At 73.5% G+C, this 56859-nt stretch carries 47 protein-coding genes (2 of these 47 running past the window's edge); 29 read left to right on the top strand and 18 right to left on the bottom strand.

Annotation, left to right across the window (positions count from 1 at the left end):
* From C892_RS0119325 to C892_RS0119350, 6 genes are all read left to right on the top strand, one after another.
* On the top strand, nt 1–542 hold the 3' end of the coding sequence (locus C892_RS0119325) for a cytochrome P450 (protein WP_017558516.1). It extends 715 nt beyond the left edge of the window; only the last 542 of its 1257 coding nucleotides appear in the window; its start codon lies beyond the left edge, outside the window; it ends in the stop codon at nt 540–542.
* A 157-nt stretch (nt 543–699) separates the two neighbouring features.
* Entirely contained in the window at nt 700–1962 is a 1263-nt protein-coding gene (locus C892_RS0119330; protein WP_017558517.1) for a sugar ABC transporter substrate-binding protein, read from the top strand.
* A 1-nt stretch (nt 1963) separates the two neighbouring features.
* Nucleotides 1964–2929, top strand: coding sequence for a carbohydrate ABC transporter permease (locus C892_RS0119335; protein ID WP_017539284.1), 966 nt, complete (start codon nt 1964–1966; stop codon nt 2927–2929).
* On the top strand, nt 2926–3753 hold the full coding sequence (locus C892_RS0119340) for a carbohydrate ABC transporter permease (protein WP_017539285.1): 828 nt from the start codon (nt 2926–2928) through the stop codon (nt 3751–3753). The genes C892_RS0119335 and C892_RS0119340 overlap by 4 nt, the downstream gene beginning before the upstream one ends.
* A complete protein-coding gene (locus tag C892_RS0119345; RefSeq protein ID WP_017558518.1) occupies nt 3750–4778 on the top strand; it encodes a glycoside hydrolase family 3 N-terminal domain-containing protein in 1029 nt (342 codons plus the stop codon). Before C892_RS0119340 ends, C892_RS0119345 begins: the two co-directional genes overlap by 4 nt.
* Before the next feature lie 32 nt (nt 4779–4810).
* Nucleotides 4811–5104 carry a hypothetical protein gene (locus tag C892_RS0119350; RefSeq protein ID WP_017558519.1) on the top strand — a complete coding sequence of 98 codons (294 nt, stop codon included), beginning with the start codon at nt 4811–4813 and terminating at the stop codon, nt 5102–5104.
* A gap of 29 nt (nt 5105–5133) precedes the next feature.
* Here C892_RS0119350 and C892_RS0119355 read toward each other — a convergent pair whose 3' ends face one another.
* The gene (locus C892_RS0119355) at nt 5134–6675 is read right to left on the bottom strand and encodes a long-chain-fatty-acid--CoA ligase (protein WP_017558520.1); all 1542 of its coding nucleotides are present in this window, start codon (nt 6673–6675) and stop codon (nt 5134–5136) included.
* 92 nt (nt 6676–6767) lie between these two features.
* On the bottom strand, nt 6768–7199 hold the full coding sequence (locus C892_RS0119360; RefSeq protein ID WP_017539289.1) for a DUF6406 domain-containing protein: 432 nt from the start codon (nt 7197–7199) through the stop codon (nt 6768–6770).
* Nucleotides 7200–7710: 511 nt separating this feature from the next.
* On the opposite strand from C892_RS0119360, the gene leuS reads away from it, so the two are divergent.
* The 3 genes from leuS to C892_RS0119375 all read left to right on the top strand — a co-directional run bounded on the left by leuS (nt 7711) and on the right by C892_RS0119375 (nt 12222).
* Nucleotides 7711–10206, top strand: coding sequence for a leucine--tRNA ligase (gene leuS / locus C892_RS0119365; RefSeq protein WP_026124491.1), 2496 nt, complete (start codon nt 7711–7713; stop codon nt 10204–10206).
* A gap of 3 nt (nt 10207–10209) precedes the next feature.
* On the top strand, nt 10210–10842 hold the full coding sequence (locus tag C892_RS0119370; protein ID WP_017558522.1) for a hypothetical protein: 633 nt from the start codon (nt 10210–10212) through the stop codon (nt 10840–10842).
* Between the two features lie 795 nt (nt 10843–11637).
* Nucleotides 11638–12222 carry a hypothetical protein gene (locus C892_RS0119375; RefSeq protein WP_239647448.1) on the top strand — a complete coding sequence of 195 codons (585 nt, stop codon included), beginning with the start codon at nt 11638–11640 and terminating at the stop codon, nt 12220–12222.
* Between the two features lie 200 nt (nt 12223–12422).
* Here C892_RS0119375 and C892_RS0119380 read toward each other — a convergent pair whose 3' ends face one another.
* Both C892_RS0119380 and lexA read right to left on the bottom strand, forming a co-directional pair.
* Nucleotides 12423–13520 (bottom strand): alpha/beta hydrolase family protein, encoded by a 1098-nt coding sequence (locus tag C892_RS0119380; RefSeq protein ID WP_017558524.1) that lies wholly within the window; start codon nt 13518–13520, stop codon nt 12423–12425.
* A 348-nt stretch (nt 13521–13868) separates the two neighbouring features.
* Nucleotides 13869–14555 carry a transcriptional repressor LexA gene (gene lexA / locus C892_RS0119385; protein WP_239647452.1) on the bottom strand — a complete coding sequence of 229 codons (687 nt, stop codon included), beginning with the start codon at nt 14553–14555 and terminating at the stop codon, nt 13869–13871.
* Between the two features lie 323 nt (nt 14556–14878).
* On the opposite strand from lexA, the gene C892_RS0119390 reads away from it, so the two are divergent.
* The 4 genes from C892_RS0119390 to C892_RS0119405 all read left to right on the top strand — a co-directional run bounded on the left by C892_RS0119390 (nt 14879) and on the right by C892_RS0119405 (nt 20145).
* The gene (locus tag C892_RS0119390) at nt 14879–15460 is read left to right on the top strand and encodes a LysM peptidoglycan-binding domain-containing protein (RefSeq protein ID WP_239647449.1); all 582 of its coding nucleotides are present in this window, start codon (nt 14879–14881) and stop codon (nt 15458–15460) included.
* Between the two features lie 410 nt (nt 15461–15870).
* Nucleotides 15871–16437: a transcriptional regulator NrdR gene (nrdR, locus tag C892_RS29235; RefSeq protein WP_083934419.1), complete on the top strand. Its 567-nt coding sequence runs from the start codon at nt 15871–15873 to the stop codon at nt 16435–16437.
* A 119-nt stretch (nt 16438–16556) separates the two neighbouring features.
* Nucleotides 16557–19370, top strand: coding sequence for a vitamin B12-dependent ribonucleotide reductase (locus tag C892_RS0119400; protein WP_017558526.1), 2814 nt, complete (start codon nt 16557–16559; stop codon nt 19368–19370).
* Nucleotides 19371–19716: 346 nt separating this feature from the next.
* Entirely contained in the window at nt 19717–20145 is a 429-nt protein-coding gene (locus tag C892_RS0119405) for a CBS domain-containing protein (RefSeq protein ID WP_017558527.1), read from the top strand.
* Here the strand turns inward: C892_RS0119405 and C892_RS0119410 are convergent.
* The gene (locus C892_RS0119410; RefSeq protein WP_017558528.1) at nt 20132–20470 is read right to left on the bottom strand and encodes a hypothetical protein; all 339 of its coding nucleotides are present in this window, start codon (nt 20468–20470) and stop codon (nt 20132–20134) included. The two genes, C892_RS0119405 and C892_RS0119410, sit on opposite strands and share 14 nt — an antisense overlap.
* Nucleotides 20471–20646: 176 nt before the next feature.
* Between C892_RS0119410 and C892_RS0119415 the strand changes: the two genes are divergently transcribed.
* The 3 genes from C892_RS0119415 (at nt 20647) to C892_RS0119425 (ending at nt 25247) form a co-directional block, all read left to right on the top strand.
* Nucleotides 20647–21600, top strand: a complete 954-nt coding sequence (locus C892_RS0119415) for an ornithine cyclodeaminase family protein (protein ID WP_017558529.1) — start codon at nt 20647–20649, stop codon at nt 21598–21600.
* Nucleotides 21601–22016: 416 nt separating this feature from the next.
* Complete coding sequence (locus C892_RS0119420; protein ID WP_017558530.1) at nt 22017–23801, top strand: SPFH domain-containing protein; 1785 nt, start codon at nt 22017–22019, stop codon at nt 23799–23801.
* On the top strand, nt 23802–25247 hold the full coding sequence (locus tag C892_RS0119425; protein ID WP_017539304.1) for an SPFH domain-containing protein: 1446 nt from the start codon (nt 23802–23804) through the stop codon (nt 25245–25247).
* Between the two features lie 240 nt (nt 25248–25487).
* Here the strand turns inward: C892_RS0119425 and C892_RS0119430 are convergent, their stop codons facing one another.
* The 3 genes from C892_RS0119430 to C892_RS0119440 form a co-directional block, all read right to left on the bottom strand.
* Entirely contained in the window at nt 25488–25679 is a 192-nt protein-coding gene (locus C892_RS0119430) for a hypothetical protein (protein WP_017539305.1), read from the bottom strand.
* A gap of 148 nt (nt 25680–25827) precedes the next feature.
* The gene (locus C892_RS0119435) at nt 25828–26520 is read right to left on the bottom strand and encodes a hypothetical protein (protein WP_017539306.1); all 693 of its coding nucleotides are present in this window, start codon (nt 26518–26520) and stop codon (nt 25828–25830) included.
* 68 nt (nt 26521–26588) lie between these two features.
* On the bottom strand, nt 26589–27128 hold the full coding sequence (locus C892_RS0119440; RefSeq protein WP_017558531.1) for a hypothetical protein: 540 nt from the start codon (nt 27126–27128) through the stop codon (nt 26589–26591).
* A gap of 126 nt (nt 27129–27254) precedes the next feature.
* Between C892_RS0119440 and C892_RS0119445 the strand changes: the two genes are divergently transcribed.
* The 4 genes from C892_RS0119445 (at nt 27255) to C892_RS0119460 (ending at nt 32229) form a co-directional block, all read left to right on the top strand.
* A complete protein-coding gene (locus C892_RS0119445; RefSeq protein WP_017558532.1) occupies nt 27255–27968 on the top strand; it encodes a ribonuclease HII in 714 nt (237 codons plus the stop codon).
* A gap of 133 nt (nt 27969–28101) precedes the next feature.
* Nucleotides 28102–30534, top strand: coding sequence for an AAA family ATPase (locus C892_RS0119450; protein WP_026124492.1), 2433 nt, complete (start codon nt 28102–28104; stop codon nt 30532–30534).
* A gap of 45 nt (nt 30535–30579) precedes the next feature.
* Complete coding sequence (locus tag C892_RS0119455) at nt 30580–31302, top strand: nucleotidyltransferase family protein (RefSeq protein WP_017558533.1); 723 nt, start codon at nt 30580–30582, stop codon at nt 31300–31302.
* Nucleotides 31303–31449: 147 nt separating this feature from the next.
* Nucleotides 31450–32229 (top strand): tyrosine-protein phosphatase, encoded by a 780-nt coding sequence (locus C892_RS0119460; RefSeq protein WP_017539311.1) that lies wholly within the window; start codon nt 31450–31452, stop codon nt 32227–32229.
* Nucleotides 32230–32835: 606 nt separating this feature from the next.
* Here the strand turns inward: C892_RS0119460 and C892_RS0119465 are convergent.
* Both C892_RS0119465 and C892_RS0119470 read right to left on the bottom strand, forming a co-directional pair.
* Entirely contained in the window at nt 32836–34575 is a 1740-nt protein-coding gene (locus C892_RS0119465; RefSeq protein ID WP_017558534.1) for a hypothetical protein, read from the bottom strand.
* A 226-nt stretch (nt 34576–34801) separates the two neighbouring features.
* Entirely contained in the window at nt 34802–35059 is a 258-nt protein-coding gene (locus C892_RS0119470; RefSeq protein ID WP_017539313.1) for a hypothetical protein, read from the bottom strand.
* A gap of 555 nt (nt 35060–35614) precedes the next feature.
* On the opposite strand from C892_RS0119470, the gene C892_RS0119475 reads away from it, so the two are divergent.
* Together C892_RS0119475 and C892_RS0119480 are read left to right on the top strand one after the other, a co-directional pair.
* Nucleotides 35615–37642, top strand: a complete 2028-nt coding sequence (locus C892_RS0119475; RefSeq protein ID WP_193374793.1) for a SpoIIE family protein phosphatase — start codon at nt 35615–35617, stop codon at nt 37640–37642.
* 351 nt (nt 37643–37993) lie between these two features.
* Nucleotides 37994–39751, top strand: coding sequence for an RNA polymerase sigma factor (locus C892_RS0119480; protein WP_239647453.1), 1758 nt, complete (start codon nt 37994–37996; stop codon nt 39749–39751).
* A gap of 421 nt (nt 39752–40172) precedes the next feature.
* Here the strand turns inward: C892_RS0119480 and yaaA are convergent, their stop codons facing one another.
* The 3 genes from yaaA to C892_RS0119495 are packed head-to-tail and all read right to left on the bottom strand — an operon-like array spanning nt 40173 to nt 41621.
* Nucleotides 40173–40970: a peroxide stress protein YaaA gene (gene yaaA, locus C892_RS0119485; protein WP_017558537.1), complete on the bottom strand. Its 798-nt coding sequence runs from the start codon at nt 40968–40970 to the stop codon at nt 40173–40175.
* Nucleotides 40971–40980: 10 nt separating this feature from the next.
* Entirely contained in the window at nt 40981–41409 is a 429-nt protein-coding gene (locus C892_RS0119490; RefSeq protein WP_017539317.1) for a PIN domain nuclease, read from the bottom strand.
* Nucleotides 41406–41621 (bottom strand): type II toxin-antitoxin system VapB family antitoxin, encoded by a 216-nt coding sequence (locus C892_RS0119495; RefSeq protein WP_017539318.1) that lies wholly within the window; start codon nt 41619–41621, stop codon nt 41406–41408. The genes C892_RS0119490 and C892_RS0119495 overlap by 4 nt, the downstream gene beginning before the upstream one ends.
* Before the next feature lie 106 nt (nt 41622–41727).
* Here C892_RS0119495 and C892_RS0119500 point away from each other — a divergent pair, with 106 nt between their 5' ends.
* Nucleotides 41728–42453, top strand: a complete 726-nt coding sequence (locus tag C892_RS0119500; RefSeq protein WP_017558538.1) for a GNAT family N-acetyltransferase — start codon at nt 41728–41730, stop codon at nt 42451–42453.
* 125 nt (nt 42454–42578) lie between these two features.
* Here C892_RS0119500 and C892_RS0119505 read toward each other — a convergent pair whose 3' ends face one another.
* On the bottom strand, nt 42579–42809 hold the full coding sequence (locus tag C892_RS0119505) for a DUF7455 domain-containing protein (protein WP_017539320.1): 231 nt from the start codon (nt 42807–42809) through the stop codon (nt 42579–42581).
* Between the two features lie 416 nt (nt 42810–43225).
* Here C892_RS0119505 and C892_RS0119510 point away from each other — a divergent pair, with 416 nt between their 5' ends.
* Both C892_RS0119510 and C892_RS0119515 read left to right on the top strand, forming a co-directional pair.
* Entirely contained in the window at nt 43226–45331 is a 2106-nt protein-coding gene (locus C892_RS0119510) for a DNA gyrase/topoisomerase IV subunit B (protein WP_017558539.1), read from the top strand.
* A gap of 169 nt (nt 45332–45500) precedes the next feature.
* Entirely contained in the window at nt 45501–46316 is an 816-nt protein-coding gene (locus C892_RS0119515) for an RDD family protein (RefSeq protein WP_239647450.1), read from the top strand.
* 417 nt (nt 46317–46733) lie between these two features.
* Here the strand turns inward: C892_RS0119515 and C892_RS0119520 are convergent, their stop codons facing one another.
* The 4 genes from C892_RS0119520 to C892_RS0119535 form a co-directional block, all read right to left on the bottom strand.
* The gene (locus C892_RS0119520; protein WP_040685506.1) at nt 46734–47864 is read right to left on the bottom strand and encodes an L-cysteine desulfhydrase Cds1; all 1131 of its coding nucleotides are present in this window, start codon (nt 47862–47864) and stop codon (nt 46734–46736) included.
* A 118-nt stretch (nt 47865–47982) separates the two neighbouring features.
* Entirely contained in the window at nt 47983–48309 is a 327-nt protein-coding gene (locus C892_RS0119525; RefSeq protein ID WP_017539325.1) for a tetratricopeptide repeat protein, read from the bottom strand.
* Nucleotides 48310–48496: 187 nt separating this feature from the next.
* Entirely contained in the window at nt 48497–49000 is a 504-nt protein-coding gene (locus C892_RS0119530; protein WP_017558542.1) for a beta-class carbonic anhydrase, read from the bottom strand.
* A 68-nt stretch (nt 49001–49068) separates the two neighbouring features.
* The gene (locus C892_RS0119535; protein WP_017539327.1) at nt 49069–51561 is read right to left on the bottom strand and encodes a DNA gyrase/topoisomerase IV subunit A; all 2493 of its coding nucleotides are present in this window, start codon (nt 51559–51561) and stop codon (nt 49069–49071) included.
* Nucleotides 51562–52030: 469 nt separating this feature from the next.
* Between C892_RS0119535 and mbhE the strand changes: the two genes are divergently transcribed.
* The 4 genes in view from mbhE to C892_RS0119555 are tightly spaced (each overlapping or abutting the next) and all read left to right on the top strand, a layout consistent with a single transcriptional unit that may run on beyond the window.
* Nucleotides 52031–54433, top strand: coding sequence for a hydrogen gas-evolving membrane-bound hydrogenase subunit E (mbhE, locus tag C892_RS0119540; RefSeq protein ID WP_017558543.1), 2403 nt, complete (start codon nt 52031–52033; stop codon nt 54431–54433).
* A complete protein-coding gene (locus C892_RS0119545) occupies nt 54430–55011 on the top strand; it encodes an MnhB domain-containing protein (RefSeq protein WP_017539329.1) in 582 nt (193 codons plus the stop codon). The genes mbhE and C892_RS0119545 overlap by 4 nt, the downstream gene beginning before the upstream one ends.
* A complete protein-coding gene (locus C892_RS0119550; protein ID WP_017539330.1) occupies nt 55008–55385 on the top strand; it encodes a sodium:proton antiporter in 378 nt (125 codons plus the stop codon). Before C892_RS0119545 ends, C892_RS0119550 begins: the two co-directional genes overlap by 4 nt.
* Nucleotides 55382–56859, top strand: partial view of a Na+/H+ antiporter subunit D gene (locus C892_RS0119555; protein ID WP_017539331.1) — the 5' portion only. 43 nt of this gene lie beyond the right edge of the window; 1478 of the gene's 1521 nt are visible here — the first part of the coding sequence; it begins with the start codon at nt 55382–55384; its stop codon lies off the right edge, out of view. The genes C892_RS0119550 and C892_RS0119555 overlap by 4 nt, the downstream gene beginning before the upstream one ends.

A 56859-nucleotide genomic window follows, 5' to 3' on the forward strand; every position in this document is an offset into this window, starting at 1 on the left:
ACGGCGAGTCGCTGACCGACCAGGAGCTGGGGTCCTTCTTCATCCTGCTGGCGGTGGCCGGCAACGAGACCACCCGCAACGGCATCAGCCACGCCCTGACGCTGCTGACCGAGCACCCCGACCAGCGCGCGCTGTGGTGGTCGGACTTCGAGGCGCACGCCCCCGCCGCGGTGGAGGAGGTCGTCCGCTACGCCTCACCGGTCAACTGGATGCGCCGCACCGTCACCCGCGACCACGAGATGAACGGGGCCCGCTACCGGGCCGGGGACAAGGTCCTGCTCATCTACTCCGCGGCCAACCGCGACCCGGAGGTCTTCACCGACCCCGACCGCTTCGACATCACCCGCTCGCCCAACCCGCACGTCGGCTTCGGCGGTCCCGGCCCGCACTTCTGCCTCGGCGCCCACCTGGCCCGCAGGGAGATCACCGCGATGTGGCGCGAACTGCACCGCAGGGTGCCCTCGGTCCACGCCGCCGGGCCCCCGGAGCGGCTGCTGTCCAGTTTCGTCAACGGGATCAAGGAGCTGCCCTGCGCGTTCTGAGGCACCGGCGGCCCCCGGCGCAGTAGTGTCGTGGCCCGCGGCGGTGCTGTGGCGCCGGTCATAACATCCGTGTGACTTTTCTTCACAGCTCACCCGAGTGTGCGTAGTTTTTCTACCAAGTCCACCCCGGGGGCCGTGACCGGATGGGAGAGCGCCGATGCAGCCGATGATTCCCCGCACCGCCGCGGTACTGACCGCCCTGGCACTGACCGCCGCCGGATGCGGCGGGGGAGGTGACGACGAGGCGTCCGAGGGCCTGCTCGTGTGGATCATGGAGGGCACCAACCCCGACGCCACCGCCTACTTCGACGCCGTGGGCGAACGGTACGAGGAGGAGACGGGCACCCCCGTCGAGGTGCAGTTCGTGCCCTGGGCCGACGCCCACGACCGGTTCACCAAGGGCATGGCGGGCGGCACCCTGCCCGACGTCGCCGAGCTGGGCACCACCTTCACCCCCGAGTTCGCCGAGCTCGGGGCGCTGGCCGACCTGACCGGGCAGGCCGGGGACACCTCCGCCTACAACGAGGCCCTGGTCGAGGCCGGCACCTACGACGGGTCCCTGTACGGCATGCCCTGGTACGCGGGCGTCCGGTCGGTCCTCTACCGCACCGACGTGTTCGAGGAGCACGGCCTGGAGGTCCCCGAGAACTGGGACGAGCTGCGCGAGACCGCCGTCGCGATCTCCGAGGCCGAGGAGGACATGGTCGCCTTCCCGGTGCCCGGGGACGCCGCCTACTCGGTGATGCCCTTCGTGTGGGGCGCCGGCGGCGGCATCGCCGAGCGGTCCGGGGACCGGTGGGAGGGCCTGCTGACCTCCGAGGAGTCCCGCGAGGGCCTGACCTACTACACCGACCTGGCCCTGGAGGACGGGGTCTCCAGCACCGGCGCCGCCACCTGGAAGGAGACCGACGTCCAGGACAACTTCGTGGACGGCAACGTCGCCATGGCCATCTCCGGAAGCTGGACGCCGCGGGCCATCAGCGAGGCCGACCCCGAACTGGGCGAGAACCTGGGCGCCTTCCCCATCCCCGGGCCGGACGGCGGCTACAGCCCCTCCTTCCTCGGCGGGTCCCACCTGGGCGTGTTCGAGGGCGCCGACACCGAGGCGGCCTGGTCCTACATCGAGCTGCTGACCGGCGACGAGTTCGCTCGGCGGTGGACCGAGGAGAGCACCTACTTCCCCGGCAAGCAGGCGCAGATCGAGGCGCTGGCCGACTCCGAGGACCCGCTGGTCCGGCCGTTCGCCGAGCAGATCCTGGAGGCGGGCCGGGCCGCCCCCGTCTCCCCGAAGTGGGGCGAGGTCGAAGGCGCGCAGGTGCTGCCCGGCATGACCCAGTCGGTGCTCAACGGCGACGCCACGGTGGAGGAGGCCACCGAGACCGCGAACACCGAGATCGAGGACACCCTGAACCAGGACTGACGTGACCGCGACGACGACACCGGGGCGGTCCGGCGCGGCCGCCCCGCGCCCCCGCCCGCTGCTGACCCGGCGCCGCCGCCGCGCCCTGCTGCCCTGGGCGCTGCTGGCCCCCGGCCTGGCGGTGCTGGCGGGCCTGCTGCTCTTCCCGCTCGGCCGGGTGCTGTGGCTGTCCGTCCAGGACTACGGCTTGGACAACATCCTCTCCGGCGAGACCGACTACATCGGCCTGGACAACTACGCCGAACTGCTCTCCGATGGCTACCTGTGGCGGGTGGCGCTGCCCAACACCGCCCTGTTCGCGGTGGTCGCGGTCGCCGCCACCGTCGCCTTCGGCACCCTGGTGGCCCTGCTGCTGGCCACCCTGCGCCCGCTCGCGCGCACCGCGGTGATCAGCTGCGTGATGATCGCCTGGGCGATGCCTGCGGTCACCGGCACCTACGTGTGGATCTGGATCTTCGACGTGGACCGCGGCATCGTGCGCCAGGCGCTCGAAGCCCTCGGCCTGCTCGGCCCGGAGGGACTGAACTGGTTCGCCGACCGGGTGCTCTTCTACGGCATCGTCACCCTCAACATCGTCCACCACGGCTTCCCCTTCGTCGCGGTCACCGTGCTCGCCGGGCTGCTCACCGTCCCCCGGGAGCTGCACGAGGCCGCGGTGATCGACGGCGCCGGGGCCTGGCAGCGCTTCCGCCACGTCACCCTGCCCGTGCTGCGCCCGGTGTTCGCGGTGGTGACCATCCTGTCCACCATCTGGGACTTCAAGGTTTTCGCGCAGGTGTTCCTGATGCCCGGCGGGGACGGCGCCAACCGCCAGGTGCTCAACCTGGGGGTCTGGTCCTACCTGCAGGGCATCGTGCAGCGCGACTACGGCATGGGCGCGGCCGTCGCGGTCCTGCTGACCCTGCTGCTGCTCGCCGTCACCCTGGTCTACCTGCGCTCGATGTTCCGCGAGGAGGAGCTGCGATGACCCGCCGCACCCGGTGGAGGTGGGCCCAGGGGGTCGCGGTCGCCGCCCTGCTCGCCTTCACCCTCTTCCCGGCCTACTTCATGGCGGCCAGCTCGCTGGCGCCCGCGCGCAGCGTCACCGGCACCGAGGCGCTGCTGCCCTCCGAGCCGACCCTGGACAACTACCGGTACGCCCTGGCCGAGGCGGGGTTCCTCACCTACCTGGGCAACTCCCTGCTGGTGGCGGCGGTGACGGTGCTCGGCAGCGCGCTGCTGGCGCTGCTGGCGGCGGTGGCCGTCTCCCGCTTCCGGTTCCGGATGCGCACCACCGTGCTGGTGATGGTCCTGGTGGTGCAGATGGTGCCGCTGGAGGCGCTGGTCATCCCGCTGTTCCTGCAGGCCTCCTCGCTGGGCATGCTCAACTCGCTGCTGGGGCTGGCGGTCGTCTACATCGCCCTGTCGCTGCCCTTCGCCATCTGGATGCTGCGCGGCTTCACCGCCGCCGTCCCGGTCGAGGTGGAGGAGGCCGCCTACATCGACGGCGCCTCCTGGCCGCGCATGTTCTGGTCGGTGCTGCTGCCGCTGGTGGCGCCGGGCCTGGTGGCCACCGGCATCTTCTCCTTCATCACCGCCTGGAACGAGTTCCTGATCGCCTTCGCGTTCCTGGACGACGAGGGCTCCTACACGGTCGCCGTCGGACTGCGCCAGTTCTTCGGCCAGAACACCACGGATTGGGGGGCCATGATGGCCGCGTCCACGGTGATCACGATCCCGGTGATGCTCTTCTTCCTGTTCGTGCAGCGGGGCCTGGTCGCGGGCCTGGTCCAGGGGGCGGTGAAGGGATGAGCCGTGCGCTGGAGGAGGCGGCCGCCCGGGTGCTGATGCCCGGCTTCCTGGGGACCGCGCCGCCCCCGTGGCTGCTGGAGGCCTGCCGCCGCGGGCTGGGATCGGTGCTGTACTTCGCCCAGAACCTCGGCGGCGCCCCCGCCGCCCTCTCCCGGGAGCTGCACGGCGCCCGCCCGGCGCTGCTCATCGCCTGCGACGAGGAGGGCGGCGCGGTCAGCAGGTTCCACCCGGGCGGGGCCTCGCCGCACCCCTCGCACGGCGAGCTGGGGGCCGCCGGGGACACCGCCGCCACCCGGGCGACCGGGCGCGCCGTCGGCGATCTGCTGCGCGCGGCCGGGGTGGACGCCGCCCTGGCCCCGGTGGTCGACGTGGCCTGCGACCCGGACAACCCGGTGATCGGACCGCGCGCCTTCTCCGACCGGCCCGAGGAGGCCGCCGCGCACGGGGCGGCGTTCACCGCGGGCCTGCACGACGCCGGCCGGGCGGCCGCCGCCAAGCACTTCCCGGGCCACGGCGACACCCGGACCGACTCGCACGTGGGGCTCCCGGTGATCACCGCCGGGCAGGAGCTGCTGCGCACCCGGGAGCTGGTGCCCTTCACCGCGGCCGTGCGCGCCGGCGTCGACATGGTGATGAGCGGGCACATCGTCGTCCCGGCGGTCGACTCCGCCCCGGCGAGCGTGTCCCGCCGCTGGTACCGGCTGCTCCGCGGGGAGCTGGGCTTCGACGGGGTCGCCGTCACCGACGCCCTGGACATGAAGGGGCTGGCGGTGCACACCGGCGAGCCGGACACCGTGCGGGCGGTGGCGCGCGGGGCGGTCGGGGCGCTGGCCGCCGGGGCCGACCTGCTGTGCCTGGGCAACCCGGCGACGGCGGGCGGCACGGGGGAGGAGGCCTACCGCGCCGCGCACGCGGCGGTGCTGGAGGCGGTGGAGTCGGGCGCGGTTCCGCGCGCGCGGCTGGACGAGGCGGCAGGGAGGGTCGAGGCCCTGGCCGCGGTGGTGCACCGCTCGCCCCCGCCTTGACCCTCCCGTGCGCCTGGGCGACAGTGGGCCGGATGGACACCGCCGGTGCCGGGGACCGCTCCGCTCAGGACCGGGTCCCGGGGGACGGGGCCCCACCGCAGGGGCCCGCCGAGGACGACCACCCGATCGAGCCGGAACCGCCCTGGCCCAGGAGCCCCACCGGGGTGCGGATCCGCTGCAACCGCTGCGCCGAGCCCCGCCACTTCGCCGACCGGCACGCCGACCGGCCGGACGGGAACGGGCCCGGCCCGCACTGCGCCGTGTGCGGGCGGCGCATCGAGTACCGCTGCACGGCGTGCGGGGCGCCCTGGCGGCCGCTGTCCTGAGCCGCCCGGGCGCCCCGCACACCGCGCGCTCAGCGCAGGTCGCGCTTGAGGATCTTGCCGGTGGCGGTCATCGGCAGGGTGTCGCGGAACTCCACCAGGCGCGGGTACTTGTAGCCGGCCAGCCGCTCCTTGGCCCAGGCGATCAGCTCCTCCTCGCCCAGCTCGGCGCCCTCCTCGCGGACCACGTAGGCCTTGATCTCCTCACCGTGCGAATCGTGCGGCACCCCGACCACCGCGACCAGGCTGACCGCCGGGTGGGTGAGCAGGACCTCCTCCAGCTCGCGCGGGTAGACGTTGTACCCGCCCCGGATGATCATGTCCTTGGACCGGTCGATGATGAAGTAGAAGCCCTCCTCGTCGCGGCGGGCGATGTCGCCGGTGCGGAACCAGCCGTCCTGGAGCACCTGGGCGGTGGCGTCGGGGCGGCCGTGGTAGCCCTTCATCACACAGTGCCCGCGCACCGCGATCTCCCCGGGCCCCTCGCCCTCGACCTCGTTGAACTCGGGGTCGACCAGCTTCATCTCCACGCCCCAGACGGGTCGGCCGATCGAGCCGGTCTTGGCCTTGACCTTGGGGTTGTTGAAGGACACCACGGGGGAGGTCTCCGACAGCCCGTAGCCCTCCAGGATCTCCACGCCCAGCCGCTCCTTGACGTTGCGGGCGAGCTCGGCGGGCAGGGCCGCGCCGCCGGAGACCGCCGTGTGCAGCGTGGAGGAGATCTTCTTCAGGTCGTGGTCGCCCTTGGCGCCCAGCAGCCCCCAGTACATGGTGGGAACGCCGCCGAAGGTGGTGACGCCCTCCCGCTCCATGGCCGACAGCGCCTCGTCGCCGTCGAAGCGCGGCATCAGCACGATCGTGGCGTGCCGGTACAGCGCGGTGTTGAGCTGGGTGGTCTGGCCGAAGATGTGGAACAGCGGCAGCACGGCCAGGAACACGTCGTGCTCGGCCTCGCCGAACAGCGAGCTGGAGCAGACCGCGTTGTAGAGCAGGTTGTTGTGGCTCAGCTCGGCGCCCTTGGGCGTGCCGGTGGTGCCGCTGGTGTAGATGATGACGGCGGTGTCGTCGGCCTCGGTGCGCACCGAGGTGAAGGTGCCGGGCTGCCCCTCCAGGGCGGCCCACAGGGTCTCGGCGCCCGGGAGCGTCGACTCCTTGGCACCGGGCTCGGCCGGCAGGTCGATGTAGACCTCGCAGGAGTCGACCTGCTCGAAGGCGGAGCGGGCGCGCTCGCCCAGCGGCAGCTCGGGGGTGCCGGTGAAGGCGAACAGCGCCTTGGCCCCCGAGTCCTCCAGGTGGTAGGCGATCTCCCGGGGCGTGAGCAGCACGTTGAGCGGGACCACGACGGCCCCGGCCTTGAGCGCGCCGAAGTAGACGAACGGGAAGTAGGGCGTGTTGGGCGAGGCCAGGGCGACCTTGTCCCCGGGCGCGACGCCCCGCGCGACCAGCAGGTTGGCGACCTGGTTGGCGATCATGTCGACGAGTGCGTAGTTCAGGCGCAGGTCGCCGAAGACGAGGCATTCGCGCTCGGGCGCGTTCCGGGCGCCGTCCTCCAGCAGCACGGACAGGTTGAGCATCGCGTCTCCCAAGGGTGCGAGAGGGTGTTCCCGGTCACTTTTTACCGCAGGGTAACTTGCGGTGCCTGCACCGGGGGCCCACTCGCGGCCCGCTAGCCCTGCTCCCCGTCGGCCCGGGTGAGGGTGGTGCTGCTCGGCTGGGAGGGCGTGTCGCTCAGCCCGATCTCCGAGACCCGCCAGCGGTCCCCGGCCACGTCCAGCTCGCCGCCGAGGGGCAGATCGTGCTCGACGGCCTCCCCGCCCTCGGGGACCACGGAGATGGTGACCTGGGGGTCGTCGCCGGCGCGGTGCCCGGTCATCTGCACCGCCGCCATCGTCCCGGAGGCGGACTCCATGTTCACCGACGTGCCCTCGGTCAGCCGCACCCGCTCCTGGTTCTGGCCCAGGTCCGGGGCGGGGCCTTCGACGGAGGCGGTGTCGGTCTCCGCGTCGCCGGCGCAGGAGGCGGCGCCCAGGGCCACTGCGGCCGCCAGCAGGGCGGAGGGCAGGGCGCGGACGGCGCGGCGGACGGGGGTGGGGGTCATCGGGGCGCTCTCCAATTGTTCGGCGGCGGCGGGCGCGCGGGGACGGCGGACGGTGCCGTCGAGCGGACCGCTCACGGGCGGCCCGGAGCGGGCGCGCCGGGGGCGGCCACGGGTCGCCGCCCGCCGAGCATTGTCCCACCGGCCCTCAGGGCCCCGGGGCCGATCCCCCTCAACGAAGGGGTTTCCGGTTGGTGACAGCGCGGTCACCCGGTGCCCGGGCGCGCCGTTCCCGCCCCGATTGTCGGCACCGGCGCCTAGGCTCGGCCCCGCATCCGCAAACCCTCGGATCAGGCGTGCGGAGGCGGGGTCCACCGGGGGCGCGGTGGACCCCGCGGCGCCCGCCCGTCATGGCGGGGCCCCTTCCCCGATCGCGCTAACCTTGGAACCCAGGAAGATCCGGCTGGAGACGGCGCGGACCGTGCGGACCCACCGCACCGGGCGCGCCCGGTGCGGCCGAGGCGGCCGCACCCGGCGGCCAGGCGGAGCGAACCGGTAGAGGGACTATTCAGCGATGACAGCGGTTGAGGGAGACCGGGTGGCGGGCGACGTCTACGACGCTCGCGCCCTGCAGGACAAGTGGCAGGCCCGCTGGGCGGAGGACAACCCCTTCACCGCCTCCGAGGACCCGGGCGATACCCGTCCGCGCCGCTATGTGGTGGACATGTTCGCCTACCCCTCCGGCGACCTCCACATGGGCCACGCCGAGGTCTACGCCATCGGCGACGTCATCGCGCGCTACCACTTCCAGCGCGGGGACAACGTCCTGCACCCGATCGGCTGGGACTCCTTCGGCCTGCCGGCCGAGAACGCGGCCATCCGCAACGGCACCCACCCCGCCGAGTGGACCTACGCCAACATCGAGACCCAGGCCGAGTCGTTCCGGCGCTACGGGATCTCGGTGGACTGGAGCCGGCGCCTGCACACCAGCGACCCGGAGTACTACCGGTGGAACCAGTGGTTCTTCCTCAAGTTCTTCGAGCGCGGGCTGGCCTACCGCAGGGACGGGCTGGTCAACTGGTGCCCCAAGGACCAGACGGTGCTGGCCAACGAGCAGGTCGTGCAGGGCCGCTGCGAGCGGTGCGGGTCCGAGGTGGTGCGCCGCAGCCTCAACCAGTGGTACTTCCGCATCACCGACTACGCCCAGCGCCTGCTGGACGACATGGACCAGCTCCAGGGCAAGTGGCCCGACGAGATCCTGACGATGCAGCGCAACTGGATCGGGCGCTCGGAGGGCGCCGACGTCCGGTTCGCCATCGAGGGGCGCGAGGAGCCGGTCACGGTCTTCACCACCCGGCCCGACACCCTCTACGGGGCGACCTTCTTCGTGGTGGCCGCCGACGCGCCGCTGGCCGAGGAGCTGTGCACCGGGGACCAGCGCGCGGCCTTCGAGGCCTACCGGGCCGAGGTCGCCAAGCTCAGCGACATCGAGCGGCAGTCCACCGAGCGCGAGAAGACCGGCGTGTTCCTGGGCCGCTACGCGGTCAACCCGGTCAACGGCGAGCGGATCCCGGTCTGGGCCGCCGACTACGTCCTGGCCGACTACGGCCACGGCGCCATCATGGCGGTGCCCGCGCACGACCAGCGCGACCTGGACTTCGCGCTGAAGTTCGGCCTGCCGGTGCGCCCGGTGGTCGACACCGGCGAGGAGGACCCGTCCCAGAGCGGGCTGGCCACCGCCGGAGAGGGCACCCTGATGAACTCCGGGCCGCTGGACGGCCTGGCCAAGAGCGACGCCATCCCCCGGATCATCGAGATCCTGGAGGAGCGCGGCACCGGCACCGGGACCGTCAACTACCGGCTGCGCGACTGGTTGCTGTCCCGCCAGCGCTTCTGGGGAACGCCGATCCCGATCGTCCACTGCCCCGACTGCGGCGAGGTGCCCGTCCCCGAGGAGCAGCTTCCGGTGACGCTGCCCGACGACATGCGCGGCTCCGACCTGGCGCCCAAGGGCATCTCCCCGCTGGCGGCCGCCGAGTCCTGGGTCAACGTCGACTGCCCGCGCTGCGGCGGCCCCGCCCAGCGCGACACCGACACCATGGACACCTTCGTCGACTCGTCCTGGTACTTCCTGCGCTACCTGTCGCCGAACCTGGACACCGCCCCCTTCTCCGAGGACGCCGTCAAGCGGTGGGGCCAGGTCGACCAGTACATCGGGGGCAAGGAGCACGCCACCCTGCACCTGATGTACGCCCGGTTCTTCATCAAGGCCCTGCACGACATGGGCATGGTGGACTTCACCGAGCCGTTCGCCCGCCTGCTCAACCAGGGGCAGGTCATCAACCGCGGCAAGGCGATGTCCAAGTCGCTGGGCAACGGGGTGGACCTGGGCGCCGAGATCGACACCTACGGGGTGGACGCGGTCCGGCTGACCATGCTCTTCGCCGGCCCGCCCGAGGACGACATCGACTGGGCGGACGTGTCCCCCGGGGCGTCGCTGAAGTTCCTGGGCCGGGCCTTCCGGGTGATGGTCCAGGCCGGCGAGGCCTCCGCGCCGGGCACCGACCCCTCCGCCGGCGACCCGGAGCTGCGCAAGGCCACGCACCGGGCCCTGGCCGAGATCACCGCCGCCGTCGAGGACCACCGGTTCAACGTGGCCATCGCCCGCATGATGGAGATGGTCACCGCGGCCCGCAAGGCCATCGAGAACGGTCCCGGCGCCGCCGACCCGGCGGTGCGCGAGGCCGCCGAGGCCATCGCCGTCACGCTGTCCCTGGTCGCGCCGTACGCGGCCGAGGAGGGCTGGGAGCGGCTGGGCCACAAGGGCTCGGTGGCCGTGGGCAACTGGCGCGACGCCGACCCGGCGCTGCTGGTGCGCGAGGAGGTCACCGCGGTGGTGCAGGTCAACAGCAAGGTGCGGGACAAGCTGCAGGTCCCGCCGGACATCGACGAAGGCGAGCTGGAGCGGCGCGCACTGGCCTCGGAGAAGGCCCGGGCCTTCCTGGAGGGCAAGACGGTGCGCCGGGTCGTGGTGCGCGCGCCCAAGCTGGTCAACATCGTCGTGGGCTGACCCGTGCGCGGCCCGGAGGAGCTGTGGAGGTCGGCGCCGCCCGCCGGGAGGTGGGCGGCGGCCGGAGGCGCCGTGCTGGTCATCACCGGCGTGGCGGTGGGCGCGGCGCAGCTGGCCGAGAGGTCGGGGCCCTCGGCCCAGGCGGGGCCGGAGGACCGGTTCAGCGCGGCGCCCGAGTGCGCCTCGGTGCCCGAGGAGACGGTGGCCGACCTGGTCGACGAGGCCTCGCTGGACACCTCCGGCGGCGGGCTGATGCCCGACTCCGACGCGGTGCGCTGCGCTTGGACCTCGGTGGGCACCGACGCGGCGCCCCGGACGCTCCAGGTCGAGTTCCGGGCCCACTTCACCGACGCCTCCGGGGACACCACCGGGGCGGCGGCCGCCGCCGGCGCGGTGGCGGCGCTGGAGCCCTTCCAGCGGGGTGAGGTGGTCGCACCGGCCGCACTGGGCGAGGGCGCGCTGCTGGGCAGGGCGAGCCCGGCCGGGTCCGCGGGCGAGGCGGTGTTCCGCGACGCGAACCTGGTGGTGCGGGTCGTCTACACCGGCGCAGGGGACCCCGGCGGCGGCGCCATGGACGAGGGGCGGGCCCGCGAGGGGGCCGCCGAGGCGGCGGAGGCGATCGCCGCGTCGCTGTGAGGCCGGCGCGGGGCCGCGGTGGGACCGTTGTGAGCAGGGCCGGGAAGGGAACCGTTCCCGGCCCCGCGTGCATCGGAGTCCCCGATGCCAGGAGAGCCCGCGGGGCGCCGACCGAGACCGGGACTAGGGGAGTCGTTCATGGACCGATCACAGGAGCCCGGCCAGGCCCCTGAGGAGGCCCCTGGCCAGGACGGTGCTCCGGAAGCCACGGCCGGTCCCCGGGAGGGCGCAGAGCCCGCAGAGGACGCAGCGGTCCCGCGACCCGGTTCCCAGGAGGAGCCGGCCGCGGTCCGGTCGGAGCCGCAGGATGGTGCTCCGTCGGGCAGGGCCGAAACCCGGGAGGATGCCCCGGTTCGGGGGGCCGTTTCCCGGGAGGAGCAGTACAGAGCCTCATCGGGACCGCAGGCGGCTCCGGCCGGCGTCGCCCCTGTCCCCGAAGAGGCCCCGGGCGTCCCGTTCCATGGAGGGCAGGAGAGCGCACCGGGCGGAGCCCCCGGCGGGCACCCGAGACCTCACCACGGGCCCGCTCCGCAGGCCGGAGCGTCCCAGGCGGCTCCCGGCTCCCACGTCCCGCACCCGGGCCCGCAGGGGAGGCCGTACCCGGGTCACCCGCGTCCCGGGCCGACTCCGCCCGGACCACCTCCGGCGGGGCCCGTCCCGTCCGCCCCTCCGACCGGTCCGCCGCCGGGGAGCCCGCCTCCGGGGGGCCCGCACGCGCCCCCTGCACCCCCGCCGAGCGTTCCGCCCGCTGTGGCCGGCGAGCCGCGCTCCAGCCGCGGGTGCGCGATCGCGGCCGTGACGGCGCTCGCCGCCACCGCGCTGGCCCTGCTGGTCGGCGGGGTGTGGGCCGTGTTCGCCCTGACCGGTGTGGACCCGGGCTTCGAGGAGCTGCCCGAGTGCGCCGCCGCCGAGGGGGAGACCCTCGACGGGCTGGTGCCCGAGCACGAGGCCGAGATCGATGAGGGCATCGGCGGCCTGCCCGAGCCGCAGCGCCAGGGCGTGCAGTGCCGGTGGGCGACCACCGAGGACTCGCCGCACACTCCGTCGGCCGCGCGCGTGGTCCTGGTGCGCACCGAGGCCGACGCGCAGTCGTCCGCCGAGGAGGCGGCCGCCGGGCTGCTGGAGGGGGCTTCGGAGCGGCGCGACCGCACGGCCCTGTCGGGCCTGGGCGACGAGGCCTACTCCTGGTTCGAGCAGGAGAACGGCCCCCTGGGGTGGGGCTGCGTCGGGGTGCGCAGAATGAACCTGTACGCGGAGACGTGCTACACGTCGTCCGCCGACTTCGAGGGAACCGAGCCGGTCTCCGAGGCGGACATGGTCGACGGCGCGAAGCGCCTGGCCAAGGACCTCCAGTCCGAACTCGATGCCGAACTGGAATAGCCGGGTACGCGCCCTCCTTGGCGTTGATCTCGGGGAAGCCGGGGTAATACTCGCCGGTATTACCCCGACTCTCCCGAGATCAACGGGGGTGTCGGTGCGGGCGGCCGGGGGCCGGAGGGGTCCACCGCGCCGGCGGACACGACCGGCCGAGGGGAGCCCGCGCACACCACCGTGCTTTGAGGCGGCCCCGTGAACAGGGGTCAGAGCGTCCGGTCGAGGAAGTCCTCCACGGCAGGGGAGACCTCGTCGGCGAAGGGGCGGTCGGCGTCGGGGACCACGGCCCCGGGGCTGTCGTCGTACTCGCGGAACACGTGGTCCGCGCCCTCGATGTCGACGCGTTCCACACCCGGGCGCCCGCCTTCCTCCAGGCCCTGCACCAATCGGTCCACCTCGGCGCCGTCGACCTGGGAGTCCTCTGTTCCCCACAGGACGAGCGCGGGCATGCCCCCCGGAAGGTCCGAGGCCAGCTCCTTCGGGTCCAGGGCGTCGATCTCCCGGAGGAACTCGGCGTTCTGCTCGCCGAACAGTCCCGCCAGCGCAGGGTCCAGGTCCTCGGGCGGGTCCTCCCCGGCCCGCAGCCGGGCGGTGGACACCCGGGCGTCGGAGAGCAGCTCCTCGGCGTCGCTCTGCTCCATGCCGCCCTGGGCCTCTGCGCGGCGCAGCTGTCCCGTCAGCTGCCGGTCGATCAGGTCCAGGTAGCGGGTGCCCGGCGGGGCCGCGAGGACCAGGCCGGCGGGCTCCGGGCCGTCCAGGGCCCCGGGGGAGCGCAGCGCGAACAGTGCGCCCTCGCTGTGCCCCAGCACCAGGAGCCGGGACGGGTCCACCTCCGGCCGGGCGGCGAGTTCGGCGTAGGCGGCCGCCACCTGCGCCTCGAAGTCGTCGAAGCCCACGACCGCGTCCTCGTCCCGGGAGCCCGTGCCGGTCTCGCCGCTGCCGAGCTTGTCGTAGCGCAGGGAGGCCGCCCCGGCCTCGGCCAGCACCCGGGCGAAGTTCCGGTTGGTGTCGGCGTCCGGGCGGGCCGGTGCGTTGCCGTCCCGGTCGGTGGGGCCGCTGCCGGAGACGATGAGGACGCCGGGCACGGGCCCGTCGGCGTCCGGGGGCAGGGCGAGGGTGCCGTGCAGGGTGTCCGGGCCGCTGGTGAAGGAGACCTCCTGCTCCACGGGATCGGCCCCGGGCGGGGCGGCCCCCTCGGCCCCGCCGCCCGGTCCGCACCCGGAGGCGAGCAGCGCGGCGGCGGCCGCGACGGCGGCGGCGCGCAGGGGGGAGCGGGTCGGGGCGACGGAGGATCGGCTCGGCATGGACCCCACCGTATTGGCCCCGCGGGCGCGTAGCGGTCGGCAGGGCCGCTCGCGCCGGGGGCCGTCCGCGGGGCTCGCGGGGCCGCGCCGCGGCGCTGTCGTACGGGGGGCGGTTTCGTCAGGTGCGGGGGACACGGGCAGCAGGGGCGTCCGTCAGGTGTGGGCGCGGGCGGGCCGCAGGGGGCGAGGCGCGCGGACCGGGGCGCTGCGCCGGCGCTCGGGGACGTCTCTGTCGGATACCGATACGGCGACGGCCCCGTGACGACCGGGGGTGGTCACGGGGCCGTTCCGAAGAGAGGCGAAGTCGTTATGCGGCGCGGTGCGGCGCCGTCGGTGCGGCCACAGCGGCTACATGCGCCGCATCACGGCCACGACCTTGCCCAGGATGGTGGCCTGGTCGCCGTCGATCGGCTCGTAGGCGTCGTTGCGCGGCATCAGCAGGACGTGGCCGCCCTCGCGCCGGAACACCTTCACCGTGGCCTCGTCGTCGAGCAGGGCCGCCACCACGTCCCCGTTCTCGGCCACCGGCTGCTGGCGGACCACGACCATGTCGCCGTCGGTGATGGCGGCGTCCACCATCGAGTCCCCGACCACGGTCAGCACGAACAGCCGCCCCTCGCCGACCAGCTGCCGGGGCAGGGAGAACACGTCCTCCACCGACTCCTCGGCCAGGATCGGGCCGCCCGCCGCGATCCGGCCGACCAGCGGGACGTGGGCCGAACGGGTCTCATCGGCGCGGGGCTCGCCCTCCAGTTCGTCCCAGGAGCGCACGGGCGGCTGGCCGGGGATGCGGATCTCGACCGCGCGGGGGCGGTTCTGGTCGCGGTGGAGGTAGCCCTTGCGTTGCAACACCTTGAGTTGGTGCGCGACACTGGAGGGGCTCGACAGACCCACGGCGTCGCCGATCTCCCGGATCGACGGCGGGTATCCGCGCTGCCGTACGTAGCGGTGGATGCAGTTGAGGACGCTCTGCTGGCGAGCCGTCAGCGCCGGTGCGTCCGCCTGCGCGCCCGTCGCCTCCGCCGGGACCGGCACCGGTCCGAGCGCCTCCGCGCCGTCCCTGCCCGATCGGGGTTCCTGGGTTCGGTGCTTCTCCTCCGGCACGGCCGGCCTCCTCGGCGGTCGGTGGTGGCGTGTTGGGCGTCGGGGGGCTCGCGTCCCGACCGTGGCACGTCGGCGCCGACGGCCGCGACCGCGTCCCCGGTGCGCCGCGCCGATGCCGAAGTGAGACACGTCCAACGGTAGTGCCTGCTCACGGCGATATCAAACAAACGTTCGAGATGGTGATGAAAAAATCCGGCCGTTGCGGTATTAGTCGAACATCAGTTCTAAACGGCTGGTGTTCGAAGGGGGCGACCATGTCCGAACCCTCGCCTGACCCCAGAACCGCGATCCCGCGTCCGAGGAGGCCCGACGACGGGCCCGTCCTCTACGACTGGGCGGTGGAGGTGCCCGAGTGGAGGGCCCGCCCCGTCCGGTCCTCCGCGCTTTCCGCGCTGCCCGAGCTCCCCCTGGAGCCCGACGGGCCCGCGCCCGGGGAGGCGGCCGCCGGGTCCCTGCCCGGCCCGGACCCGCGCGCCCGCCCCGTCGGCGCCCGCGCCGCCGCCGCGCTGCGCGGCCACTGGGCCGGGCTGAGCCGGCGCGGCCGCGTGGCCGTCCTCTCACTCGCCTCGGCCGGCGCCGGTGGCGCGCTGTCGCTGGCCGTGCTCACCTCCGCCGCCGTAGGGGCTCCCGCCTCCGCCTCGGCCGCCGGGGCGGTCTTCGGGGGCGGCGCCGAGCCGACGGTGGTCGTGCGCGACGGCGATACCCTGTGGGACATCGCCGAGCAGGCGCGTCCCGGCGAGGACGTGCGCCGCACCGTGCACGAGATCGTCGAGCTCAACGGACTGCGCGGGCCCGAGCTGCGCCCCGGCCAGGAGCTGCGCCTGCCCGCCCGCTGACCAGGGGCGCCTGCCGCGTGACGACCGCCGACACCCGGGGACCCGGAGGGTCCCCGGGTGTCGTTTCCCACGGGCCTGCCGGCGCCCGGGACCGACACGCCCGGGGCGGTGCGCCGGTTCGCCGTCCCTGACCTGCGGATCCGTCGCGACCCGCCGCGGGAGGGCTTGCGCGCGGGCGCGAGGCGCTCGTAAGTTGACCACAAGATCTAGTGCTCGCCATGGAAGAATCAGCCTAGAAGTTGTGCTTTAGTAGGTGACGGCTCTTCGGGGCGACCCGCGCCGAACGCGCGGTGGGCCCCTTCGGTGAGCGCGCGACTCCCGTGGAGGCGGCCCGCGCACGGCGGGGCGCTCCGCGATCGGGAGCGGCGACGGGGATTCCTGCGGGAGAGACGACTGGGAGGCGTGTCGGCATGCACTGTCCGTTCTGCCGCCATCCGGACAGCCGGGTGATCGACAGCCGGTCCACCGACGACGGCTCGGCGATCCGCCGCCGCCGGACGTGCCCGGAGTGCGAGCGGCGGTTCACCACCCAGGAGACCGTGCTGCTGATGGTGCAGAAGCGCTCGGGGGTGACCGAGCCCTTCTCCCGCAGCAAGATCGTGGCGGGCGTGCGGCGCGCCTGCCAGGGCCGCCCGGTCACCGAGGACGCCCTGGCGGTGCTGGGGCAGCGGGTGGAGGAGGAGATCCGCTGCCGCGGGGTCGCCGAGATCCCCGCGCACGAGATCGGACTGGCGATCCTCGGCCCGCTCCAGGAGCTCGACGAGGTCGCCTACATGCAGTTCGCGTCGGTCTACCGGGGCTTCGAGTCCCTGGCCGACTTCGAGAACGAGATCGCGCGGCTGCGCTCGGAGCGCGTCGGGGGCATCGAAGGCGCCGGGGGCGCCGGGGGCGCCGCGCGTTCGCAGGACACCCAGGACACCCGGAACGCCGAGGACGGCGGGGACACGGCGCGCGCCGTCGCCTCCGCCGAGCGGTAGGGCCGGACGGCGGCCGAGGGCCCGGTCGGGCGGGCACGGCACGAGAAGGGCCCGGCGGCCCGCCGCGCACGGCGGGCGGCCGGGCGATGCGACACGAGGGCGAGAGCAGGGGGAGCAGAATGACCGAGACCACCGGCGCGACGACGCGCAAGGGTGGCGGAGGCCGGCGCAAGGGCCTGAAGATGCGGCGCGTCTTCACCACGCCGGGCGTCCACCCTTACGACGAGGTCGAGTGGGAGCGCCGCGATGTGGTCATGACCAACTGGCGGGACGGCTCGGTGAACTTCGAGCAGAAGGGCGTCGAGTTCCCCGCCGCCTGGTCGATGAACGCGACCCAGATCGTCACGAGCAAGTACTTCCGCGGCGCGGTCGGCACGCCCGAGCGCGAGTGGAGCCTCAAGCAGCTCGTGGACCGGGTGGTGGGCATGTACACCCGCACCGGGCTGGAGCACGGCTACTTCGCGAGCGAGGAGGACGCCGAGGTCTTCGACCACGAGCTGAAGTACGCGCTGGTGCACCAGCTGTTCAGCTTCAACTCGCCGGTCTGGTTCAACGTGGGCACCGCCTCCAAGCAGCAGGTCTCGGCCTGCTTCATCCTGTCGGTGGACGACACCATGGAGTCGATCCTCGACTGGTACAAGGAGGAGGGGATCATCTTCAAGGGCGGTTCCGGGGCCGGGGTGAACCTGTCCCGCATCCGCTCCAGCAAGGAGCTGCTGTCCTCCGGGGGCACCGCCTCGGGCCCGGTGTCGTTCATGCGCGGCGCCGACGCCTCGGCCGGCACCATCAAGTCGGGCGGCGCCACCCGCCGCGCGGCCAAGATGGTCGTCCTCGACGTCGACCACCCCGACATCGAGGAGTTCATCGAGACCAAGTCGCGCGAGGAGCACAAGATCCGCGCGCTGCGCGACGCCGGCTTCGACGTCGACCTGGGCGGCGCCGACATGTTCAGCGTCCAGTACCAGAACGCCAACAACTCGGTCCGGGTCTCCGACGCCTTCATGCGCGCGGTCGACAACGGAACCGACTTCGGCCTGCGCTCGCGCACCACCGGCGAGGAGACCGGCACGGTCGACGCCAAGAGCCTGTTCCGGTCGATGGCCAAGGCGGCCTGGGAGTGCGCCGACCCGGGCGTCCAGTACGACGACACCATCAACGACTGGCACACCGCGCCCGAGAGCGGCCGGATCACCGCCAGCAACCCCTGCTCGGAGTACGTCCACCTGGACAACTCCTCCTGCAACCTGGCCTCGATCAACCTGCTCAAGTTCCTCAGGGACGACGACACCTTCGACGTCGAGGGCTTCTCCCGCCTCACCGAGCTGGTGATCACGGCGATGGACATCTCCATCACCTTCGCCGACTTCCCGACCGAGAAGATCGGCGAGACCACCCGCGCCTTCCGCCAGCTGGGCATCGGCTACGCTAACCTGGGCGCCCTGCTCATGGCCACCGGCCACGCCTACGACTCCGACGGCGGCCGCGCCGTCGCCGCGTCCATCACCTCCCTGATGACCGGCACGGCCTACAAGCGCAGCGCCGAGCTGGCCGGCGTGGTCGGGCCCTACGAGGGCTACGCCAAGAACGCCGACGCCCACAAGCGGGTCATGCGCAAGCACGCCGCCGCCAACGACGACCTGCGCACCGTCGGGGCGATGGACCGGGAGATCGCCTCCGCGGCCACCGACGCCTGGCAGCAGTGCCTGAAGACCGGCGAGAAGAGCGGCTGGCGCAACGCCCAGGCGAGCCTGCTGGCCCCGACCGGCACCATCGGCTTCATGATGGACTGCGACACCACCGGCATCGAGCCGGACTTCTCCCTGGTGAAGTTCAAGAAGCTGGTGGGCGGCGGCTCCATGCAGATCGTCAACCAGGCGATCCCGCGGGCCCTGAAGAACCTGGGCTACCAGCAGGAGCAGATCGAGGCCATCGTCGAGTTCATCTCGGAGAACGGCCACGTGGTCGACGCCCCGGGCCTGCGCCCCGAGCACTACGAGGTCTTCGACTGCGCGATGGGCCGCCGGTACATCAAGCCGATGGGCCACGTGGAGATGATGGCGGCGGTGCAGCCGTTCCTGTCCGGCGCCATCTCCAAGACGGTGAACGTGCCCGAGGACGCCACCGTCGAGGACTTCGAGCACATCTACTTCGAGGGCTGGCGCCTGGGCCTGAAGGCGCTGGCGGTCTACCGCGACAACTGCAAGGTCGGCCAGCCGCTGTCCACGGCCGCCTCCGAGGACAAGGCCGCCGACAAGCCCGAGCCGGAGATCGTCGAGGTCGAGCGCCCGGTGCGGCGGCGCCTGCCCAAGAAGCGCCCGAGCCAGACGGTGTCCTTCAGCATCGGCGGCGCCGAGGGGTACATCACCGCCGGGTCCTACCCGGACGACGGCCTCGGCGAGGTCTTCATGAAGCTCGGCAAGCAGGGCTCGACCCTGGCCGGGGTGATGGACGCCTTCTCCATCGCGATCTCGATCGCGCTGCAGTACGGGGTCCCGCTGGAGACCTACGTCGAGAAGTTCACCAACATGCGGTTCGAGCCGGCGGGCATGACCGACGACCCGGACATCCGCATGGCGCAGTCGGTGGTGGACTACATCTTCCGGCGGCTGGCGCTGGACTACCTGTCCTACGAGGAGCGCGCCGGGCTGGGCGTGCTCTCGGCCGAGGAGCGCCGCGCCCAGGCGGCGGGGGAGGACCCGGCGCAGGTCGCGGCCCAGGTGGAGTCCTATTCCCAGTCGGCCGCGCTGGCCGGCCGCACTACCGAGGAGCGCCCGGCGGTCCGCGAGGAGCGCGAGGAGCGCCCCGAGCCGGTGAAGCCGAGCGAGGGCTTCGTCGCCGACGCACCGCTGTGCGTCACCTGCGGCACGAAGATGCGCCCGTCCGGCACCTGCTACGTCTGCGAGGGCTGCGGCTCCACCAGCGGCTGCAGCTGATGTAGCCGGTTACGACAGCCCAATAGGCGGGGGCACTCGAGAAGGCTCGGGTGCCCCCGCTCGTCATATGTGTAGGCGTCATATGTGCAGGTGGATTCCTTGTAACGACAGGCGTCGAGCGGCTCGCGGCCCTAGCGTGGCCAGGGATGGGAGCCGTGCTGGTCGTGCGGGAGGCGGAACACGGACCCGTCCCAGACGGGATGCTCAGGGAGGCAGAACGAGAGTGGTCGGATCTGCAAGATCCGTGACCTGGTGACGCCGGGAACATGACCACGCTCCGCGTGTCCGCCGATTAGCGGCGATCCAGCACGGGTAACCCACGGTCACCGATCGAAAGGTGGCCGCCATGCTGATCGCCGAGCTCCTTCGCGCCAAAGGCTCCGACGTGGTGACGGTCCGGCCCGACACCCCGGTGTCGGAGCTCCTCGACCGGCTCGCACGGCACAACATCGGCGCCGTCGTCGTCGCCGAGGCCGGCAAGGTCGCCGGAATCGCCTCCGAGCGCGATGTCGTGCGGCGCCTGGCCGAACAGGGGGCGTCCCTGCTCGACCGGCCCGTCTCCGAGATCATGACCAGGGCCGTCATCACCTGCAAGACCTCCGACACGGTCGACGCGCTGACCGTGCTGATGACCGAGAACCGCGTCCGCCACGTCCCCGTGCTCGCCGCGGGCGCCCTGGTGGGCATCGTCAGCATCGGCGACGTCGTCAAGAGCCGCATCCGCCAGCTCGAACTCGACCGCCAGCAGCTGGAGGCCTACATCACCCAGGGATGAGTTCCCCGCCGGAGGAGTCCGACCCGCCGGAGCGCCCGCCGAAGGCCCAGGCCGCCGCTGCGGTCCCGGCGGTGACGGCCAGCACCGACGGCCAGGAGCCGATCTTCTTGGCCAGCGGGTGGCTCAGTCCGAACGCGCCCAGGTACACCCCGGTCAGCGCGGCCGCCCTGCGCGGCCCCGCGCCGCGCCGCCACGAGGCGTAGGCGGCGGCGCCGCACGCGGCCAGCACCACGCCCCCGAGCGGGCGCACCCCGGTGGCCCGGGCGGCGGTGTAGCCGCCGACGAGTCCGGCGGTGGTGATCACGGGGCTGGGAACCGAGGGCATCGGGCACTCTCCTCACGCTCGGGTGCGGCGGCACCGGTCGGCGCCGCCTCGGACCGCTCGGGACCGCGCGGTGCCGCGGCGCGGTCCACCGTGCCCACGCTATCCCTTCCGTCCCCGAACGCACCGGAGTGCCGGAGGGGTTGTCCCCGGTACCGGAACGGGGAAGGCTCCTCCATGTGACACTCTTCCTCGGACGATCGGACCTGCTGGGCGTGTTCGACCTGCACGCCTGCATCGACCGGCTGTGGGACGGCTTCACCGCCGGGGCCGCGCCGGTGGAGGCCCAGCGGGTGCGCACCGAACTCCCCGGGCCCGGCACCGCCACCGCGCTCATCCCCGGGCTGCTGCCCGGCGTGCCCGCCTACTCGGTCAAGGTCAACGCCAAATTCCCCGGCGCCCGCCCCGCCCTGCGCGGCGTGGTCTGCCTGCACGACCTGGGCAGCGGAGAGCTGCTGGCGCTGCTCGACTCGGCCACCCTGACCGCCTGGCGCACCGGGCTCTCGGCCGCCCTGGCCGCGCACACCCTCGCCCGCTTCGACGCCGAGGTGCTCGGCATCGTCGGCTGCGGCGCCCAGGCGGGGCTGTTCTCCCGCGGCATCATCGGCATGCGCCCCGTCTCCCGCATGGTCGTCGCCGACACCGACCGCTCCCGTGCCGAGGCCTTCGCCCAGCGCTGCGCCGAGGAGTTCGGGGTGCCGGCCACGGTCGCCGAGGACGCGCCCGCGGTCGCCGCCGAGGCCGACATCGTCCTCACCGCCACCTGGTCGCGCACCCCGCTGCTGAGCGCCGCCGACGTGCGCCCCGGGACCCAGGTGACGTCGCTGGGCGCCGACGAGCCGGGCAAGGTGGAGCTGGCCGCGGACCTGCTGCGGGCGGCGCGCGTGGTCGTCGACGACGCGCGTCTGGCCCTGTCCTCGGGGGCCGTGGGCAACGCGGGGCTCGACGCCTCGGCCATCGACGCCACCCTGGGCGAGGTGCTCGGCGGGACCGCGCGCGGGTCGGCCGGGCCGGACGGGGTGGGGGTGTACGCGCCGGTGGGCGTGCCCTGGCAGGACCTGGCCCTGGCCTGGTACGGCTACCGGGCCGCCGCCGACCGCGGCACGGGCACCGCCCTGGACCTTCTGGCCTGAGAAGCGCGGCCCGACCGGCCCGACCGGCCCGAGAGCACGGACCGGACCGTGGGCGAGCGGTGTCCGGGAGCGGCCCGTGCCGGCCCATGTGACCGCCGCCCCTGCCGCCCCTGCCGCCCCGGCCGGCCCGGTGCGCCGGGGCCCGGGCGGCTCGGGGCTCCCTACGGAGCCTCGGAGTGCTCCGGAGCGCCCCGCCTCCATGCGCCCCTCCGAGGTGCCCCTCCGACCTGCGGTTGCACCGCGCGCCGCGCCGCCAGGCCCGCCTTCCGGTCCGATACCCGATGGTCACCGGCAAGAGAGCGGTCCGTCCCCTCTCTTGTGGGAGGATGCGGCCACTTCGCTTCGGACGGTGGAACCGCCGCGGCAGCACCGGCGTCGAATCCGCAGGTCCGACAACACCAAAGGAGTCATCACCCATGTCCTTCGCACAGACGGTGCGGGGGGCCGCCGCGAGCGTCGCCCAGGGGGGCGACCCGCGCGAAGCGGTCTCCGACGCACTCCGCGAGGGGGCGGAGGGGATCGGGCTCGATCCCAACGACTTCCTCGCGGCTCGGGACCAGGGGGCCTCCACCGGCACCCGGATCGAGCAGAAGAGCACGTCCCTCAACAACACGGGCGAGGCCCTGAACCGCAGCTCGTTCGAGCGCGGCGCGAGCGGCCCGGTGCACGTGATCTGCCCGATGGTCATCCCGCGCGGACGCACCTTCTTCGCACTGCTGCCCTCGATCCTGCTGGCCGTGGTCGGCCTGCTGGGCCTGGGCGCCACCGCCGCCCTCTTCGGCTTCGCCCTCAACCCGTTCTTCGGCCCCCACTACTGGGTCGTCCTGATCGCCTTCACCGCGTTCATGTGGTGGCGCCAGGGGATGGTCATGGTGCCGGACGGGTGCCAGGCGCTCATCACCCGCTTCGGCAAGCTGGAGCAGATCGTCGGACCCGGCCGGGTCACGCTGCTCAACCCGTGGAAGCGCGTGTCCTACATCGTCAACACCACGCGCGAGTACCCCTTCAACGCGCCCATCCGGGAGGCGCCGACCAAGAGCGGCGTCAAGGCCTCGGTCGACCTGTTCGTGCAGTTCCGCATCGAGGACCCCGAGCAGTTCATCTTCGTGCTCGGCGCGGTGCAGGGCTTCCAGGAGAAGCTGAACAACGCCATCAGCGAGACCACCCGCAGCCTCATCTACGACCAGCAGGCCGCGGACATCTACGACATGGTGGGGGAGAACACCGCCCGGCTGCTGGAGAACCTGAACACCCAGTTCCTGCCGGCGGTGCGGCTGACCAACGCCAACATCACCCACGCCGAGCCCTCCAGCCAGGAGTACCGGATGGACCTGGCCGCCACCGAGATGGTGCGGGTGGCCAAGGAGGCCTACACCTACGAGTACGAGCTCCAGCTGCGCAAGGAGCAGAACGAGGGCGACCTGAACAAGGAGCTCGCCTCGCTCAACGAGACGCTGTCGGCGATCCAGGCCGACATCGCCCAGTACCAGGCGCAGATGGACACCGCCCTGGAGCGGGAGACCAACCGGGCCCGGGCCGAGGCGCGCCAGCGCTTCGTCGAGGCCGAGAGCACCGCCCACGCCAACGCGGCGCTGCTGGAGGCCCAGGCCCTGGACATCCGCGCCGTCAGCGCGGCCGAGGCCCCCGAGATCCTCGACTACCGCTACCAGCAGGAGCTGCTGGACCGGCTGGAGGGCATCGCCGACAGCCTGCCGCAGGTGCTGCACATCGGCGACGGCGACGAGTCGAGCGTCAACTTCCTGCGGGTGGCCCAGAACATCATCGGCGAGACCCAGTCCCAGCTGTTCTCCGACGAGGACATGCAGGCCGTGCGCACCCGGATGGACGAGATCTCGGCCCGCATCGCCGAACGGGAGTCCGAGATCGAGGCGCTGCTGCAGGAGGAGCGCACCACGGTCTCCGCGCCCGACCCCGAGGAGCACGACGTGCCGGGGGAGGACCGGGTCGAGGAGATCCGCCGCTCGGTCTCCGATGAGGCGGTCACCGAGCGCATCGAGGAGACCGTGACCGAGGAGCCCGGCGCGGAGTCCGAGGCCCCGCCGGCCGCCCCGTCGGCCGCGCCGCAGGAGGCGGACCCCTCCGCCATGCCGCCGCCCGCCGGGCCGCCGCACACCGCACCTCCGCCCCCGCCCTGGCCGCAGCCGGGGACCGACGGGCCCGGACCGCAGGGAGGCCGCTAGATGAACCAGCCCACGCACGAGCCCCAGCGCGGCGGCTCCTCCATCAAGGAGTCGCTGGCCTCCTGGGGCGACATCGCCCGCCTGCTGCGCGGCGGCGACCAGGGCGCCCTGGTGCCGGTCGTCATCCCGCGCGACGGCCGCGGCCTGAAGTGGACCGCGCTGGTGTGGCTGGCGCTGTACCTGCTGCTGGCCGCCCTGATCGTGACCGTGCTGGCCCAGCCGCTGCTGATGTGGCTGGCGGTGCTGTTCTTCGTGGTGGCCCTGGGCGCCCTTGCCCTGGGGCTGCTGTGGTGGTGGCGCTCCTCGATCGTGGAGATCGAGCAGGGAACCGTCGGCGTGCTCACCAAGTACGGCGCGGTCGCCGGCACGCTCGACCCGGGCCGCCACTACCTGTGGCACCCCTGGTCGCGGGTGGACTTCGTGGTGGACACCTCCACCGAGATCCCCTACACCGCCCCCGTGCTGGCCTGCCCCACGCACGAGAACGTGCCGCTGAAGTCGATCGAGTTCTTCCTGAAGTTCCGCATCGTCGACGCGGTGGCGTTCGTGCGCACCATCGGCGCCAGCAACTTCGACCTGGTCCTGTCCAGCGCGGTGCAGGACGCCATCCGCCAGCGCAGCCGGCGGGTGCAGACCGAGAGCGCCTACGACCTGCGCGGCTCGGACGTGGCCGACATGCAGGACCTGCTCAACCGGCAGCTGCGCCGCTACGGCGTGGAGATCCGGGGCTGCAACATCCCGGACGTGCAGCTGCCCAACCAGTACCAGCAGCACCTGGCGACCCGGGAGCGGGTGGCCAAGGAGCTGGTCGCCTACGAGCAGGAGTGGGAGCTGACCCGCAAGCGCCGCATCGACACCCTGCTGATGGACATCGAGCGCTCCAAGAAGACCCGCGACGCCAAGATCGTCGAGGTCAACGCGGCCCTGAACAAGGCCCGCAAGGACGTGGCGCAGATGCTGGAGGAGCAGGAGACCGAGGCCCAGCGGGTGCGCCACGAGATCGAGACGCAGGGCCGCGGCGACCTGGTCGCCGCGCAGAACCAGGCCAAGGCCCAGCGCCGGCTGGCCACCTCCTACCGGGACAACCGGGCGGTGCTCCAGTACGAGCTGGCGCGGCGCCGCCTGGAGGTCGGCGCCAAGCTGGCCGAGCACGCGCCGCAGCCGGTGGTGGTGCGCACCGACGGCGCCTCCGGCGACGCCTCGGCGCTGTCCACCCTGATGCTGGCGCAGATGCTGCCCGACCTGGCCGGGCGCCGGCGGTCCGTGGGAGCGGGCGGCGGGTCCGAGGCCGCGGGCGACGCCTTCACCGAGGCCCAGGGCGCGGTGGCGGCCGCCGCCGGGCGCCAGCAGGACATGGCCCGCCGGTTCCAGAAGGACCAGAAGCAGGCCATGAAGGAGCAGTTCGAGAACGGGGAGGGCTTCGAGGGGCGCGGCGGCCGCGGCTGACCCCGCTCCGGGCCCTGCGGTCCCGCACCGCACCGCCCCGGACCCCGGAAGCGTTTCGGCCCTCCCGCCCGTCGGGCGGGAGGGCCGAACGTTGGTCCGCGCATTACCCCCGTTTGAATCCGGCGCCTGTAGTGTCGGAGGCATCGGGGGGAGATTGTTCCCGGATTCCCACCGCCTCTCCGGCGGGATCGGTCGAATCCGGGAACAATTGTTTTGCGGGGGTGTCCGCTCCGGGGCGCCTCAGGCCGCCTCCACCAGCGTGCGGTAACCGCTGTCGATGTCGATTCCGTGGCGGGCGGCGATCTCCACCAGATCCTCGATCTCGGCCGCCTGCGCCAGGCACAGCTCGTCGTCGCCGCGCGCGTGCGCTCTGCGGAGCGCCCGCGTGGCGTCGTAGATGCGCAGGTGCAGGGTGGTCAGGAACTCACTCATCGCCGGTACCCGTCCCTTCCGGGCAAGTCCTTCTCCGTTGTTCGCACCACCATTACTACCGACGCCGGATAAAGCGCGGGTTAGAGGCGCGCAGATGGCAGAGAAAGGCGCCGGTGACATAGGACACCGGCGCCTGGGGAACCCGGGATCAGTACTCGGTCCAGGAGTACCAGTCGTCGGTGATGTGCTCGTAGACGCGATTGCCGTGGCCGGAGACGAAGACGCCCTCCTCCAGCGGCTCGGTGCTGTAGGCCAGGCCCGAGCGGTCGAGCAGGCCGGCCCCCTGCACCCCGTAGAGCGTCGTCCCGTCCCCGAGCACGCCCACCGAGGTGAGCGGGTACAGGCCCGCCCAGTCCCCGTTCATCGGGATGGTGGTGGAGCCGTCGGCGGTGGCGCGCACCTCCAGCAGCTGCTCGGCCGAGGAGGCGACCCGGCCCTGGAGCGGGACGTCGGCCAGGGACAGCACGATCGCGGCCGCCGCGACCAGCGGCGCGGCGATCCAGCGCATCCAGTAGCGCCGCACCATCGGCCGGGCGACGCCCATCGCGATGCCCAGGCGCAGGGCGCCCATCGCGGCCAGCACGGTGCCGCCGCCCATGCCCAGGACGAAGGCGGGCAGGTGGCCCCCGGGCACGCTGTCCTCGTAGAGCAGGACCAGGCCGATGACGGCGCACGCCGGCAGGTACAGCCGACCGGGCGGGCGAGAGGACCAGGAGACCAGGCGCCGGCCCAGGGTGGGCCGGTGGGCGATCTGCAGCAGCGGCGCCACCGGGTCGTCGCCGGTGTGCGGCGCCGAGCCCTGCGCCGGTGACGGACCCTGTTCGGGAACCGAAGCGGTCATGGAGCGCGTTCCCCCAGGAGGACGAGTGGACTCGCACGCGGCCGGGGGAATGGGCCACCGGCGGCGCGTCAGGTACGTGACGGCCGCGACGCCGCGGCCCGCCCTTCAGGATACGGGAGCGGCGGCGCCTCTTCGGGCCTTCTGGCGCATCCCGGGCGCCCGATTCCGCGCGCCGCGGGCGCGCCCCGGACCCGGCGCACCCGGCCCGCCCCGCGCCGGGCGAGCCGGTCCAGGCCGTAGCGGCCGGGGACGAGGACGGGCAGCAGGCAGGCGGCGGCCAGCAGCGCCAGCTGGGCGGCGGTCGCGTCGGCCGGGACCCCGGGCAGGTCGGTGCGGCCCGCCCACACCGCCCCGGCCCCGGCCGCCGACAGTGCGGCCGGCAGCCCGCCGCTGACCGGCAGGGCCATCCCGGCCGCCAGCATCGCCGCGCAGGCCAGCTCCACATAGGCCAGCGCCTCGCCGGCGCCGCCCGGCGGGCCCAGGGAGAGCCGCCGCACGGCCTGCTCGGCGAGGACCCACGCGGCGCCGGCGCGCACCGCCAGCACCCCCGCGTCCCGGAGCCGCCCGGCCGCTCCCGTGCCGGCCGGTCCTCCGTCGGCGCTCCGCATCGCCCGACCGCCCCCTTCACCGTCCCGGTCGCCGGTCCCCAGGGAAACTACCCAAGGTGATGGCCGATGGCTCTGCGTCACACGCGGGGTGCGGCGAATCTTCCGGGCGGAGTAGGGTGGGCTGCCGTGGCAGCCTCGACACCGACCCCGGGCCCGAAACGGCGCGAAGCGGTCCCCGCACCCGACTACCGGCTGGAGCACGAGCTCGCCGGGGGCGGTGCGCGCACCGTGGCCGGCGTGGACGAGGTCGGACGCGGCGCGTGGGCCGGACCGGTGGTGGTGTGCGCGGCGGTGGCCGACGGGAGCGCGCCGCCCGAGGGGCTCACCGACTCCAAGAAGCTGACGCCCAAGCGCCGCACGGCCATGGCCGAGGCGCTGGAGCCGTGGGTGGCCGACCACGCCGTGGGCCGCGCGGAGGCCGAGGAGATCGACGAGCTGGGCATGACGGCGGCCCTGCGCCTGGCGGCCCTGCGGGCCCTGGAGGGGGTGCGGGAGCGGCCGGACGCGGTGATCCTCGACGGCAGGCACGACTACCTGGGACCGCCGTGGCCGGTGCGCACCCAGGTGGGCGCGGACCTGGCGTGCGTGAGCGTGGCGGCGGCGTCGGTGCTGGCCAAGGTCCACCGCGACGCCTGGATGGCGGGCCTGGAGGAGGAGTGTCCCGGCTACGGCTTCGCGACGGCGGCGGGCTACCCCTCCCCGGTGCACCGGGCCGCCCTGTCCCGACAGGGCCCGACCCCCTACCACCGGGTGAGCTGGTCGTTCATGGACGACCTGCCGGACTGGTCCCACCTGCGCAAACCCAAACCCGGCCCGGCCGGCCAGACCGCCCTGCTCTGAGGGGCGGGGAAGCGGCGCCGCCGAGCGGGCGGCGACACGCCGGGCGGGTGCGGGGGCAGGCTGTTCTCCCGCCCCGGCATTCGCGGCAGTATGGGACGGACCGCGGAGGCGACGGGATGAGGGAGGCACGGGTATGCCGCGCGAAGACCGGTCCCGCTCGGCCCGCACGGGGACGGCGGGCTCCGCACTGGAGCGCGCCCGGGCCGCCTACCGCGCCCGCCCGCCCAAGACCCGGCTGGTCGCCGCCCTGGCCACGGTGACCGTGGCCGCGGTCGCCGCCTTCATCGCGGGCGTCCCGGTCCTGACCGCGGTCGCCGCGGCCGTGACCCTTCTGGCGGTGGTCGCCGCCCTCATGCACTCCACCGACGCGCTGGCCACCACCCTGGTCTGCGTGGCCTGGCTCGTCCTGGCCTTCTTACTCCTGCAGATCCCCATCCCCGTCGCCGACCGGTCGGTCCTGCTCCTGCTGCCGCTCATCCCCCTGCTGGTCTCCCTGGCCGCCTCCCGCATCCGCGAGTTCCCCGCCTGGCACACCACCCTTCTCGCGCTGCTCGTCGCGCTCATCGCGGGCATGGGCACCGGGCTGGCCGGGATGATCGCCGGAGGCGCCCCGCCCGCGCTCGGCCCGCTCACCGCCGCCTGCGCGGCCGGCGCCGCCCTGGTCTGGCGGGCGGTGGCCGCCTACCGGCTGCGCCGCGGCATGGTGCAGGTCGGCGGCGGCCCCCCCGCAGGCGGGGGACGGGGCGGCGGAGCCCCCACCGGGCAGGGGGGCGCGCAGCCGCGGGTGCGCGCCGGCGGCCGGCCCGCCGCGGGCGGCGACGGGGCCGGGGGCGACACCGACGAGCCGATCCCGGTCGACCAGGCCCTGGCCCGCCTGGAGAACATGATCGGCCTGGACCCGGTCAAGCAGCAGGTGCGGGCGATCGCCGCCTCCATCGAGGCCGCCCGGCTGCGCGCCGACGCCGGGTACGCCGTCGACCGGCCCCTGCGCCACCTGGTCTTCTCCGGCCCGCCCGGCACCGGCAAGACCAGCGTCGCGCGCACCCTGGCCACCGTGTTCCACTCCTTCGGGCTTCTGCCCACCGCCCGGGTGGTCGAGGCCCAGCGCGCCGACCTGGTCGGCGAGTACCTGGGCGCCACCGCGATCAAGACCAACGCCCTGGTGGACAGCGCCCTGGGCGGGGTGCTCTTCATCGACGAGGCCTACTCCCTGGTCAACGAGGGCGACGGGCAGCCCGACCGGTTCGGCAGCGAGGCCGTGCAGACCCTGCTCAAGCGGGCCGAGGACGACCGCGACCGGCTGGTGGTGATCCTGGCCGGATACGAGGAGGAGATGGACCGCCTGCTGGCCTCCAACCCCGGGCTGGCCTCGCGCTTCTCCACCCGTGTCACCTTCCCCAGCTACACCTGCGAGGAGCTGCGCCGCATCTGCGAGCACCTGTTCTCCGCCCGCGGCGACCTGCTCGACGCCGACGCGCTGCCCGGGCTCCGGCGCCGCCTTGAGGAGGTCGAGCAGCGCGGGGCCGTGGACGAGCTCGGCAACGGCCGCTTCGCCCGCTCCCTGGTGGAGAAGGCCGCCGAGGCCCGCGACGTGCGGGTGGTCACCTCCGGCGCCGGCGACACCCCCGGCCCGGACGACCTGGTGACCGTGCGCGAGCCCGACATCGCGGCCGCCTACGAGGAGCTCACCGGCCGCCTGCCCGGCTTCGGCGAGGCCCCCGACCTGGAGGGCGCGCTGGCCGAGCTGGACGAGATGATCGGCCTGGAGCCGGTCAAGCGCCAGGTGCGCTCGATCGCCGCCCAGCTGCGGGTGGTGCGCCTGCGCGAGGAGCAGGGGCTGCCCACCCAGCCGCCCATGCGGCACTTCGTCTTCTCCGGCCCGCCCGGTACCGGCAAGACCAGCGTCGCCCGCGTGCTGGGCCGGGTGTTCGCCGCGCTGGGCCTGCTCACCCGCGCCGAAGTGGTCGAGGCCCAGCGCTCGGACCTGGTCGGCGAGCACCTGGGCGCCACGGCCATCAAGACCAACAAGCTCGTCGACCGGGCCCTGGGCGGGGTGCTGTTCGTCGACGAGGCCTACGCCCTGGCCAACCCGGGCTACAGCGGCGGCGACGCGTTCGGGGCCGAGGCCGTCCAGACCCTGCTCAAGCGCGCCGAGGACGACCGGGCGCGCCTGGTGATCGTGCTCGCCGGGTACCCGAAGGACATGGACCGCTTCCTGGCCAGCAACGCCGGGCTGGGGTCGCGCTTCAACGTCCGGGTGGGCTTTCCCAGCTACACCCCCGACGAGTTGTCGGCGATCGCCGACGCCGTGGCCGCCCGCACCGGCGACGCCTTCGACGCCGACGCCCGCGAGGACCTGCGCAGCATCTTCGGGTACGTGTGCGAGGAGGGGTGGATCGACGAGCTGGGCAACGGCCGCTTCGCCCGCTCGCTCTACGAGAAGGCCTGCTCGCACCGGGACCTGCGGGTCGCCGAGGAGCTGGGCGAGGCCGCCACCGCCGAGGAGCTCACCCGGGTGACCAGTGCCGACCTGCGCTCGGCCTACGCCGAGATCACCCAGCGCTGACGCGGCCCCGGCGGCGCCGGGGCCGCCCCTGCTAGGGTCCGCTCCATGAACGCACCCAGCGCCCCGATCCGGGAAGCCGTCATCCTCGCGGGGGGCCAGGCCACGCGCCTGCGCCCGTACACCGACACCCGGCCCAAGGCGATGGTCGAGGTCGCCGACCGGCCCATCATCGACTACCAGCTGGAGTGGCTGGCCGGGCACGGGGTCGAGCACGTGGTGGTCTCCTGCGGCTACAAGGCCGAGGTGCTGCGCGAGCACCTGGCCGCGCGCACCGACGCACCGGAGGTCACCCTGCTGGTGGAGGACGAGCCCCTGGGCCGCGGCGGGGCGCTGCGCTACGCCGCCACCGGGCTGCGCGACGGACAGGCTCCGTACTTCGCGCTCAACGGGGACGTGCTCACCTGGTTCCCGCTGGACGAGTTCACCGCCTTCCACCGGGCCAAGGGCGCCACCGCCAGCCTGGCCCTGGCCCAGTACCAGACCAGCTGGGGCATCGTGGAGGTGGACGACGCCGGGACCATCGGGGGCTTCACGCAGAGCCCGATGCTCCCGTTCTGGATCAACGCCGGGGTGTACATCTTCGAGGCGGCCGCCACCGGGCTGCTCCCGGTCAAGGGCGACCACGAGTCGACCACCTTCCCCCGCCTGGCCGAGGAGAAGCGCCTGGCCGGGTACAGGATCGACGGGTTCTGGCGCGGCGTCGACACCGTCAAGGACGTGAAGGAGGCGAGCGAGCAGATCCCCGGGCTGCTCGCCGAGCGGGCCTGAAGGGCGGCGTCGGCCCGCCGGCCTGGTCGGCGTCCCGGTTCTCCCGGTCGCCCGGCTGTCGGCCCGGGTGCGCCCGGCCGCGGGGCGGAACGGGTGCACGGCCCCTGCGGGAAGGGGCCGACAGACCGGAAGGTAGGCTCGGCCGCGATGACGAACGATGCCGCCCTCGCCACCCTCCCCAACTTCCGCGACATCGGCGGGTACCGCACCTCCGGCGGTGCCACCGTGCGCCGCGGCCTGGTGTTCCGCGCCGACGCCCTGGCCCGGGTGGACGACGGCGACCTCGCCGCCCTGTCCCGCTTCGGGCTGCGCCAGGTGCTGGACCTGCGCACCGCCTACGAGCGCACGGCCGAGCCCGACCGGCTCCCCGACGGCGCCGAGTACGCCGTGCTCGACGTGCAGGGCGACCACGCCACCGGCGGCAACCTGGAGCGCCTGCTCACCGACCCCCGTGCCGCCGCGGAGGCGCTGGGCGGCGGGGGAGCGGCCGCGTTCATGATGGAGGTCAACCGGGTCCTGGTGACCGAGCAGGACGCCAACACCGCGTACGCGGAGCTGGTCCGGCGCGCCGCCACGGGCCCGACCGCCGCGGTGTTCCACTGCACCGCCGGCAAGGACCGCACCGGCTGGGGCGCGGCGCTGCTGCTGAGCCTGCTCGGCGTTGACCGCGACACCGTGTTCGAGGACTACCTGGCCAGCAACCCGCGGATGGGCCGGCTGCGTCGGGGGATGCGGCGCCAGGCCGAGCGCAACGGCGTCGACGGCGACCTCCTGGAGCCGATCATCGAGGTCCGCGAGGAGTACCTGGCCGAGGCATTCGCCCAGGTGGAGCGCGTCTACGGCTCCTTCGACGCCTATGTCTCCGAGGGGCTGAAGGTGTCGCCGGACCTGGTCGGGACCCTGCGCGACCGCCTCCTGGAAGGCTGAGCGGTCCCCCGACGTCCCCGAAGGAACCGGGGCGGCGGTCTCGCAGTCCCGAGGCGTCGGGAGGCCGAGCCCGGTCGTGTCCGCTGGGGTGGTGGAACTGTCGGCCGCGTCCTTGTGAGCGGTGCGACCGCTGCGGCGTGATCGGCGGCCCCGCCCCGGGTGCGCGCCCCCTCCTCGCCGTTGATCTCGGGAGAGTCGGGGTAATACTCGCCGGTATCCCCCCGACTTCCCCGAGATCAACGGGGGTGTCGATGCGGGCGGCGGGCAGTGCCCCCGGGGGCGGCGAACCTTTGGGCACCCCGGAAGAAGGCGTCCGCTGGGGTGGGTGACCCTCGGCGACCATGGCGGCCCTCGGCGGGCGGCTTTCGGCCGCCTGGCGGCCGCGGCGATGGCCCGCCGGAAGTGACACCACTCCGACGGATACGACCTCTGCCGACGGGCGGGGCTTCGGTCGGGACTCCGAAGGAGGGACGGGCCCCCGTTCGGAGCCGGGGCGATGGTGCTGACCCGCTCGGACGTGAACGGCACCACTCCAGCGGACGCGACCCGCCACCGGTGCCGCCGCTGCCGTCCGTCGTCGCCGCCGGAGAGCGCCGGCGGGACCGACTACAGCTCGTTCAGGCGTGTGACCAGGGCGTCCGGGGCGGTCGAACGGTCGGCTCCCTCCAAGGCGCCCATCAGGGCGCGCAGCACCTCCGGGCGGCTGACGCCGCGGTCCAGCAGGCGCTGCGCGGCGGCCCACAGCTCGGGCGGGTCCCCGTCCCACAGGCGCTCGGCCAGGCGTTCGTGCGCCGCCAGCTCGGCCTCGCCCACCGTCCGGTCCGCCTCCCGGTCCGCGGACCGGGAGGGCTCGGCGCGCCTGGTCCCGGAGCGGGCGGAGCCGGTCGGGTCCGGAGCGGGTCCGTCCCCGCACGAGGAGCGGCGGCGCGTCCCGGCACGTCCCCCGTCGACCGAGTGGCGGCCCCGCGGCCGCCCGGCCGGGTCGTCGATCTCGCCGAAGTGGTCCAGCTTCAGCAGCGCCCGGCGCCCCTCGGGCGTCGAGGGGTCGAACGCGCCGTCCGCATCGTCCAGCAGGTCCCCCGCCAGCAGCGGGAACGCGAACATGCGCCGCGGCAGCGCCTCCAGGTCCCCGTCCGGGAGCAGCCGGCGCACCTCGCTGCGGCCCAGCCCCAGCGCCTCGGCCGGGTCCCGGTAGGTCTCGGTGAACGGCTCGATCGCCTCCCACAGCGCGTCCAGGGACGCGCCCACCGCCGGCTCGGGCAGCCCCCAGCGCGGCCCGGCCCACCGGATCCAGGCGCCCAGCACGTGCGGCATCGCCTCGCGCTCCTCGCGCAGCAGGACCACCCGCCGCGGCAGCCACGTCAGCAGGAACGCCTCCACCTTGCGCGGGCTCACCCGCAGCGGCCGCCCGCCGTCCACGTCGCACCCGTAGGCGATGATGTGGTCCACGCAGCGGCTGGCGGCGTAGGAGTCCGACAGCTCGGCGGCGGTCTCCGAGGCCAGGAAGCGCGCCGCCAGCACCGCCCGGTCGTCGCGCCGCCACACCGGCTCCCGGGTGGGGCGCCCCTCCCGGGGCAGCGCCCGCATCCGCGACCGCAGCAGCGCGTGCACCGAGCTGAGCGACCCGCCGAGCAGGTCGTCGCGGCGCGCGGCGGTGAGCCGCGCGGGCCGCGTGCCGCCGCCCGCGACCACCCGGTCCGTACGCCGCATCGCCGCCTCCAGCAGGGTGCGCGCCCGGCCCGGGGCGATGCGGGCGAACACCGCCATCGGGTCGCTCCCGGCCGCGGCGCGGGCGTGCTCCAGCAGCCGGCCCACCTTGCTCGTCACCCAGGCGTCCCGCAGCACCCCGCCGGCGTTGTGGTCCACGACGGCGATCAGCGCGTGGGTGGCCTCCGCCTCGTCGGGCTCCTCCGCGGGCGCCCCCGGCGCCCCGTCCTCCGGGGCCTCCCCGCCGTCCGCGCGCCGGAAGGTGCACACCAGCTCGTCGACGTCGCCGAACCGGTCCCCGGAGCGGTAGGCCGCCACCGGCCGGGCCGCGCCCAGCTCCCGCACCCACGCCGGCAGCGCCATCCCCTGTTCGGCCAGGGCCAGCGCCCCCTGGCGGGCCAGCTCCCTGCGGTGCTCGGTGGGGCCCAGCGCGGCGATCCCCGAGAGCAGGACCAGCCCGGCCGGGCTCTGCGAGGCGGCGGCGCGGGCGATCAGCCCCTCGCCCAGGTGGCGCTCGACGTCCTCCCCGCTCATCCCCGGCATGCTCCGGCCCCACCAGGCGCCCAGCATCCGGCTCAGCGCGAGCTCGGCGTCGAGCGGGTCGCGCATCGCCAACAGGGCGCGGGCCACCCGCAGCATCTCGTCGAAGACGGGCTCCGGTGCGGCGCCGGAACCCGGGGGAAGGGGAGGTACGGACACCTGACCGAGCCTAGGGCACGTGTCACCGCGGCACGCCGACGATGGACAGGACCGGGCGAGGCGCCTCGCGCGGCGGACGGCGGCGCCGTCCGCCGGGCGGCGGTGCGCCGGAGCGCTCCGCCGTGCCGGACCGGGGCGGCGCCCGTCCTCGGGCGCCGCGGCCGGTTCAGCCGAAGGTGTCGTGGTCGGGCAGGCGCGGCGGCGCGAGCCGGCCCGACGGGGGCTGGGACATCACCATGGCCTGAAGCCGCTCACGCGCGACCCGCTCCACCAGGACCGGGGTCGCCTGGAAGCCGAGGTGCTCGGCGCAGTTCCAGGCGTCGCAGACACAGCGCTCCACGAATCTCGGGGACAGGGAGCCGAACTCGTCGTTCAGGCGCCGGGCGACCTGTTGCAGCCCGGTCGCGGGAAAAGTCTGGAGCATCCTCGCTCACGCCTCTCGCCGGCGGTGGTCGGACGGTGACCACCATCCATTTCATCCGCGCGTGAGGGAGTGTCAAGACCCGTCAGGGCAGACCTTGCCCAGGCTTTAAGCCCCTTGGGCGAACCCCTGGGGCCCCCGGGGCTCGGGCGCCGGAACGAGGTTTCGGGCATGGCGGTCGGGACCACGGTAGGGGCCGGGGGCCGTGCGGCGCACGGCACCGACCGCGGCGTGGCGGAAAAAGGGAGTCCGAAAAGGCCGCGGGGGAAGGCGCGGGGACGAGGGACGACGTATCATCTGTCCTCTGCCGTCACCCCCGAGTTTCCACCGCGACCCGGCCCCGCCGCCGTGATGTGGCCTATGCTGTGGCGGTGGTGGCGACCGCGCCGCACCGCCCACGGGCGGGGCCGCCCGCTCCGTCCGCCACCGAGAACGGCACGGCCGGAGAAGATGAGCACGTGTTTTCCGGCGCTCGCGCGCGCGAGCCCCCGTCCAACGGGGGAAGGACCCCCGGAGGTGTCACTGGTGAGCACCGAGACGTCCGTTCCGCTCCCTCGCATGTCCGGACTCGGCCCCTCGGACTCGGCGCTGCTGGACACGATCCTCAAGGAAGCCCCCATCGGCTTCGCCCTGTTCGACGCCGCCTGCCGCTTCCAGCGCGTCAACCCGACCCTGGCCGCCGTCTACGGCGTGGCCGAGGAGGAGTGCCTGGGGCTGCGCCCCGCCGACGCGCTCGGCCCGGCCGACGCCGCCGCGCACGAGACCGCCCTGGCGGCGGTGCTGACCGGCGACCGCGACCTGTGCAGCGAGCACCGGTTCCCGGCGGCCGGCGACGGCGACGGGCACTGGGCGCTGTCCTGGTTCCCGGTGCACGACGGCGCCGGGGACACCGACGGCGTCGCGCTGATCGCCGTCGACCTGGGTGAGAAGAACGTGCGCCGGCGCACCGAGGAGCGGTACCGGGCGCTGCTGGCCGCCACCAACCAGGTGGTGTGGACCGCGCGCACCGACGGCGAGGTCACCGAGGACTGTCCCGAGTGGCGCGCGGTCACCGGCCAGTCCCTGGAGGAGTACGTGGGCCGGGGCTGGCTGGAGGCGGTCCACCCCGACGACCGCCCGCGGGTGGAGCGCGCCTGGGACGACGCGGTGGCCGACCGCACCCTGTTCGACGAGACCTTCCGGGTGCGCACCCGGTCCGGGGACCACCGCCACTTCCGCTCCCGCGCGCTGCTGATCAACGGCGAGACCGTCTCGGAGTGGGTCGGCCACAACACCGACGTCACCACCCAGCACGAGGGCGACGAGATGCGCCAGCGCCTCACCCAGCAGCTGGGCGAGGCGGCGCTGCGCACGGTGCGCCTGCAGAAGGCCACCGCCGACCTGGCCGAGGCGCTCACCGTCGCCGAGGTGGTGCAGGCCATGGCCGAGATCGGGCGCTCCGCGGTGGGCGCCGACCGCACCGGCGTCGCCGAGCTCGACGACGGGGGCACCCGGCTGCGGGTGATCGGCGCGTCCGGGGTCCCCGAGCGCGGCCGCCCGGTCGGCGCGGGCAAGGACGCCCTGATGGGGCTGACCGTGCGCGACCTGCGACCGCGCTTCGCCGGCGGCCCCGCGGAGCTGCGCGCGCTGCTGGAGGAGGAAGAGCACGAGGCCGCCGGCGCCGAGCCCGCCCCGGGCGAGCGCGCCTGGGCGGCGCTCCCGCTGCTCAGCGGTGGCAAGCCGATCGGTGCCCTGGGATTCTCCTACGCCGCCGCGCGCGAGGTCCCCGACGAGGAGAAGGTGTTCCTGGAGGCCCTGGCGGGCCAGTGCGCCCTGGCGCTGGAGCGGGCCAAGCTCTTCGAGCGCGAGCACCGCACCGCCGAGGCGCTGCAGGCCAGCCTGCTGCCCGAGGCCCTGCCCGAGGTGCAGGGCGTGCGGATGCGCGCCTTCTACCGGTCGGGCACCCAGCACGTGCAGGTCGGCGGGGACTGGTACGACGCCTTCCCGCTGCCCGACGGCCGGGTGGCCGGGGTGCTGGGCGACGTCATGGGCAAGGGCATCAAGGCCGCCACCGGGATGAGCCGGGTGCGCAACGCGCTGCGGGCGCTGGCCTTCAGCATGCCCGAGCCGGCCGACGTGCTCACCGGCCTGGACCGGATGTTCGACGCCACCGAGGGCGCCGACCAGGTGACCACGCTGGTGTACTTCGTCCTGGACCCCGAGACCGGGCAGATCGACCTGAGCAACGCCGGGCACCTGCCGCCGCTGGTGGTCACCGAGAGCACCGAGCCGTGGCTGCTGGAGACGGAGCCGGACACGCCCCTGGGCGTGCGGGCCGAGCGGGGCCATCACAAGTTTTTCGTCCAACCCGGTAACACCGTGGTGCTCTACTCCGATGGACTTGTTGAGAACCGGAGGCGGTCGGTCGCGTCCGGGCTGGAAGAATTGGTCACCGTAGCGTCTCAGGCGCCGCCGGAGGTGGTGGGCGATCCACAGCACATGCTCCAGTACCTTGTGGAGGGCATGCTCGCAGGGTATGAGCAGGACGACGACGTCACGCTGCTCGCCGTCCACCTCCCGGTGATCGAGGCCGCGCCGGAGGAGTAGACAAGTCCAACACTTCGCCCGACTAGGGTGAAGGAGCCATCATCCCCGCGCACGCGGGGGGTGGGGTCAGGACCCGACAGTGGGACCGCATCCGTGCGGCCGCGGAGAAAAATCCTACTGGGCGGATGGGCCCAAACGCTAGAGAGGGCGCATACGCTGAAAGGGAATCGGCAACCCCGCCTCGCGGGCGGGGACGATCCCGGGCAACAGCCGGGAGGCGGTGGCTCCGCCTCCCACAGGTCTTCGGACCGCCGGGTCCAGCAATCTCGCCACACGTCCGTTCGAGAGGTGTTTGTGTCACCTGCCAGTTCGACCCGCTCTAAACAGCCGGAGTCGCTGCAAGAGCCCGTCATCCAGCAGCTGATCGAGCGTGGGCGGTCCCAGGGGTACCTTGAGCCCGAGGACGTGCGCCGTGCCTTCGAAGAGGCCGACATTCCGATGTCCCAGGCCCAGGCCGTGCTGCGCAGCCTGACCAAGGAGGGCGTGACCCTCGTCGTCGGTGCCGAGGAGTCCGCGCCCTCGCGCCGCCGCTCCGCGCGCCGTAAGAACGCGGCCCCGAAGAAGTCGACCACCCGGTCCTCCTCGTCGTCGGCCTCGGAGTCCTCCGAGTCCTCCGGTTCCGCCTCGGCCTCCTCCTCCGGCTCCACCGGCTCGGCCTCCCGCGCCCCGCGGCGGGCCGCCGCGGCCCAGGAGCAGCCCGAGATGGTGACCGCGGTCGTGGACTCCGGCGCGGACGAGGACGAGCCCGCGGCCGCTCCGCGCAAGCGCGCGGCCGCGGCCGAGGAGGCCCCGGCGGCGCCGGCCGCTCCGGCGAAGAAGGCGGCGGCCAAGAAGACCGCGGCCAAGTCGGAGGCCAAGTCCGAGGCCAAGGCCTCCGCCGGCACCAAGAAGGCGGCGGCCAAGGGCGGCGCCAAGAAGAAGGACGAGCCCGCGCTGGAGGTGGCCGAGGAGGGCGACGACCTCGACCTGGAGGTCGCCGACTCCGAGGAGGTCGAGGACACCGGCGCCGAGCTGGAGCTGGTCGAGGACACCGAGGACAAGCCCGAGCCGGTCGGCGGGCCGGTGGCCGGCACCGCCGGCAAGCCCGAGATCGTCGGCATCCCGGAGAAGGCCGCGGCCAACACCTCCGAGGACGAGGCCTTCGTCCTGTACGACGATGACGACGACGCCCCCGCCGCGCAGGTGGTGGCGGCCGGCGCCACCGCCGACCCGGTCAAGGACTACCTCAAGCAGATCGGCAACGTGGCGCTGCTCAACGCCGAGCAGGAGGTCGAGCTCGCCAAGCGGATCGAGGCCGGCCTGTTCGCCGAGGAGAAGCTCGCCGAGGAGCGCCACATCCTGGGCGACGAGTTCCTCGACGAGCTGGAGTGGATCGCCGACGACGGCGCCCGCGCCAAGAAGCACCTGCTGGAGGCCAACCTCCGGCTCGTCGTCTCGCTGGCCAAGCGCTACACCGGCCGCGGCATGCTCTTCCTGGACCTGATCCAGGAGGGCAACCTCGGTCTGATCCGCGCGGTCGAGAAGTTCGACTACACCAAGGGCTTCAAGTTCTCCACCTACGCCACCTGGTGGATCCGCCAGGCCATCACGCGTGCGATGGCCGACCAGGCGCGGACCATCCGCATCCCGGTGCACATGGTGGAGGTCATCAACAAGCTCGCCCGGGTGCAGCGCCAGATGCTGCAGGACCTGGGCCGCGAACCCACTCCGGAGGAGCTCGCCAAGGAGCTCGACATGACCCCGGAGAAGGTCGTGGAGGTGCAGAAGTACGGCCGCGAGCCGATCTCCCTGCACACCCCGCTGGGCGAGGACGGCGACAGCGAGTTCGGCGACCTCATCGAGGACTCCGAGGCGATCCAGCCGGGCGAGGCGGTCAGCTTCACCCTGCTCCAGGAGCAGCTGCACTCGGTGCTCGACACCCTGTCCGAGCGCGAGGCGGGCGTGGTCTCCATGCGGTTCGGCCTGACCGACGGCCAGCCCAAGACCCTCGACGAGATCGGCAAGGTCTACGGCGTGACCCGCGAGCGGATCCGCCAGATAGAGAGCAAGACGATGTCCAAGCTGCGGCACCCGTCGCGGTCCCAGGTGCTCCGCGACTACCTGGACTGACCTCGTCCGGACCGTGGGCCTTCGGGCCCGGCCCTTGAAGAACGGGGCTTCGGGAATGCGGCGCCGCGGGCGTCGGCCGGTCGTCCCGGCCGACGCCCGCGATGCCGTCGGCCCCGCAGAGCGGCCGCGGACCGCGCGGCCCTGGCCCGGGTGTGGCGAGGCCCGGGGACAGGGCGCCGCGGTGCGCCCCGCGGGGGCGGATGTTCGTCACGTCCGTATGTGGTCCAACATCTCTGCCGTTCATGATCCTCGCGTAGAGGAAGTATGGACGGGATAAAGCGTTGATACGCCTTCGTTACGGATGCGGCGGGATGGGCCGGCGCGGACCGGAACGGCCCTGGGAACCTCCGGTTCCCAGGGCCGTTCGTCGTTCTTCGGGGCGGCCGGCGTCCGTCGGCCGGTGGCCGCCGAGCGTCGGCCGTCAGTCGCGGACGACCACGTCCAGGGTCGAAGGGCGCCCCGGCTTGGCCGGGGCGGTCAGCTCGGCCGTGTGCCCCAGGTCGTTCAGGGCCTCCGCCAGCTCGGCGGGCGACTCGGGCGCGCGCCCCTCGCGCAGCAGCGTGTGCGCGATCGCGCCGCGCGTGGCCTTGGCCATGTGGCTCACCACGCTGCGCTTCACCTCGCCGCCGGCGACCGTCTCCTTCAGGATCCGGACCGCGGCCGTGCGGTCGGCCGCCTCGCCCGAGGGCCTGTAGGCGGCGGCGTAGGAGGAGGAGCGGCAGTCGACGATGAGCCGGCCGTCGGCGCGCTTGGCGACCGGGTCGGCCAGGTGCGAGCGCCAGTAGGTGCCCAGCGCGCCCAGCGGCGGGAGCTTCACGCCCATCGACAGCCGGTAGGGCGGCAGGGCGTCGTCCACGCCCACGGCGCCCCACAGTCCGGAGAAGACGAGCAGCGAATCGCGGGTGCGCGCGGCGGCGGGGCCGGCCAGCAGCTCGCCCAGGCGCAGGTTGTCGTAGAGCACGCCGGTGTACAGCCGTGCGGCGGGCAGGGTGGGGGCCGTGCGCAGGGCCAGGTTCCGGTCGACGGCGGCGGCCTGGCCGGGGGAGAGGCCGAGGACCTCCACGGCCCGCTCCCGCGGTCCGGAGCACAGGGCCTCCAGGGACTCCAGCACGGCCTCCCGGACCCCGTTCACCTCGGGCAGCGACAGCCCGGCGAGGTCCAGGGAGGGACCGTCCCCTTCGGTCGCCTTTCCTTCGGACGGGGGCAGCAGGATCAGCATGGACTCCCTCTCACAGCGAACCGGGCGGCGCCAGCCAGGATGTGGGCTGCCCGGTGTGTTTCGCGATGGTCTCGAAGTCCCGATCGTAGTGCAGCAACGTCAGTCCGCTGATCTCGGCGCATGCGGCCACCAGCAGGTCGACGGTGCCGGCGCTTCTGTGCTCTCCGTGCTCGGTCAGGAGCCGCTGCACCTCGAAGGCGCGCCGGGCGTGCTCCTCGTCGAGTGTGGCCGGTAGGAGCGCGGAGTTGAGGAAGGCTACGGCCCGCATCCTGTCCTTGCCTGACCGGGCACTGTGGAGAAACTCCAGTTCTGTGATCGGGGAGATCGCGATGAGGGCCTTGTTCGTAGCGTCCCGCCAGGGGAGGAGCTCCGGGCTCGCCACTTCCTGGACCAGGCGGTTGAGGGCGCTCGTGTCGATGAGGAAGACGGCCGGGGTCATCGGCGGTAGTTGCGCTTGTCGTTGAGAAGTTCCAGATCAAGGCCCCCTTCATCGGCGAGAGCCTTGAGGCCCACCAGCGCCTCCGCCCGTTCGTAGTCTTCGTTGGCGCGGCGCAGCGCGGTGTTCACGGTGTCCTTCTTGGTCGTGGTGCCGAAACGCTTGGCGGCGGCCTCCAGTGCCTCGTCGTCGACGTCGACCAGGATCTTCGTCATGTCCGTTCCTTCCGTTCCGGGAGGGATCGCACTCCATGTGTATATTCAGTTCACTCCTGAGTATATCCTCCGGAGGATCGGAGCGGCAGAGCTTTTGGGAGCGTGCATGACCATCGGCACATGGGCGGCGCGGCTGGCCGAGGACTGGCCGGCCGACGAGGTCGAGGTGCGGGACGGGTGGCGCCTGGGCGCCGACGGCGGTGTCACCCGCCGCGCCAACTCCGCGCTGCCCGTCGGGCCCGAGCCCCGTATCGAGGCCATGGAGGGGTTCTACCGCGAGCGCGGCATCACCCCCTGCATCCAGGCGTGGAGCGGCGACCCCGGGGCCGACGACGCCCTCATCGCCCGTGTCGACGCCGAACTCGACGCGCGCGGCTACCGGGCCGAGCAGAGCACGCTCCTGATGACCCGGCGGCTCGATGCCCGGCCTGCGCCGCCCGAGGGCGTCGACGTGCTCCCCGACCCCGACGAGCGGTGGCACGCCGTGGCGGACTCGGTCGGCGAGAGCCCGACCCGCGCCCAGGGCGTCCTGCGCATCCTGGGCCGTGCGCCGGTCGTCGGCTACGCGGCCGACGCGGACGGCGTCGCGCGGGGGAGCGTGACCGTCGGCGGCGGCCGCTGCGGGATCTTCACCATGGCCACCGCGCCCGCCGAGCGCGGACGCGGCCGTGCGGGCCGCATCATGGGCGCCCTGCTCGCCTGGGCGCACGCCAAGGGCGCCCGGGAGGCATACCTGGTGGTCGAGGCCGACAACACCGCCGCCGTGCGCGCCTACGAGCGGGCCGGGTTCACTGGTGCGGGCGGCTACCGGTACCGGGTCGCTCCGGACTGAACCTCGCCGCGCCCACGCGGCGGACACGGTACGCAGTGCCTCGGGAGACGCAGTGCCCCTGGAACGACACCGAGGCGGCGGCCCAGTCGGGCCGCCGCCTCAGGTCTGCCAGAGGTCGGGAGTTCCTAACGCTCCTCATCGGGGGACGTGGCCGGGGTCTCCTGCAGCCGGTCGGTCTCGTCCTGGATCTCAGCGGCGATCTTGCGGATCTCGTCGTCGTGCTTGCGCATGTGGTGAGCGCAGAACAGCAACTCGCCGCCGGAGTTGAGAAGCACCCGGACGTAGGCCTGCGCACCGCAACGGTCGCAGCGGTCGGCGGCCGTCAGCGGCTGAGTGGGGGCAAGGGTTCCAGTCACTTCGCCATCCTCAATGCTCGGCGTTAGTCACTCAGCACAACATCTAACCGGCCCTCGACGTTCCCAACCAGGTCTTCTGTACGCCGACAGCGGAATCGGACCGGCCGGCGGCCGGGAGGCGGTCCGGCGACACGCCGTGCGGGGCGGGCGATGGCGGGGCCGGAGGCCGTGGTAGAGAGGTGGTAATGTCGCTTGGGCCCGGCCGCGCGCCGCCGCCCGCACGCGCCCCGCCGCACCGCCGCGGTCGGGGAGGCCGGTCCGAGAACGGTCGGCCCGGCGCTGTCCCCGCGCGCGGATAGGCTGGCCCGAGCTCCGGCGCCCGCGGGGAACAGGATCTCCCCGCCCGCCCGCGCCCCGCGCACGCGACGCCCTTCCCGGGCGCCCGTGCCCTGTCCGACGAAGCAGGAGACGTCCAGGTGACCGCCCTTACCGCCGCCGTCCATGAGCCCGAGGATTACTCCGCGCGGCATCTTTCGGTACTGGAAGGCCTGGAGGCGGTCCGCAAGCGCCCCGGCATGTACATCGGCTCCACCGACAGCCGCGGCCTGACCCACTGCATGTGGGAGATCATCGACAACTCCGTCGACGAGGCCCTCGGCGGCTTCTGCACGCGCATCGACGTGGTGCTGCACGCCGACGGCTCGGTGGAGGTGCGCGACGACGGCCGGGGCATCCCGGTCGACGCCGAGCCCAAGTCCGGGCTGTCCGGTGTGGAGCTGGTCATGACCAAGCTGCACGCCGGCGGCAAGTTCGGATCGGGCTCCTACACCGCCTCCGGCGGCCTGCACGGCGTGGGCGCCTCGGTGGTCAACGCGCTCTCGGCCCGCATGGACGTGGAGGTGGACCGGGACGGGCGCACCCACTCCATGAGCTTCCGCCGGGGCATTCCCGGCGCCTTCGAGGAGGCCGGCCCCGACGCCCGCTTCTCGGCCGCCTCCGGCCTGCACAAGGGCAAGAAGATCGCCAAGAGCGTCACCGGGACGCGCATCCGCTTCTGGGCCGACCGGCAGATCTTCCTCAAGGAGGCCGACATCGCCCGCGAGGCGATGCTGGAGCGGGCGCGCCAGACGGCCTTCCTCATCCCGGGCCTGACCATCGCCGTGCGCGACGAGCGCACCGAGGGCGAGCCCCCCTACGAGGAGGAGTTCCGCTTCGACGGCGGGATCGGCGAGTTCTGCTCCTTCCTCGCCCCCGACGAGCAGATCTGCCCGGTCCTGCGGTTCCAGGGGGAGGGCCACTTCACCGAGACCGTGCCCGTCCTGGACGAGATGGGCCACATGACCCCCACCGACGTGGAGCGCACCCTCGAGGTGGACGTCGCGCTCCGCTGGGGGACCGGCTACGACTCCACGGTGCGCTCCTTCGTCAACGTGATCGCCACGCCCAAGGGCGGAACCCACCTGGCCGGCTTCGAGCGGGCCCTGGTGCGGGTGGTCAACGACCAGCTGCGCGCCACCAAGCTGCTCAAGGCCAACGACGACGCCGTCACCAAGGAGGACGTCCTCGAAGGCCTGACCGCCGTGGTGACGGTGCGCCTGCCCGAGCCGCAGTTCGAGGGGCAGACCAAGGAGATCCTGGGGACCTCGGCGGCCTCGCGGATCGTCTCCCAGGTGGTCGCCAAGGAGCTGAAGGCGTTCCTGTCCTCCACGAAGCGCGCTGAGAAGCAGCAGGCCCGCCTGGTGCTGGAGAAGGCCGCCAATGCGGCCAAGGCCCGCCTGGCCGCCCGCCAGCAGCGGGAGACCCAGCGCCGCAAGAACGCGCTGGAGAGCTCGGCCCTGCCGGCCAAGCTGGTGGACTGCCGCAGCGAGGGGCTGGACCGCAGCGAGCTGTTCATCGTCGAGGGGGACTCGGCGCTGGGCACCGCCAAGCTCGCCCGCGACTCGGAGTTCCAGGCCCTGCTGCCGATCCGCGGCAAGATCCTCAACGTGCAGAAGTCCTCGGTGGGCGACATGCTCAAGAACGCCGAGTGCGCGGCGATCCTCCAGGTGATCGGCGCGGGCTCGGGGCGCACCTTCGACCTGGACGCCGCCCGCTACGGCCGGGTCATCCTGATGGCCGACGCCGACGTGGACGGCGCGCACATCCGCTGCCTGCTGCTGACCCTGTTCTACCGGTACATGCGGCCGATGCTGGAGGCCGGCCGGGTGTACGCGGCGGTGCCGCCGCTGCACCGGGTCGAGCTGACCAACGTGCGCAAGAAGCGCGGGGCCCGGCCTGAGGACCGCTACGTCTACACCTACTCCGACGCCGAGCTGCAGCGCACCCTGCTGGAGCTGGAGAAGAAGGGCAAGAGCTGGAAGGAGCCGATCCAGCGGTACAAGGGCCTGGGCGAGATGGACGCCGACCAGCTCGCCGAGACCACGATGGACCCGCGCCACCGCACCCTGCGCCGGATCCGGGTGGAGCACGCCGAGGAGGCGGCGAAGGTGTTCGACCTGCTCATGGGAAACGAGGTCGCGCCGCGCCGCAAGTTCATCGCCGACGGCGCCCAGGAGCTCAACCCCGAGCGCATCGACGCCTGAACCCCGCCGGGCCGCCCTGCCGCGTCCTCGCCGACCGGAGCCGGGGTCCGACGCACCGGCTCCGGTCGGCGCGGATCCCGCACCCGTACGCACCGTTGTGTTTGAATCGCCCTGAGTGATACGACTCGCCCGGACCCGGGCGGGGCGACGGCGAAGCGACGGTGAGGCAATGAGCTACGGACAGCAGTATCCGGGAGGGGAGCAGCCGCCGCAGGGAGGCGACCCGGGACAGGGCGCTCCGCCCCCGGGAGGAACGCCCCCGGGCGGCTTGGACGGCCGGGAGGACCGGGACCGCCAGGGCGGCGGGGAGTACCAGGGCGGTCAGAGCCCGCCCGGCGGTGCTCCCGGCGCCCCCGACGTCCCGGACGCCCAGGAGCGGCCGCAGCAGTGGGCCCAGGAGCCTCCGCAGGGCGGCTACGTCGGGCAGCACGCCGCGGGAGGCGGGCAGGCGCCGCCGGCCTACGGGCAGCAGGCCTACGGGGCGCCGCAGGGGTACGGCGGGTACGGCCCGCCCCCGGTCCCCGGGGCGGGCACCGTCCCGGGCGACACCGACGTGGTCGGGCGCCGGGTGGTGCAGTACATCATCGACGGCATCCTGTCGACGGTCATCCCGCTCGTGGCCCTGCTCGTGCTCCTGCCGCTGGCGTTCACCCCGACCGAACCGGACGGCTCGCCGAGCAACCCGGGCCTGGCCGCGTTCCTCGTCCTCCTAGTGGCCGTGCTGTGGGTGCTCATCTACCTCGGCTACTGGGTGCTGTGGCCCGCCAAGGCCGGCGGCCAGACGCTGGGGATGAAGATGCTGGGGCTGCGGGTCGTCTCCGCCGACGGCACGGAGGCCTCCATGATGCAGCACTTCCTGCGCTGGATCCTGCTGATCGTGGACGGCATCTTCTACGGGCTGGTGGGGCTGATCGTCATCCTGGCCAGCGAGGGCAACCAGCGGCTGGGCGACATGGTGGCCAAGGCCTACGTGGTGCGCGCCTGAACGGCGGGTGCGCGGGGCCGCGCCGGCGGGCGCCCGGCGGCCCGGGCCCGTCGGCGCTCAGGGACGGTCGTGGGTCGTGTCCGCTGGGGTGGCGGAATTCTCCGGGCTCCGGCCGCCCCCCCCGGGGGCACTGCCCGCCGCCCGCATCGACACCCTTGTCGATCTCGGGGAAGTCGGGGTGATACCGGCGAGTATTACCCCGGCATTCCCGAGATCAACGGCAAGAAGGAGGGGGCGCGTACCCGGGGCGGGGCCGCCGATCGCGCCGCAGCGGTCGCACCGCTCAGAAGGACGCGGCCGAAGGTTCCACCACGCCGGCGGACACGACCCGGTCGAGTGGCCGGACGTGCACGCCTGTGCACGCTGCGCCCGGCCGGTAGGCGCGTTCCCCCGCGACCACCGCCGCCCCGACGGCCGTTACGCCTCGGGCGGCTCCCAGTCACCCGTCTCCAGGAAGCGCTCGATGGCGGCGGTGTAGGGCTTGAGGTCCATGCCCCGGTCCTCCACCCACGCGTCGTCGTAGTAGCTGTGCCGGTAGCGCTCGCCGCCGTCGCAGATCAGGGTGACGACGCTGCCACGGGTGCCCTCGCGCAGCATCCGTGCGATCAGGTGCCACACGCCCCACATGTTGGTGCCGGTGGATCCGCCCGCGCACAGCCCGGTCACCCGGTCCAGGTGCCGCATGGCCGCGATGCTCGCCGCGTCGGGCACCGGCACCATCACGTCGATCACGTCCGGCACGAAGCTGGGCTCCATCCGGGGCCGCCCGATCCCCTCGATGCGCGAGGGCATGCCGGTGGCGTAGTCGGCGGCGCCGGTGGTCCAGCCGGGGAAGAACGCCGAGTTCTCCGGGTCCACCACGGCCAGCCGGGTGTGGTGGCGCCGGTAGCGCAGGTAGCGGCCGATGGTGGCCGAGGTGCCGCCGGTCCCGGCGCCCACCACGATCCACTGCGGGACGGGGTGGCGCTCCATGGACAGCTGCTCGAAGATCGACTCGGCGATGTTGTTGTTGCCGCGCCAGTCGGTGGCCCGCTCGGCGTAGGTGAACTGGTCCATGTAGTGCCCGCCGGACTCGGCGGCCAGCCGCTCGGCCTCGGTGTACATGTCCGGCGGCCGGTCCACGTAGTGGCAGCGCCCGCCGTAGCGCTCGATCAGGGCGATCTTCTCCGGGCTGGTGGAGCGCGGCACCACCGTCACGAAGTCCACCCCGATGAGCCGGGCGAAGTAGGCCTCGGAGACGGCGGTCGACCCCGAGCTGGCCTCGACCACCGTGGTGCCCTCGCGGATCCAGCCGTTGGCCAGCCCGTACAGGAACAGGGACCGCGCGAGCCGGTGCTTGAGGCTGCCGGTGGGGTGCACCGACTCGTCCTTGAGGTAGAGGTCGATGCCCCAGGACTCGGGGAGCGGAAAGGCGTGCAGGTGGGTGTCGGCCGAGCGGTTGGCGTCGGCGACGACCCTGCGCACCGCCTCGTCGACCCAGCCCCGCGTGCGCGCGCACGACCGGTCCACGGGCCCGTTGCCGGGCGCGGATGCAGAGGAACCGTCCATGCGGGCAGCCTAGCGCCGAGCGGCCCCGGGCGCCCCTGCCGCCCCGGGCGCGGAAAGAGGGACGGCCCCCTGCGGCGGGGGCCGTCCCTTCGCTCCGGGCCGCGGGCGCGGCCTCCGGTCAGTCCAGCGAGCCGCCGGACATCGCGGCGTTGATCCTGCGGTGGGTGGCCGCCTCGTCGGTGCGGCTCTGGCGCTCCAGGGACCGGGCCAGGGCGAGGTGGGCCCAGCTGTCGCACGGGTCGAGCTCGACGATGCGGCGGAAGGTCCGTTCGGCCTTGGTGAGCTGGGCGGAGTGGAAATACGCGCGGCCGAGGAGCTCCAGAACCGAGCGGCTCTCCGGTTCCTCCTCGGCGAGCGGGGCCAGGACCCGGGCAGCGGCGATCGGGTCGCCCATCTCGAAGTAGAAACGGCCGACGGTGAAGGTCTCGTAGGTGGAACCCTGCATCAGCGCACCTCTCGTAGGGAGTCCGCCGTCGGGCGTCACAACCGTGGCGGGAGGCGCCGTATTCCCAGGTGCCGCCGGGGGAGCGGGGCGCCGGAGCAGACGGGCCGCGCCCGGCGGGCGAGAGCGTGTGCTGGAGCGACCGCTCCGTCCACCGGAACGCGCAGCCGATCGGCCGACCGGCGCCCGCTCAGGCGTCGACCAGCTCGATCCTGCCGGTGTCCACGTCGTACAGTGCCCCGGCGACCGGGAGGTCCTTGGGCAGGAGCGGGTGGTGGCGGACGCGCTCGAGGTCGTGCTTGAGCGCCCCCATCTGGTCGTTGTCGGTGTGGAACTCGAGGCTCCGAGTGTCCACTCCGTACTGCTCCTTGATCAGGTCGTGCACCTCGTCGTCACCGGAGACCGAGGCCATCTTGCACTTGGTGTGCGGAAGCACCAGCACCCGTTCCACCCCCAGCAGGTAGACCGCCAGCACCAGGGTGCGCAGCGTGTCATCGGTGACCCGGGCGCCGGCATTGCGCAGGATCTTGGCGTCGCCGGGCCCCAGTCCCAGCATGTCCAGCGGTTCGATGCGCGAGTCCATACAGGTCACCAGCGCAAGGCCGCGTGCCGCCACCGGCTGCAGCCCGGCAAGGCCGAACTCCCGGGCGTAGGCGTCGTTGGCCCCGATCACGTCGTCGAAGGCATTGCTCATCGCGGACTCCTCCCGTGTCCCGTGGATGCGCGCCCGGCCGTCCCTCGCGGCCGGGCGCCCGGAGCGCCTCACTCGGCGGGGCGCTCCAGAAAACCGGTGTCGTGCTGTCCGCTGCCCACCGTCGCGATCGCGCGCATGATCGGCTCGCCCGAGCCGTCCCGGCGCTGGTCCATGTCGGGCAGGCGGACCGGGCCCCCGTCGGCCCGCGAGGCCCGGGCCGGCGCGCGGCCGATCCAGGCGAACACCAGGGCGTCCTCGCCCTTGAGGAAGCGGTGGCAGCGTACTCCGCCGGTGGCCCGCCCCTTGACGGGGTAGGCCTCGAACGGTGTCACCTTGGCCGATCCGCCCTCGGCGGGCACCAGCGCGCCGTCGCCGGCGGCAGCGGCCACGGTCACCACCACGGTGTCCTCGGGCAGGGCGACCGCGCCGAACCACAGCACGCGCGCCCCCTCGGCGAGCTTGACGCCCGCCACCCCGCCGGCCGCCCGCCCCTGCTCGCGCACGGAGGAGGCGGGGAAGCGCAGCAGCTGCCCGGTGGAGGTGACGAAGGCCAGGTCCTCCTCGCCGGTGGCCAGCTGCACCGCGCCGGCCACCCGGTCGCCGTCCTTGAGGGCGACCACCTCGAAGTCGTCCTTGTTGGCGGGGAAGTCCCGTGCCACGCGCTTGACCACGCCCTGCTCGGTGCCCAGGGCCAGGCCGGGGCCGTCCCCGTCCATACAGGCCAGGGCGACCACCCGCTCGTCCGGCTCCAGGGAGACGAACTCCTGCACCGGCAGGCCCGAGGCCAGCGGCGGCGCCTCGTCCCCGGCGTCGGGGAGTTCGGGCACCTCCACCACCGGCAGCCGGATCGCCCGGCCCAGGTCGGTGACGAGCCCGATGTCGCCGCGCAGCCGGGCGGGAACCGCGCAGGCCACCGCGTCGTGCCGGGCGCGCAGGCCGTCGTAGACCCGCGGCACCGCCGCGCCCTTGCTGCGGCCGAGCATCCCGTCGGCGCCCAGCAGCACGGCGCAGGGGGCGTCGTCCACCTCCAGCGGGACCGAGGAGGTGCGGGCGGCGCCGTCGCTCTCCAGCAGCACCGTGCGGCGGGGCGCGCCGTACTGCTTGGCGACCTCGGCCAGCTCCTTGGAGACCGCCTTGCGCAGCTTGGCGTCGGACTCCAGGATCGCGGTCAGCTCGTCGATCTCCTTCTTGAGCTGCTCGCTCTCCTTCTCCAGCTCCAGCCGGTCGAACTTGGTCAGGCGGCGCAGCGGGGTGTCGAGGATGTAGCGGGCCTGGGTCTCGGACAGGCCGTAGGCGTCCATCAGGCGGGTGCGCGCGTCCGCGGTGTCGTCCGAGGCGCGGATGAGCGCGATGACCTCGTCGATGTTGAGCAGCGCGATGAGCAGGCCGTCGATCAGGTGGAGCCGCTCGCGGCGCTTGGCGCGCCGGTGCTCGCTGCGCCGCCGCACCACCTCGAGGCGGTGGTCGACGAAGACCTGGAGCAGGTCGCGCAGGCCCAGGGTGCGCGGTTCGCCGTCGACCAGCGCCACGTTGTTGATGCCGAACGACTCCTCCATGGGGGTGAGCCGGTACAGCTCGGCCAGCACGCCCTCGGGGTTGAAGCCGTTCTTGAGCTCGATGACCAGTCGCAGGCCCTGGTTGCGGTCGGTCAGGTCCTTCAGGTCGGCGATGCCCTGGAGCTTCTTGGTCTGCACCAGCTCCTTGATGCGGGCCACGACCTTCTCCGGCCCGACGCTGTAGGGCAGCTCGGTGACGACCAGGCCCATGCGCCGGGGGGAGACCTTCTCGATGGAGACGGTGGCCCGGGTGCGGAAGGTGCCGCGGCCCTTGGCGTAGGCGTCGCGGATCCCGTCCAGGCCCACGATGGTGCCGCCGGTGGGCAGGTCCGGCCCGGGGACGAGCTCCATGAGCTCCTCCAGCGGGGCGTCCGGCTTGGCGAGCAGGTGCCGCGCGGCGGCGACGACCTCGCCCAGGTTGTGCGGGGCCATGTTGGTGGCCATGCCCACGGCGATCCCCGAGGCGCCGTTCACCAGGAGGTTGGGGAAGGCGGCGGGCAGGACCTCCGGCTCGTTCTCCTGGCCGTCGTAGTTGGGGCGGAAGTCGACGACGTCCTCGTCGATGGAGGTGACCATCATCTCCGCGGCCCGGTCCATGCGCGCCTCGGTGTAGCGCATGGCGGCCGGGGCGTCGTCGCCGCCGAGCGAGCCGAAGTTGCCGTGCCCGTCGACCAGCGGCACGCGCATGGCGAAGGCCTGGCTCATCCGCACCATCGCGTCGTAGATCGCCGCGTCGCCGTGCGGGTGCAGGCGCCCCATGACCTCGCCCACCACGCGGGCGCACTTGACGTGGCCGCGGTCGGGGCGCAGCCCCATCTCGCTCATCTGGTAGAGGATCCGCCGCTGCACCGGCTTGAGCCCGTCGCGGGCGTCGGGCAGGGCGCGCTGGTAGATCACCGAGTATGCGTATTCGAGGAAGCTGCCGCGCATCTCCTCGGAGACGTCGATGTCGATGATCTTCTCGGCGAGCTCCTCGGGCGGAGACGGAGTGCTTGAACGGGCCATGCCGCCAATTCTGGCCCGACCCGGGGACCTTCGCGAACCGGGGCGCACGGACGGGCCCCTCCGGTGGGGCGCAGATCACCGTTAGGGTTCCGTTAACGCCGTGCTGCGATGGGCGGAGGCGCTCGGAGGAGCGGTCGAGCGGGGCTACGTTGCGTGACGTGGTCCGGGCGCGGCCGGGCGCCGCCCCCGGGTCGGGTGATGCCCGTTCCGTTTGGTGAGATCTCCCACGTGCGATCCGGGAATGCGAGCGGGGGCGCGCGGGGGCCGACGGGGGAATGCGCTGGTGGCGACCCGAAAACACGGAACGTGATCATTTCGCATTACGGAAAAGCGCGGGCGAATGTTACACGCCCTCGTGTGGGAGTCAAGCCGTACGGGGGCGCCGCCGCTAACCTTGTATCCCCCGCACCGCCCCGCCGGGCCCGCCCGTGCCCGGTGCCGCCCGACCCCGCCGCCGACAACGAGGTCCATGCTGCTGCCGCTGATCATCGCCCTGCACGCCGCCGTCGCGGTCGTGCTGCCCCCGCTCGCCCGGGCCGCCGGGGCGCGCGCCTTCCTCGCCGCCAGCGTCCCGCTCGCGCTGGCCGCCGCCTGGGCCCTGGCCCAGGCCCCCGCCGTGCTCGCGGGGGACGCGGCCCAGGCGCGCCTGGCCTGGGTGCCCGCCCTCGGGATCGACCTGGACTTCCGCCTCGACGCCCTGTCCCTGGCCATGGTGCTGCTGGTCAGCGGGGTAGGGGCGGCCATCTTCTGGTACAGCGCCGGCTACTTCCGCGCGGGCGAGCGCGGCCTGGGGCGGCTCGCCGCCGTCATGACGCTGTTCGCCGGCGCCATGCTCGGCGTGGTCACCGCCGACAACCTGTTCGCGCTCTACGTCTTCTGGGAGCTGACCTCGGTCACCTCCTTCCTGCTCGTCGGGCACGACGACCGCAAGGAGGGCGCGCGCCGCGCCGCCCTGCAGGCCCTGATCACCACCGCCGGCCTCGGTCTGCCGATGCTCATCGGGTTCGTCCTGCTGGGGCAGGCCGGCGGCACCTACCGGATCTCGGCCCTGGTGGAGTCGCCGCCGGACGGTCCCCTGGTGCCGCTGGCGCTGGTGCTCGTCCTGGCCGGGGCCTTCGCCAAGTCCGCGCAGGCGCCCCTGCACTACTGGCTGCCCGGGGCGATGGTGGCGCCCACCCCCGTGAGCGCCTACCTGCACGCCGCCGCCATGGTGAAGGGGGGCGTCTACCTGGTGGCCCGCCTGGCCCCCGGGTTCGCCGACACCGACCCCTGGCGCGCGCTCGTGCTGGTGTTCGGCCTGGCCACCATGGTCCTGGGCGGCTGGCGGGCGCTGCGCCAGGACGACCTGAAACTGCTCCTGGCCTACGGGACCGTCAGCCAGCTCGGCTTCCTGATGCTGCTCGGCGGCATGGGCGCGCACACCGCCGCCATCGCCGCCGCCGGTGCGCTGCTGGCCCACGGCCTCTTCAAGTCCTGCCTGTTCCTGACGGTCGGCGTGATCGACCACCAGACGGGCACCCGCAGCATCGGCGCCCTGACCGGGCTCCGCCGCCGCATGCCCGTGCTGGCCGTCGCGGCCGGGGCGGCCGCCGCCTCCATGGCGGGCCTGCCCCCGCTGCTGGGCTTCGTGGCCAAGGAGGCCGCGCTGGAGGCGTTCCTGCCCGGCCACACCGCCGAGCTGCCGCCGGCCGCGGCCGCGGCCATGCTCGCCGGGATCGTCCTGGCCTCGGTGCTGACCTTCGGCTACAGCGCGCGCTTCTGGTGGGGGGCGTTCGCGGTCAAGCCCGGCGTGGCCGAGCCGCACTTCCACCGCCCCACGGCGGCCTTCCTCGCCGCCCCGGTCGGCCTCGGAGCGCTCAGCCTCGTCTTCGGGCTGCTCCCCGGGGCCCTCGACCCGATCGCGCAGGCCTACGCCGCGGCCTACCCCGACCACGGCGCCCCGTACCACCTGGCGCTCTGGCACGGAATCGGCCCGCCCCTGCTGCTGACCGGGCTGGTGATCGCCGCCGGATACGCGCTGTTCCACTGGCGCGCGGCGGTGGAGGGCGCCCAGGCGCGGCTGCCGCGCGGCCCCAACGCCGAGATCGGCTACCACCTGTTCGTGCACGGGGTGTACGCCGTCGCGCTCAGCATCACCCGGCGCCTTCAGACCGGTTCGCTGCCCGCCTACCTCGGCATCATCCTGGCGACCCTGCTGGCCCTGCCCGGTGCGCGCCTGGCCTGGGCGCTGGGGACCGGTGAGGCCGCGCTCCCGGCCGGCGAGAACCTGCGGTTGTGGGACAGCCCCCTGGAGCCGCTCCTGGCCCTGGTCATGGCGGTCACCGCGATCGCCGCGCTGCGCGAGCACCGCCGGTTCGCCGCGCTGATCCTGCTCAGCGCCACCGGGTTCGCCATCGCCGGGCTGTTCGTCCTGCACGGCGCCCCGGACCTGGCCCTGACGCTGGTGCTGGTGGAGACGCTGACCACGGTCATCCTGGTCTTCGTGCTGCGGCGGCTGCCCGCGACGTTCTCGGTGCGCCCGCCCGGCTGGCCCAAGCGCCTGATGGTGCTGCTCTCCGGCGCCGCCGGGACGTTCGTGGCGCTGGCCCTGTGGCTGGCCACCTCGGCCCGCACCGCGTCCCCGGTCGGGGCCGACTACGCCGGGCGGGCCGACGAGGCCGGCGGCCACAACCTGGTCAACACGATCCTGGCCGACTTCCGGGCGCTGGACACCTTCGGCGAGGTGGTGGTGCTGGCCACCGCCGCCGTCGCGGTGGCGTCCCTGGTGCTGCTCAACCGGCGCGACCGGGTCGTCGACGAGCCCGCGGCCGAGGCCCCCGAGGCGGTGCCCGGGGTGCCCGGCCCGGATGCCGAGGAGGGGAGCGCCCGATGAGCGAGGTGTCCACCGGGGCGGGGACGCCCCCCGAGGGCTGGGAGGCGCCCCGCGAGCGCTGGCTCAGCACCGTCGTCAGCCCGGCCTTCGGACCCCGGTCGGTGCTGCTGGAGGTGGCCGTCCGGCTGCTGGTCCCCTCGGTGCTGGTCTTCTCGGTGTTCCTGCTGGTCTCCGGGCACGACCGGCCCGGCGGCGGGTTCGCCGGCGGGCTGGTGGCCAGCATGGCGTTCGTGCTGCGCTACATCGCCGGGGGCCGCCACGAGCTGGCCGCCGGCATGCCGCTCAAGCCCAACACCCTGCTGGCGCTGGGCCTGCTGCTGTCCGGGGTGACCGCGGGGCTTCCGCTGTTCGGCGGCGGAGAGCTGCTGGAGGTCTTCAAGGCCAAGGCCGACCTGCCGGTGTTCGGCGAGGTCACGTTCGCCAGCTACCTCGTGTTCGAATCCGGGGTGTTCCTCATCGTGGTCGGACTCGTGCTGTCGGTCGTGGCCGCGCTGGGAGCGCGCATGGAGGCCGAGGAGGAGGAAGCGCGCGCGGGGCGGCGGCGCCGGCGCGCACGCAACAAGGGAGGTGCGCAGTGACGCCGGCGCCGAGTCTCGTCCTGATCCTGGCCGTGGGCGTCCTCTACTCCTGCGGCTTCTACCTGCTGCTCCAGCGCTCCCTGATGCGCGTCGTCTTCGGGATCCTGCTGCTGGGCCACGCGGCCAACCTGTCGCTCATGCTCACCGACCGGGCCATCACCCTGCCCCCGCTGCTCCCGGGCGAGGCCTCGCAGATGAGCGACCCCCTGCCCCAGGCGATGGCGCTGACCGCCATCGTCATCACCTTCGGCGTGACCACGTTCCTGCTCGCGCTGGCCTACCGGGTGTGGCTGGGCGACGGCGACGACGAGGTCCCCGACGACCTTGAGGACCGCCGCATCAGCCGTCTTGAGGAACCGGAGGAGTCGGCATGACCACACTCCTCGCCGTCCCCTTCCTCGTCCCCGTCCTGGGCGCCGCGGCGGCGCTGCTGCTGCGCTCCTACCGCCGCGGCCAGCAGGCCGTTTCGGTCGTGACGCTGCTCCTGGTGGTGCTGGCCGCCGCCGAGCTGGTGCGGAGCACCGCCGACGGGACGGTGCTCACCTCCCAGGCGGGCGGGTGGGAGGCCCCCATCGGCATCACCGTCGTCGCCGACCCGCTGACCGCGCTGCTGCTGCTGGTCTCCTCGGTCGTCCTGCTGGTCGTGCTCCTGTACGCGATCGGCCAGGACACCGCGGGCCTGAGCCGGGCCACACCGGCGGTCTTCCACCCCATCTACCTGGTTCTGACCGCCGGGGTGTGCCTGAGCTTCCTGGCCGGGGACCTGTTCAACCTCTTCGTCGGCTTCGAGATCATGCTGACCGCCAGCTACGCGCTGATCACCCAGGCGCCCACGCGCGCGCGGGTGCGGGCCAGCATGATCTACACCGTGGTCAGCCTGACCTCCTCGATCCTGTTCCTGACCGGGATCGCGCTGGTCTACGGCGCCACCGGCACGGTGAACATGGCCGACATCGCGCTGCGCCTCGACACCGCGCCGGAGCCGCTGCGCATGGTGCTGGCGCTGATGTTCCTGGTGGTGTTCGGGATCAAGGCGGCCATCGTGCCGATGCACTTCTGGCTGCCCGACAGCTACCCGGTCGCCCTGACCCGCATCTCGGCGATCTTCGCCGCGCTGCTGACCAAGGTGGCCGTCTACGCCGTCATCCGCACCCAGACGCTGCTCTTCGCCCGGGACGACACCTCGGCGGTGATCATGTGGCTGGCGATCGCCACCATGGTCGTGGGCATCCTCGGCGCCCTGGTGCAGGACGACGTCAACCGGATCATGTCCTTCGCGCTGGTCAGCCACATCGGCTTCATGCTCTTCGGGCTGGCGCTGGGCAGCGCGGCCGGGCTGGCCGGGGTCATCGTCTACCTGGTCCACCACATCGTCGTGCAGGCCAGCCTGTTCCTGGTCAACGGGCTCATCCGGCAGTACGTGGGGCACACCTCGCTGCGCGCGCTGCGCGGGCTGACCGCGATCTCGCCCATGCTGGCGCTGCTGTTCTTCCTTCCGGCGATGAGCCTGGCGGGGCTGCCGCCGATGTCGGGCTTCGTGGCCAAGGTGGCGCTCTTCCAGGCCGGGGCCGAGGCCGGGGGGTGGCTCGCCTGGACGGGGGTCGCCGCCGGCGTGGCCACCAGCCTGCTCACCCTCATGGCGATCTTCCGGGTGTGGGTGCGCGCCTTCTGGGGCGTCCCGCTGCCCGACGTGGTCGAGGCCGGGGAGCGGCTCCGGGGCCGCCGCTCCGGGGGCGCCCTGCTGATGGCGGGGGCCACCGGCGCGATGGTGGCCCTCGGGCTGGTCCTGGCCGCGCTGTCCGGGCCGCTCACCGACCTGGCCTTCACCGCCGCGCGCGACCTGCTCGG

It is taken from the genome of Nocardiopsis baichengensis YIM 90130 (genome assembly GCF_000341205.1).
Classification (GTDB): domain Bacteria; phylum Actinomycetota; class Actinomycetes; order Streptosporangiales; family Streptosporangiaceae; genus Nocardiopsis_A; species Nocardiopsis_A halophila.

Coding starts and splice junctions, on each gene's coding strand:
- C892_RS0119460 (WP_017539311.1), top strand. CDS start 31,450: ATGACGAACGATGCCGCCCTCGCCACCCTCCCCAACTTCCGCGACATC.
- mbhE (WP_017558543.1), top strand. CDS start 52,031: ATGCTGCTGCCGCTGATCATCGCCCTGCACGCCGCCGTCGCGGTCGTG.
- C892_RS0119425 (WP_017539304.1), top strand. CDS start 23,802: ATGAACCAGCCCACGCACGAGCCCCAGCGCGGCGGCTCCTCCATCAAG.
- nrdR (WP_083934419.1), top strand. CDS start 15,871: ATGCACTGTCCGTTCTGCCGCCATCCGGACAGCCGGGTGATCGACAGC.
- C892_RS0119350 (WP_017558519.1), top strand. CDS start 4,811: ATGGACACCGCCGGTGCCGGGGACCGCTCCGCTCAGGACCGGGTCCCG.
- C892_RS0119390 (WP_239647449.1), top strand. CDS start 14,879: ATGTCCGAACCCTCGCCTGACCCCAGAACCGCGATCCCGCGTCCGAGG.
- leuS (WP_026124491.1), top strand. CDS start 7,711: ATGACAGCGGTTGAGGGAGACCGGGTGGCGGGCGACGTCTACGACGCT.
- C892_RS0119465 (WP_017558534.1), bottom strand. CDS start 34,575: ATGCTGCGGGTGGCCCGCGCCCTGTTGGCGATGCGCGACCCGCTCGAC.
- C892_RS0119450 (WP_026124492.1), top strand. CDS start 28,102: ATGCCGCGCGAAGACCGGTCCCGCTCGGCCCGCACGGGGACGGCGGGC.
- C892_RS0119525 (WP_017539325.1), bottom strand. CDS start 48,309: ATGCAGGGTTCCACCTACGAGACCTTCACCGTCGGCCGTTTCTACTTC.
- C892_RS0119440 (WP_017558531.1), bottom strand. CDS start 27,128: ATGCGGAGCGCCGACGGAGGACCGGCCGGCACGGGAGCGGCCGGGCGG.
- C892_RS0119535 (WP_017539327.1), bottom strand. CDS start 51,561: ATGGCCCGTTCAAGCACTCCGTCTCCGCCCGAGGAGCTCGCCGAGAAG.
- C892_RS0119405 (WP_017558527.1), top strand. CDS start 19,717: ATGCTGATCGCCGAGCTCCTTCGCGCCAAAGGCTCCGACGTGGTGACG.
- C892_RS0119500 (WP_017558538.1), top strand. CDS start 41,728: ATGACCATCGGCACATGGGCGGCGCGGCTGGCCGAGGACTGGCCGGCC.
- C892_RS0119430 (WP_017539305.1), bottom strand. CDS start 25,679: ATGAGTGAGTTCCTGACCACCCTGCACCTGCGCATCTACGACGCCACG.
- C892_RS0119470 (WP_017539313.1), bottom strand. CDS start 35,059: ATGCTCCAGACTTTTCCCGCGACCGGGCTGCAACAGGTCGCCCGGCGC.
- C892_RS0119345 (WP_017558518.1), top strand. CDS start 3,750: ATGAGCCGTGCGCTGGAGGAGGCGGCCGCCCGGGTGCTGATGCCCGGC.
- C892_RS0119455 (WP_017558533.1), top strand. CDS start 30,580: ATGAACGCACCCAGCGCCCCGATCCGGGAAGCCGTCATCCTCGCGGGG.
- C892_RS0119545 (WP_017539329.1), top strand. CDS start 54,430: ATGAGCGAGGTGTCCACCGGGGCGGGGACGCCCCCCGAGGGCTGGGAG.
- C892_RS0119495 (WP_017539318.1), bottom strand. CDS start 41,621: ATGACGAAGATCCTGGTCGACGTCGACGACGAGGCACTGGAGGCCGCC.
- C892_RS0119475 (WP_193374793.1), top strand. CDS start 35,615: ATGTCCGGACTCGGCCCCTCGGACTCGGCGCTGCTGGACACGATCCTC.
- C892_RS0119360 (WP_017539289.1), bottom strand. CDS start 7,199: ATGACCCCCACCCCCGTCCGCCGCGCCGTCCGCGCCCTGCCCTCCGCC.
- C892_RS0119490 (WP_017539317.1), bottom strand. CDS start 41,409: ATGACCCCGGCCGTCTTCCTCATCGACACGAGCGCCCTCAACCGCCTG.
- C892_RS0119410 (WP_017558528.1), bottom strand. CDS start 20,470: ATGCCCTCGGTTCCCAGCCCCGTGATCACCACCGCCGGACTCGTCGGC.
- C892_RS0119400 (WP_017558526.1), top strand. CDS start 16,557: ATGACCGAGACCACCGGCGCGACGACGCGCAAGGGTGGCGGAGGCCGG.
- C892_RS0119420 (WP_017558530.1), top strand. CDS start 22,017: ATGTCCTTCGCACAGACGGTGCGGGGGGCCGCCGCGAGCGTCGCCCAG.
- C892_RS0119340 (WP_017539285.1), top strand. CDS start 2,926: ATGACCCGCCGCACCCGGTGGAGGTGGGCCCAGGGGGTCGCGGTCGCC.
- C892_RS0119520 (WP_040685506.1), bottom strand. CDS start 47,864: ATGGACGGTTCCTCTGCATCCGCGCCCGGCAACGGGCCCGTGGACCGG.
- C892_RS0119380 (WP_017558524.1), bottom strand. CDS start 13,520: ATGCCGAGCCGATCCTCCGTCGCCCCGACCCGCTCCCCCCTGCGCGCC.
- C892_RS0119435 (WP_017539306.1), bottom strand. CDS start 26,520: ATGACCGCTTCGGTTCCCGAACAGGGTCCGTCACCGGCGCAGGGCTCG.
- C892_RS0119330 (WP_017558517.1), top strand. CDS start 700: ATGCAGCCGATGATTCCCCGCACCGCCGCGGTACTGACCGCCCTGGCA.
- C892_RS0119515 (WP_239647450.1), top strand. CDS start 45,501: ATGAGCTACGGACAGCAGTATCCGGGAGGGGAGCAGCCGCCGCAGGGA.
- C892_RS0119530 (WP_017558542.1), bottom strand. CDS start 49,000: ATGAGCAATGCCTTCGACGACGTGATCGGGGCCAACGACGCCTACGCC.
- C892_RS0119355 (WP_017558520.1), bottom strand. CDS start 6,675: ATGCTCAACCTGTCCGTGCTGCTGGAGGACGGCGCCCGGAACGCGCCC.
- yaaA (WP_017558537.1), bottom strand. CDS start 40,970: ATGCTGATCCTGCTGCCCCCGTCCGAAGGAAAGGCGACCGAAGGGGAC.